The following is a 52,325-nucleotide window of genomic DNA, read 5'->3' as shown; positions in this document are numbered from 1 at the left end:
CGCCGCCGCGCCGCCCCCCGTCATACCCCGCCGCGATTCCCGCGCGCCGTCCGCGCCCGCCTCCCCCCTGCCCGTCCCTTCAGTCTGGATCGTCGCGAGCGGCGCCGAGGCGACAGACGCCAGGGCGATGGGCGTCGTCTCCAGCGCAGGGAACGGGGTCGGCGTCACCCGCGCCTCCGGTGGAGTCGGCGCGGTCTTGAGCGTCGGCTTCCGCGCTGTTTCGGCGGCGTCTTCAGCCTTGGCCGCCGTCGAATCCGTCGATCCGTTGACGCTGTCAAAGGCCGCACGCGGCGTCAGCGTCAGCTCGATCACCGGCGCCCCGCCCTGGTCCGGCGCAGGCGCGCGTGCGGCGTCTACGGTCAGTAGGGCCAATAGGCCCATCTGGACAACGGCGACGACCGCTCCGGTCCCCGCCTTGGCGAGTGGGGAAATAAACTCGAACGGCATGCGCGACCGAATAGAACCGGATTGTTGATAACGCAACTGAGAATCAGTTGCATATAACTAATGTTCAGCTTAATCCGCCCACCCTTCATTCAGGGTTTGGGGTCACCACCATGCGTATCGCACTCGTCTCTTCCGCCAGCGCGGCGGCGCTTCTGTTGGCCGGCGCCGCTCAAGCCCAAACCACGCCCCAAACCGACGAAGCCATTCCCACCGTGGTTGTCACTGACGAGTCCACGGCCTCCACCGCCTACAGTTTCGGCTCCGCCGTCGATTCCGGCACGACGATCTTCAGCGGCGAATCGGTCCAGGACCGCGCCCCCGGCTCGGGCGACGCCAACCAACTTCTGAAGCTGGCCCCAACCGTCCAGTTCAGCGCCGACGAAGGCATGGCTGACGACGAGAGCCTTCAGGACCTGCGGCCCTCGCGCATCTCGATCTCCGGGTCCAGCTATCTGGACAATCTCTTCGTCCTGGACGGCGTCGGCGTGAACTCGCGCCTCGACAGCTTCAACACCAACGCCCAGCACTATGACGAAGTCGCCGGCGCGGCTTCGGCCCAGTCCATCTGGGTCGATTCCAGCTTGGTCGGCGAGATCAAGCTGATCGATTCGAACGTTTCGGCGGAGTACGGCGGCTTCCTGGGCGGGGTGGTCGATATCAAGACCCGCGCCCCGGCCCATACCTATGGCGCGACGGCCTATTACGGCTTCACCCAGACGGACATGGCCAGCTACCGGATGACCGACGCCGTGCGCGCCGAGCTGAAAGGCGTCTATCCCGACAAGCCCGACTACGACAAGTCGCGCTACGGCTTCACCGTCGATCTGCCGGTGAATGATCGCCTGCGTCTGATCGGCGGCTACAACTACTCAGAGGCCACGGTCACCTACTATCGCGGCGACACCTACGGCGGCGGACCGTTCGGCCAAACCAGCAAGAGCGAGAACTTCCTGCTGAAGGGAGAGTACGACCTGGCGGCGGACCTGACGCTGGACGGCCAGATCACCTGGAGCCCCTACGAGAGCATGAACGCTTCGGGCAACGGGATAGACAACCAAATGTACCAGCACGGCGGCGGCCTGGCCTCCAACCTGCGCCTACGTGGCAAGCATGGGATCGCCGACTGGAGCGTCCAACTGACCTACGCCGACTCCGACAACGACCGCGACGCCCCCGCCATAAATCTCAGCCTTCCCTCGTCCGTCGCCAGCGTCGATTGGTGCACCAGCACCAACTGCACCATGGGCAGTTTCGGCGATCTGGAACAGTCGCAGCAGGACTACGGCCTTAAGACCACCTGGTCGCAGCCCCTGGCCGGCGGCAAGCTGACAGCAGGCTTCGACTTCACCCATACGACAGCGGAAAAGAACCGGCCTCAGGACAACTACGCCTATTCGCGCAGCACGGTCAGTTCGGCGATCAGATGCCTTTACCCGGAAGAAGCGGCGGCCCTCACCTGCGTACCCGGCTCCTACGTCCTGACGCAGTACTCGATCTACAAGGCCTACCAGACCGAGGCGGATCTGCAGACCTACAGCCTCTGGGGCAATTACGACTTCGACTGGCGCGGCTTCGATGTCCGGGCCGGTCTCCGCTACGATCACGAGACCTTCCTGGGCAACCACGACTTCTCGCCGCGCCTGTCCGTCGCCCACGACCTGCCCTGGTTCGGCATGACCGCGACGGTCGGTCTGAACCGCTACTACAGCCGCGGCTTCCTGGGTTACGCCCTTCGTGAGAACGCCCCGGACAACTACACCTATCGCCGCACCGCTTCAGGCGGCATTTACGGCGACTGGACCTTGTATTCCCACACGTCGTCGGCTCGATATTCGGACTCCGATCTGAAGACGCCCTACTCCGACGAGCTGACGGCGGCAGTGAGCGGGGCCCTGCTGGGCGGCGAATACCGGATCAAGGGCATACTGCGCGAAGGCAAGGATCAGTTCTCCCTGACCGAGACGACCGAGACCTATGTCAGCGAAACTTCGGGAACGCGCAGCCGCACCGTCTCGACGGTGGATAACGACGGCTCGTCCAGCTACCGCGGCCTATCAGTCGAATGGCTGCGCAATTTCGGCCGCCACACGATCTCGTTGAACAGCAACTTCTCCCACACCGAGACATCGGCGATGGAGTACTATGACGAGCTTGAGGATACGGCTGCCGAGCTGGTCTATTACAAGGGCGAAGTCGTCTCGATGTGGAAGGCGCTGGCCGACAACCAGCGCCCGGATTACGCATCCCCCGTCGTCATCAACGCCGACTGGGGATCGACCTGGCTGAACGGCCGGATCCGCACCAACGTCAACGCCCGCTTCAAGGACGAATTCAAGCAGGTCGAGGATACAGGTGAAAACATCACCGTCGATGGGTCGGCCTACGACGTCTACGGCGAGGTCCAGTACGACGCCTCCATCGACGCCAATCTGTCGCTTCAGGCCGAGATCGCCCGCAGCCAATTCGGCACGGCGACGCTGGACCTGCGGGTCAACAACCTGTTCGACACGATCCGGAACAACAACGCGACCGCGACGACCCAGCCCTATCAGCTGGGCCGGAACATCTGGGTCACGCTGAAGTACAAGTACTGAAGACGTTGAAACCGACCCGCGACATCGCCGCCATCGTCGTCGCCGTCCTAGCGCTCCATCTGGGCGTGGGGGCGGCGGTGTCGCGCGTCCAGACGCCGGCCAGCGACGCCGAGCTTCGCCTCGCTTACGCCGGCGGCCCGGACACATGGCCGCGACCGCTCCTGCAGGAGGGCGCGACCTTTGCGGAGTTCGCCCCCCTGCCACCCGCGCCCGAACCGGCCGACAATCCGACCACGCCGGAAAAGACCGCCCTGGGCCAGCGCCTGTTCGACGATCCGAAACTGTCCGCCTCGGGCCAGATCGCCTGCGCCTCCTGCCATGTACGGGAACTGGGTTTCGCTGACGGCCTCCGCACCTCCTTCGGTCATGACCGTCAGAGGGGCCGGCGCAACGCCCCTTCGGTCGTCACCGCCGCCTGGGCGACCAGCCTGTTCTGGGACGGCCGGGTCAGGACGCTGGAGGAACAGAGCCTGCACCCCATCGTCGACGCCAAGGAGATGGCCGCCGACCTGCCTGTGGTCACAGCCCGCATCGCGGCCGACCCATCCTACGCCGCCCCCTTCGCCCAGGCCTTCGGTTCGCCCGAGGTCACCACCGACCGGATCGCCAAGGCCCTGGCCACCTTCCAGCGCACTCTCGAGCCCCGCTCCAGCCCCTACGCCCGCTTGCTCGCCGGTCGCGCCGACGCCCTGAACGATCAACAGCGGCGCGGCCTGCACCTGTTCCGCACCAAGGCCGGCTGCGCCAACTGCCACTCCGGCCCTCTTCTCAGCGACCAGAAATTCCACAATCTGGGCCTCAGCTTCTATGGCCGCGCGCGCCAGGATCTGGGCCGTTACGACGTCACCCGCGACCCCGCCGACGTCGGTGCCTTCCGCACGCCGTCCCTGCTGAACATCAGCCGCACCGGCCCCTGGATGCACAACGGCCTGTTGCCGACGCTGGAGGGCGTGGTCGCCTTCTATGACGCCGGCGGCGCCCGCCCGCGCCCCGACCCAGATCAGAAGGACGACCCCCTCTTCCCTACGACCGATCCCCTGCTGCTCAAACGCGAACTGACGGCCCAGGAACGCGCCGACCTCGTCGCCTTCCTGGAAGCGCTTTAGGGCCGCCGGATTAAATCGGAGACAGGCTGCATCCGCCGTGATCTTCTGGCGCCTCTTACGGTCATCATCCCTGACGAGAGGTTCCGATGCGCACCGCCGCCTGCCTGGTTTCCGTACTGGCCCTCATGGCCGCCCTTCCCGCCTCGGCGCTCGCCGCCGAAGCTGCGGCCCAGCCCGCCGCCGTTCAGCCGGCCACGCCCACCTATACGGCGGCGCAATTCTTCGACACCACCAGCTATGGCCTGGCCTACAGTGGGGCCAAGGCATTTTCGCCCGACGGCCAATCGGTGCTGATCCGGTCGGACAAGACCGGGGTGTTCAACGCCTATGCCCTGCCGGTTGCGGGGGGCGATCCCGTCGCCCTGACGACCTCGACCACCAGCGCGGCCAATCCCGTCAGCTATTTCCCGAGCGACGCGCGCATCCTGTTCAGCCAGGACGGCGGCGGCGACGAGCTCAGCCATCTGTTCGTCCGCGCCGTCGATGGAACCGTCACCGACCTGACGCCGGGCGACAAGGTCAAGGCCGATTTCCTAGGCTGGAGCCGCGACGGCAAGACCTTCTATGTCATGTCCAACGGTCGCGACGCCGCCGCCTTCGACGTCATCGCCTATGACGCCGCCACCTATGAGCATCGGATGGTGTTCGAGAACACCGGCGGTTTCTCGCCCGCCGCCCTGTCGCCGGATGGCCGCTGGCTGGTGCTGGACAAGGCCCTGACCAGCGCGAACAACGACCTCTATCTGGCGGACCTGACCAAACCGGGCGAGCCGAAGCTGCTGACGCCGCATGAAGGCAATGTCGCCTACGCCGCCTATGATTTCACGCCGGATTCCAAGGCCGTCCTGATCGGCACGGATCAGAACGGCGAGTTCCAGCAGGCCTTCCGCCACGATCTGGCGACCGGCGCCGTGACGCCACTGATCCAGGCCGATTGGGACGTCAGCTTCGTCTTCTATTCGCCCAGCGGCCGCTATCGGGTCTCGGGCCTGAACGCCGACGCCAAGACCGAACTGACCCTGCTGGACACGACCGCGAGCCGGCCCGTCGCCCTGACCGGCCTGCCCGACGGCGACATCGGCAATGTGCGCTTCAGCGAAGACGAAAAGACGATCGCCTTCACCGTCTCGTCCGACACCTCGCCGGCTGACATCTTCGTCGCCGACCTGACGACCGGTCAGGCGCGCCGCCTGACCCACGCCCTGAACCCCGCCATCGACGAGGCCGTCCTGGTCGAGGCGACCATCGTCCGCTACCCCGGCGAAGGCGGTGTGATGATCCCGGCGGTCCTCTACAAGCCCCGGGGCGCCTCGGCCGCCCATCCGGCTCCGGCCATCGTCCTGGTCCACGGGGGCCCCGGCGGCCAGACCCGGCGCGGCTATTCGGCCATGGTCCAGCATCTGGTGAACCACGGCTATGCGGTCCTGGGCGCCAACAACCGGGGCAGCTCCGGCTATGGCAAGACCTTCTTCCACATGGACGACAAGAAACATGGCGAGGCCGATCTGCGCGACATCGTCGCCGGCGGCGAATGGCTGCGTCAGCAGGACTGGGTCGCCGACGACCAGGTGGCGGTGATGGGCGGCTCCTACGGCGGCTACATGACCGCCGCCGCCCTTGCCTTCCATCCGGACGCCTTCGCCGCCGGGGTCAACATCTTCGGCGTGACCAACTGGGTGCGCACCCTGGAGTCCATCCCCGCCTGGTGGGGCGCCAACCGCATCGCGCTGTATGACGAGATGGGCGACCCCGCGACCGACGCCGAGCGCCACCGCCGCATCTCGCCCCTGTTCCATACCGAGGGGATCACCAAGCCCCTGCTGGTCGTCCAGGGCGCCAACGACCCGCGCGTGCTTCAGGTCGAGAGCGACGAACTGGTCGCCGCCGTCCGCGCCAACGGCGTGCCGGTGGACTACGTCCTCTTCCCCAATGAGGGCCACGGCTTCACCCGCCGCGACAATCGCATCACCGCCCAGGACGCCTATCTGGTCTTCCTGGACAAGTACGTGCGCAAATGATCGCTGGGCGGCGCGTGTTCGACACGCGCCGCCTCACGCCGCTGCGAACACCCTCAACCGGTTGCCGTCCGGGTCGCGCGCCACGAAGCCGCGCCCGGCCTCCATCTCCGTCGGGGGTATCAGAATGCGCGCGCCCCGGTCCCAGCAGTCGATATGGGCCTGTTCGACGGCGGCAGGGTCGTCGAGCGGAAACTCCAGCTCGCGCCCCTCGCCCGCCTCAGCGCCGGCCCGCCGCATCAGGCCCAGCGCCCGGCCCGAGCTCAACATGAACAGGGCGCGGTCCGGCCCGGCCATCAAGGGACGGCGCCCCAGAAGGCCGGAATAGAAGCGGACGCTGGCCTCGGGATCGGCCACCGCCAGAAGAATGTCGTCGATGTCAGTCATGTTCGCCCTCCGCCTTCTACGAGAACAAACCTAGACCGGACTACTGCCAGTTCCTGTCAGCATGATCCCGCCTCACCCCGTTTTTCCTGCGCCTCGCGCCAGGTCTTCAGCAGGGCCTGACGGCGGGCGGGATAACGCGCCTCCGTCACCTCGGCCTCGACGATCCGGTCGGTGCGGAAACTGCGAAAATCCTGCCGCAGCTCGCACCAGGCCAGCAGCAGCCGCACCCGGTCGAAGAAGACCAGGGCGAAGGGCCAGACCACCCGTTCCGACGCCGCCCCCGCCTCGTCGCGATAACCCAGCCTTAACCGCCGCTCGGTGCGGATCGCCTTCCTCAGCAGGGCGGGATCGACCAGATCGGTCGGAAACGGGGCGCCGGGTACGACCAGCAGGGCCGAGGTCTCCATCTCGTCGCGCAGGTCCGGCGGCACCACCGCCGCGATCCGCGCCAGCGCGCCCAGAGCCGCCTCGCGCATCCGCGCGTCGGCCCGGTCGGCCACCCAGCGCGATCCCAGCACCAGGGCCTCCACCTCCTCCGGCGTGAACATCAGCGGCGGCAGCAGGAAGCCCGGCTTCAGCACATAGCCGACCCCCGGCTCCCCCTCGATCGTCGCCCCCTGGGCCTGCAGGCTGGCGATGTCGCGATACAGGGTTCGTAGACTGACCCCCGTCTCCTCGGCCAGCGCACGACCGCTGACCGGCCGGCGACGCCGCCGCAGGGCGTTCAGAAGATCGAGCAGGCGTTCGGACCGGGACACGCCGCGATCCTAGCAGACCTGCTGCCAGAAAGCGGCAGCATCCATCCCCCTCAACTATGTCCGGGGCGCCATCTGTCGCACCGGCTTTTCGTCAGTCTGTCATATGGAGCCGCTAGGCGGGGTCGAACCCTGCCGGAAACCGCCGCATGACCCTTCGCCCTCACGCCGCGATCCTGATCGCCCTGACCGTCGTCGCCGCGCCGGCCTTTGCGCATGAAGGGCACGATCACCACCATCCGGCCCGCCTCCAGCCGGTCGCGCCCGCCGCAGCCGGAGCCACGGACGAAGCGCGGACCTGGCTGGCCGGCGACCACCACGTCCACAGCCGCTACAGCGTCGGCTATACGCCAGACCCAACGGATCCCACGGCCCCGCCCACGGCCGTCATCGCCGGCGACGCCGTCTATCCGATCCCCCAGAACGCCCGCATGGCCCATCGTTTCGGCCTGTCCTGGATGGTCTCCACCGACCACGGCGGCCCGAACCATTCCAAGCTGAACGCCGAACAGGCCTATCCCGAACTGCTGATGGCCCGGCGCGAAATTCCGGACCTGCTGCTCTTCTACGGCATGGAGTTCGACACCCCCGGCGGCGACCATTCCAGCCTGATCCTGCCGCGCACCGAGGCCGAGCGCGACACCCTGCGTGACCTCGAAAGCCGCTTCGCCAAGCGCGAGGCCTGGCCGACCGACCCCGCCCGCGATCAGGAGCCGCGCATGGTCGAGGCCCTGCGGGTCATGGACGGGCTGAACGACCGGCCCGTGGTGATCGCCAACCACCCGTCGCGCTCGGCGACGGGCCTGGGCGAATACGGCCAGTACGACCCGGCCGAGCTGCGCGACTGGAACGACACCGCCCCGCGCGTGGCGGTCGGCATGGAGGGCGCGCCGGGCCACCAGGCCGCAACCCTGAACCCCGACGGCTCGATCAAGCCCGACGGCGTGCGCGGCATCTATGGCCGCGCCCCCACCATGGGCGGGTTCGACCAGATGACGGCGCGGTTGGGCGGATTCTGGGACTCCATGCTGGGCGAGGGCCGTCGCTGGTGGATCACCTCGACCTCGGACTCGCACCGCCACTATAGCGAAGGCGGCGCCGACTTCTGGCCCGGCGAATATTCCAAGACCTATGTCCTGGCGCGCCGCGACCACGCCGATGTGCTGGACGGCCTGCGCGAGGGCCGCATCTTCGTCGCCACCGGCGACCTGATCTCCCAACTGGACGTGACGGCGCAATCCGGCGGCCGTTCGGCGGACATCGGCGGCGAACTGAAGGCCCCGGCGAACCAGCCCGTCGTGGTCACCATCCGCCTGCGCGACCCCGCCGGCCCCAACGCCTCGGGCAAGGACAGCGCCGTCACCCGCTTGGACCTGATCGTCGGCGACGTCACCGGCCCCCGCCCCGACCGCGACGCCGACCACAACCCCTCCACTCGGGTCGAGCGCCGCTTCACCGCCGCCGACTGGACCCGCGACGGCGATATCATCACCGTCCGCCACACCCTCCCCGCCTCGACCACGCCCCGCTATATCCGCGTCCGCGGAACCAACGGCGCCGAACTGGAGCCCACGCCCGACCCCGCCGGCGAAGACCCCTGGAGCGACCTGTGGTTCTACGCCAACCCGGTGTTCATCACGCCGCAGGGGTGAGAGAGAACAGGCCTCTTGTGACCACTCCTCGCGCCCGGCGGGTTGTGCAGACGAACTTCGGAGTGTAAACGCGCCCTCCGAAGACGAGAGACCCATGTTCACCCACTACGTCACCATGAATGCGCCCAAGGGCTTGGACCGACTGCCGGTCCAGGGCGAATGCGCATGCGTGAGGGGTAGGTAGGGAACGACCGGTCATCGACTTCGGTTTTCCAGCAACCCCTCCCGCCACCGGCCGGAGGGGTTTCTTGTATCCGCAAGCGACGTCTCTCCGTCCGGTCCGGGAGGATCACAGACAGAGAAGGAGACGTCGGCCATGTCAGGCTATGACGTGATCGAAGGCTCGGGCGCGCCGATCAAGGCGTGGACCCGGGGGGTGCCCATCGAGGATGCGGCGCTGAAACAGCTGAAGAACGTTGCCTCGCTGCCGTTCATCCACAAACACGTCGCGGTCATGCCCGACGTGCACTGGGGCATGGGCGCGACGGTCGGGTCGGTTATCCCGACCGTGGGGGCCATCATCCCGGCTGCCGTGGGTGTGGACATCGGCTGCGGCATGATGGCGGTGCGGACCTCGATCCGCGCCGAACACCTGCCCGACGACCTGTCGGCGATCCGCTCCGCCATCGAGGCGGCCGTTCCGCACGGCCGCACAGACAATGGCGGGCGCAACGACAAGGGCGCCTGGGCAGCCGAACCGCCGGCTTCGGCCGTCACCCGCTGGGCCGATTTAAAGGCGGGCTATGACGCGGTGGTCGAGAAACACCCCAAGGCGGCGCACCCGCGTGGCTTCGGCCATCTGGGCACCCTGGGCACGGGCAACCACTTCATCGAGCTGTGCCTCGACGAGGCGGGCGACGTGTGGGTGATGCTGCACTCCGGCTCGCGCGGCGTGGGCAACCGGTTCGGGACCTATTTCATCGAACGGGCCAAGCACGAGATGCGCCGCTGGCACATCAACCTGCCCGACCAGGACCTGGCCTATTTCCCGGAAGGGACGGACGGCTTCGTCGATTATGTGCGGGCGGTGTCATGGGCGCAGAAGTACGCGCGCGCCAACCGCGAGGTGATGATGGACAGCGTGCTCGGGGTGCTGAAGGCCTTCTGGCCGGATCTGGAGACGACGCAGGAGGCGGTGAACTGCCACCACAACTACGTCTCGAAGGAGAAGCATTTCGGCAAGGACGTCTTCCTGACCCGCAAGGGGGCTGTGTCGGCCAAGGACGGCGAACTGGGCATCATCCCCGGCTCGATGGGGGCGAAGTCCTTCATCGTGCGCGGCAAGGGCAATGCGGACTCGTTCTGCACCTGCTCGCACGGCGCAGGTCGGGCCATGAGCCGGACCGAAGCCAAGCGCCGCTTCACGATCGAGGATCACGTCCGCGCCACCGAGGGCGTGGAATGCCGCAAGGACGCCGAGGTGATCGACGAAACCCCGATGGCCTATAAGGACATCGACGCGGTCATCGCGGCCCAGACCGACCTGATCGAGGTCGTGCACACCCTGCGTCAGGTGGTGTGCGTCAAGGGATGACGGGAGCCGGTTCCGCCGCAGGGTGGGGCCGGCTTTCGTCGTTCTGAGCCTAGCGAGGCCAGCGACGCAAAGGCTCGCCCTTACTCAAGGCCACACTCTCCGCATCGCCCCTTTGAGCGTCGATCACATGCTCTGGCCCGAAGGGCAGTTCCACCCCGCGCCACAGCCGGTCGTTCTCGGCGATGCTCTCAGGTTCGTTGTCGAGAAGACCGAGGTATCGCCCTTCCACTCTCTCTGAAACGACGACCCACATCCGCTCCACGGTCTCTTGATCGCCCTCTTCGCCAGTTGTCCCAATGCTGAACAACAGCTTGGCGAAGTCACCGACAACCAAGGCGGTCCGTATCCGCTCATCCGGAATTTCAAAGCTGCCCGGAAACTCCAGATGACGTTCTTGAGCATCCAACAGCTGCCACCCGTCATCTTCGATTGTCGGCGCTCGCATTTCGTCCCCCTGCCTCAATCCCTAAGCCGCCTCGTCCTTCGGCATCACGTCCCCCACCGTCGGCCGGTTCTCCGCACGAGTCAGCAGGATGTCCCTCGGCTTGACGATTTCGTTGCAGCAGCCGCAGGCGATGCGCGGCGTCAGGGTCTGGCCGCAGGTCGAGTGAACCATTTCGATGCCGCAGTCAGTCTCGCCATAGACGTGTTTGACGCCCCAGCCGTGCAGGGTCACCAGCACCCCGTACAGATCCGTGCCCTTGGCGGTCAGCACATATTCATTGCGCGGCGGACGTTCGGAATAGGGGCGCGGCTCCAGCACCCCGTGCTGAACCAGGCTTTTCAGCCGTGCGGCTAGGACGTTGCGCGCCACGCCCAGATTGTCCTGCCACTGTTCGAATCGGCGCACCCCGTTGAAGGCGTCGCGGATGACCAGCAGGGTCCACGGATCGCCGATCACCTCCAGCGTGGCGGCGATGGAGCAGCTTTGGCGGCTGTAGTCTGCGGTGCGTCCCATGCGACAAAAGTGACCTCGCGTCAGCCGCTTGGCAAGAGGGTTGCCAAACCGAACCCGCTAAGTCAGTCTTGTTTGGCAACGGACTGACGAACCTCCCGGTTCGCCGACCTTGTTCCCGACTGGCGGAAGGCTGTCTTTTAGCCTTCCGCCTCTTCTTCGCCTGACGCAGGATCGCGCCCATGGCCCATATGACGACTCCGATCTCCCTCGACGCCGCCCTGGCCTTCGACACCCTGGCCGACGGCGGCCTGTCAGCGCCCGTTCCCGGTCATTTCTCCAACGGCCCCTCGGGCCTGGCGCCGGAGAAAGGCTTCCCCTTCGGCGGCCTGCTGGCGGCCCTGTGCGCCCAGTCGATGCGTCAGGGCCTGTCCCTGACCGCGCCGCTGCGCACCCTGTCGGTCCAGTATCTGTCGGCGGCCAAGTTCGGTGATCAGGTCGCCTTTCGTCCGCGCCTGCTGCGCGGCGGCCGCAATGTGATCTATGCGGCGGTCGAGGCCGAGCAGGACGGCCGCATGACCCACCACGCCACCGGCACCTATGGCCTGGACGGCGACACGCCTTCCCTGACCCCGCTTCATCTGCCGCCGCCCCCGCTGGACAGCCTGAACCCCGCCGCCACCATCCAGGGGCCGATGTCGCCCCACTTCGCCCAGCACGTCGAATACCGTTTCGACGGCGGCCCCAACATCCTGGGCGGCAATACGGACAAGCCGGTGATCGAACGCACCTGGATGCGGATGGCCGACCGTCGGCCGCTGGACGAGGTCGGGCTCTGCTATCTGCTGGACGCCCTCTACCCCCCGGCCTGGACGGCTTCGTCCACCCCGGCGCCCATGACCACCGTCGATCTGCGTATCGACATCCTGATCGACCCGACGCCGCAGACCGCCCCCGACGGCTGGGCCTTTTTCGAGTTCAGGATGCTGGACCTCGGCCTGGGCTGGACGGTGGACGAGGCGATCGCCTGGGGCGCCGACGGAACCCCGCTGGCCCTGTCACGCCAGCGCCGCAAACTGCTGCCCCAGCGCCCAGGCTGAACCGTCAGCCTCCATTCACCATTAAGGGCCTAGTCTGGCGCTCCTAAGGGGAGAATCCGAATGATCGACCGTCGCATCCTGCGCGCCACCGGCCTGGCCATGGCTCTGGGCTCAGCCCTCATGCTCCAGGGCTGCGTCGTCGGCGCCGTCGTCGGCGGAACCGCCGCCGTGGTGGGCGGCACGGCCAAGGCTACCGGCGCGGTCGTCGGCGCCGGCTTTGACGCCGTCACCACCTCCGACGAGGAAACCCGCGCCCGCCGCGAACGCGAACAGCGCGACTATGAGCGCGAACAACGCCGCTGCGAACAGCGCCAGCGTCAGGGCAAGACCTGCTGATCGACTGATCCCACAGTCTCTCGTCTTCCGGCCCGGAAGCGGTTTCGTGCTACGGTCCTCAAATGACCCCGACCGTCCTGATCCCCGGCCTCGCCTGCACGGCCGAAATGTTCGCTTCCCAGACCGTCGCCCTGTGGCCTCAAGGGCCGGTCACCGTCGCCTCGACCCTGGAGGGCGAAACCATCGCCGCCATGGCCGCCGCCATCCTGCGTGACGCCCCGCCGCGCTTCGCGCTCGGCGGCATTTCCATGGGGGGCTATATCGCCATGGAAATTCTCCGCCAGGCGCCGGAACGGGTCATCAAACTGGCCCTGCTTAACACCTCGGCCCGCGCCGACACGCCCGAGCAGATCGAGGCGCGACGCCTGCTTATGGAACGGGTCCGGAACGGCGAACTGGAAGCGGTCCTGGCCCAGGTCACGCCCAACCTGCTTCATCCCAACCATCGCGACCGTCAGGACCTGATCGACATCCAGATCCGCATGGGCCGCGATGTCGGATCCGACGGTTTCATTCGCCAGGAAGCGGCGATTACGAAGCGGATCGACTCGCGGCCGCACCTGGCGGACATCAAGATTCCAACTCTCGTCCTGGTCGGGGACCGCGATCCGCTGACCCCGCCGGATCGCGCCCAAGAAATCTCCGACGCCATCCCGGGCGCCAGCCTCGCCATCATCCCCGACTGCGGCCACGCCTCGACGCTGGAACAGCCCGAAGCGGTCAGCGCGGCGCTAGTGGAGTGGCTGACCGCCTAGAGGCTCAGCACGCACCGCTCGTTGATCGTCGGCCGCGCCACCTGCACCCGGCACAGCCCCGGCCAGTCGGGCTTCAGGGTCTTCACGAACCACAGGCACAGGTTCTCCAGGCTGGGCAGTTCCAGCCCCTCGTGCTCGTTGAGCATGCCGTGATCCAGCTGTTCCGCCGCCGCCTTCAGCGCCCGGTCCAGCGCGCCCAGATCAGCGACCCAGTTGTGCTCGGCGTCCAGGACCTCGGACTGGATCGTCGCCTCGACCGTGAAGGAATGGCCGTGAACGCGGCGATAGATGCTGCCCTCGGGTTCGTTGGGGAAGTGGTGGGCGGCGTCGAAGGTCGCCTGTTTGGTGATTTCGAAAACGGGCATTAGCGGACGCCGATATACTTGTGGGTCTGGACGCTCAGGCGCCACTGGGGATGGGTCAGGCAGTATTCGATGGCGGCGGCGGTGTTCTCCGCCTGGTCGGGGCCGTCCATGGGCTGAAGCCAGAACCGTTCGAAATCCAGGTCTTCGAACCGCTCCGGCAGGGCCTTGGCCTGCGGATAGACCAGCTTCAGCTCCTGCCCCTTGACCTGGATCAGATCGGCGTCGGCCTTGGGACTGACGCAGATCCAGTCGATCCCGTCCGGCGCCGCCAGGGTGCCGTTGCTCTCGATGGCGATCTCGAAGTCCCGCGCCCGCAGGGCCGCGATCAGCGGCGGGTCCAACTGCAACAGGGGCTCGCCGCCGGTGCAGACCACCAGTTTCGGATCCCCCGCCCGCCCCCGCCACATCGCCGCGACATGATGGGCCAACAGGTCGGCGCTCGCGAACTTGCCCCCGCCGTCCCCGTCCACGCCGACGAAGTCCGTGTCGCAGAAGCTGCAGACGGCGCTCGCCCGATCCTGCTCGCGCCCGCTCCAAAGATTGCAGCCGGCGAAGCGCAGAAAGACCGCCGGCCGTCCCGCCTGTCCGCCCTCGCCCTGGACGGTCAGAAACACTTCCTTGGCCGAATAGGTCACGTCTTGGCGCCCTGGGATGCGCCCCAGTCTTCATACCCCGCCGCGCGCAGTTCGCACGCCGGGCATTCGCCGCAGCCATAGCCCCAGGCGTGCCGATGCGTCCGGTCGCCCTGATAGCAGGTGTGGCTGTCCTCGATGATCAGTTCGACCAGAGCCTCGCCGCCGATCCGCTCGGCCAGCGCCCAGGTCTGCCCCTTGGTCAGCCACATCAACGGGGTGTCGATCACCACCGGCTTGTCCAGCCCCAGCGACAGGGCGCGCGCCATGGCCTCCATGGTCTCGTGGCGACAGTCGGGATAGCCGGAATAGTCCGTCTCGCACATGCCGCCGACCAGCACCTCCAGCCCGCGCCGATCCGCCAGGGCCGCCGCGGCCACCAGGAAGATCAGGTTGCGCCCCGGCACAAAGGTGGTCGGCAGGCCGCGCGCATCCATCTCGATCTTGCGATCGGCGGTCAGGGCGCTCTCGGCGATCCGGCCATAGCCGGTCAGGTCCACCACATGGTCGTCGCCCAGACGGTCGGCCCATTGCGGCAGGGCCGTCTTGATCCCCGCACGCACAGCCTGGCGCGCCTCCATCTCGACCAGATGGCGCTGGCCGTAGTCGAAGCCGACCGTCTCCACCCGGTCGAACCGCTCCAGCGCCCAGGCCAGACAGGTCGCGCTGTCCTGCCCGCCGGAGAACAGGACCAGGGCCGATGTGGGGGTCTTTTCCAGGATGACGCTCATGACGAATCTGCGGTCGGCCGGTCGGCCGCGCGCATGCACAAAGGGATGGGGACCCATATGGGTCGGGCCGGCCTTCTACACCAGAGCGGACAGCGGCGCAAAATCCGGTTCGCCGGTCCGAAGATGACACCGCATGTCATCCGCGAAACTTTTTGATCCAGCTTAACTAATCCGCAAGCGCTACCGGTCCAGAGTATCACCGAGTAAGGAGTTCCAGGCAGTATGCCGACCATTGAGACCCTTTCAGAACGGCCCGAGCCCATCGCCCCGTCGACGCTCGGCTGCGAGGTGCTTGCGCGTTTCGAGCGCGAGCCTGACACTCTGGTCATCCCGGTTGTCGAAAATGACCGTCCCGTGGGTCTGGTCGAACGCACCGCCTTCCTTCAGAAAATCGCCGGCCGCTTCGGCCACGCCCTTTACGACACCCGCCCCATCAGTTTCGCCATGGACGCCGAACCTGCGGTCGTCGAAGGCGACACCCGGATCGACGCCTTCTCCGACATCATGTCGCGGGGCGGTCCCGCCGCCCTGCTGCGCGGCTTCATCGTCACCAAGAACGGCCGCTATCACGGGGTGGGCACAGCGGCGACCCTGCTCAAGGCGGCCACCGACCGCCAGCGCGAATACGACGCCAAGATGGCCGATCAGGCCGCCATCCTCAACGACACCCGCGCCCAGGCCATCGCCTCCGCCCGCGCCAAGAGCCAGTTCCTGGCCATCATGAGCCATGAGCTGCGCACCCCGATGAACGGCGTGCTGGCCGTGGCCGAACTGCTGCGCCGCCAACCCCTGAACGAAGCGGCCCAGGCCCACGTCCAGACCATCGTCGATTCCTCCGAAAGCCTGCTGCGAATCCTTCAGGACGCGGTCGATCTGTCCAAGGCCGAGGCGGGCGAGCTTGAGCTGAACCCCGTCCCCACCCCCCTTCGCGCCGTGATGGACGACGTCCAGTCCCTGTGGGAGCCGCGCGCGTCCCAGGACGGCGTGACCCTGATGGTCGGCTATGAAGGCGACACCGAACTGGCGGCCGTCATCGACGGCGTGCGGTTGAAACAGGTGTTCAACAACCTGATCGGCAACGCCCTGAAATTCGCGCGCAACGGCATGGTCGAGGCCAGGCTCAAGGCCTGGGTCGACGGCGATCAGATCCGCATGCAGGCTCGCGTCCGCGACGACGGCCCCGGCGTGGACGCAGACCGCGTCGATTCCATCTTCGAGCCCTTCGTTCACGGCTCGGGTCCTGACGGCGCCGGTCTGGGCCTGTCGATCTGCCGTCAGGTGGTCGACCGCATGGGCGGCCGCATCTGGGCCGAAAACAACCAGGGGCGCGGCGCCACCTTCGCCTTTGACATGACCGCGCGCCGGGCCGTGGTCGAGGTCGAGGCCGCCTCGAACGTGTCGGACCTTTCGGAGCTGAACCTCCAGTCCGCCCCGCACATCCTTATCGTCGACGACAACGCCACCAACCGGGTCGTGGCCCAGGCCCTGTGCGAGATGTTCGGCTGCAGCTCCGAACTGGCCGAGGATGGGCTTGAGGCGGTTCAGGCCGTGCAGGAGAACCGCTACGACCTGATCCTGATGGACATCAAGATGCCGCGCATGGACGGCGTCCAGGCCACCCAGGCCATTCGCGCCCTGAACGGCCCCGTCAGCCGCATTCCCATCGTCGCCCTGACCGCCAACGCCGATCCGGAAGACGCCAAACACTATCTGTCCATCGGCATGGCCGCCGTGGTCGAGAAGCCGATCAAGCCCGAACGCTTGCGCATGGCCATGAACGCCGCCCTGTCGACGGTGCAGGCCGCCGCCGCCGCCGATGATGATGGCGACGGCGCCGACACCCGCGCTCCGAAGCGCCGCGCCGCCCGTCGCGCCTGACGGGTTTCAGGCCCGGTTTCAGTCGGGCCGGACCTCCAGCGCCTCTTCATCCTCCTCGTCGTAACCGACGAGGCGCAGCGCCCGCGCCTTCTGGCCGTTCAGCTCGGCCCATCGCAGCAGACCCTCCTCGCGGCCGTGGGTGATCCAGACCTCTTCGGGCTTCAGTTCTTCGAAGGTGGCGACCAGTTCGCCCCAGTCGGCGTGGTCCGACACCACAAGCGGCAGCTCCACGCCGCGTTGGCGCGCCCGCGCCCGCACCCCCATCCAGCCCGAGGCGAAGGCCGTCACCGGATCGGCGAAACTGCGGGCCCAGCGATCCTGAATCGCCGACGGCGGGGCGATCACCACCTCGCCGCCCAGCGCCCCCTTGGGCAGGCCCCGCGCCGGCAGGATCGGCCCCAGTTCGACCCCCTCGCGTTCGTACAGGGCGTTCAGCCGCTCCATCGCCCCGTGCACATAGATCGGCCTCTCCCACCCCGCTTCGCGCAGGCTCATGATGATCCGCTGCGCCTTGCCCAGAGCATAGGCCCCGACCAGATGGGCCCGTTCCGGAAACTGACCCAGCGATCGGACCAGCCGCCCGATCTCCTCCTCGGCCGGCGGATGGCGAAACACCGGCAGGCCGAAGGTCGCCTCCGAGATGAAGACGTGACAGGGCAAAGGCTCGAAGGCCGGGCAGGTCGGATCGCGCCGGCGCTTGTAGTCGCCCGACACCACCATGGTCAGGCCCTTCCACTTCGCCTCGACCTGGGCCGAGCCCAGCACATGACCGGCGGGGACCAGCCGCAGGTCCACGCCGTTGATCGCGGCGGCCTCGCCGTATTCGACCGCCTGTTCGCGCCTCGCGAAATCGGCGCCGTAGCGTTCGGCCATGATGGCCAGGGTCTGGCGCGTGGCCAGGACGACCCCATGCCCGGCCCGCGCGTGGTCGGAATGGCCGTGGGTGATCACCGCCCGATCCACCGGCCGCACCGGATCGACATAGAAGTCGCCGGGCGGGCAATACAAGCCGGCGGGCGTGGGGTGCAGCAGGTCTTCGGGGCGGATCATGGCCATCGTAACGCTCTCGACGCCGTCGGGGCTCCGCTCCATACAGGAGAGGATCATCGGCTTCACGGGCGTCCGTTCGCATGCACGACAGTTTCGTCGACACCATCCTGCCCCAGCTGGCGGCCGGGTCCGCCCACACCGGGGCGCTGGGCTTCGTCTTCGACGGCCTGCATGACGGCGATCCGCGCATCCGCGTGCCCTGGCGGTCTGATCTGGTCGGAGATCCCGACACGGGCGTCCTGGCCGGCGGCCTCGTCACCACCCTGCTGGACCATATCGGCGGCCTGGCGGTCTGGACGGCCATGGCCGAGTTTCAGCCCATCGCCACCCTGGACCTGCGGGTGGATTATATGCGCGCCGCCCACCCCCGTGTGGACCTGCTGGCCCAGGCGAAATGCTTCCGGCTGACGCCGACCATCGCCTTCGTCCGGGCCTGGGCCTTTGAGGAAGACCCGTCCGACCCGGTCGCCGCCGCCCAGTCCGCCTATGTGCTGAACCGCGCCCATCCCAGCCGGGAGGTCAACGCATGAGCGACCTTCTCGAACGCATCCCCTACGCCCGCTTCCTGAACCTTCAGACCCTGGTCAGCGGCGACGAGATCACTGTCATCCTGCCCTTCGCCGACCGGTTGATCGGCAACCCGATGCTGCCGGCCCTCCACGGCGGTTCGACGGCGGCCCTGCTGGAAATGACGGCCATGGCCCAGGTGGCGCTGGCCTTCCCCAGCCCGCGCCTGCCGCGTCCGATCAATGTCACGGTCGCCTATCTGCGCACCGGCCGTCCCGTCGATGTCTTCGCCCGCGCCAGCATCAGCCGCGCCGGCCGCCGCGTCGCCCACGTCCAGGCCGAAGCCTGGCAGGAGGCGCGCAACCAGCCGATCGCCTCCCTGACCGCCCATTTCCTGCTGGACAATCCCTAGGCCTTTCAGCGGCTTCTAGCAGGCAAAAACAGAAACGACATCCCGTTCGTCGAACAATCGGCGCTGAAGACGCGCACGACCATCACGGTTAACAAGACTCTACCAAGCAAGGTTAATCCATGTTAAGCTTACATCTCTTGTAAACCTTGTTTTAGGGGCTTTCTATGGAACGGACCGAAGTCATCGCCAGCGTCGCCGGCGATCTCCACGCGACCGAACACGCGATTGACGCCGCCATCACCCAGGCGACGACGCTGGTTCAATCCTTCATCGGCGCCCGCGCCGCCCTGTCCCTTTCGCCCGTCGCCGCCACGGCGTCGCAAGCCAAGGCCATGGAAACCATCGCCGCCCTCGCCGCCGCTCGCGAGTCCATCGTCGCCTGCCACGCGGAGCTCCAGAAAGATCACCGTCGCCTGGGTTATGGCGCCTACGCCATCGGTCCGGTCGGCAAGCCCGACGACTGGCTTGATCCCAAGCCAGTCAAGCAGACCGGCCACCTGCGCTCGGTTGGGTGAATTCTTGGTAAGCTTAGCCGACTGACATTATCGTTTAACCAGCAATGGTTCATTATCGCCCCCGTGCACTCAGTGCGGGGGCGATTTGCATGGTGAACATGGGTTATGCGGTCGTCGGCGCGATCTTCATGGTCGGCATGGTTCTTTTCGCCTTCATCAAAGGCGGACCACGAGAACGAGTCGGCGCCGGCTATCTTCTTGCCGCTTGGTTCGCATCATTGCTCGTTCAGGAAAACAACGGCTTTCGCGGATTGCCGATCGGGATGTTTCTCATTGATGCGATGTCCCTCGTGGTCTTCGCCGCTTTAGCCTGGCGGGCGCCTCAATCCTGGCCCGTATGGGTGGCCGGCCTACAGCTTATTACCGTGATGGCTCACATCATGATCCTGACGACGAAGACGATCCCCATAGCGTCGCTCTACACAGTGATGAACTTGATCGGCTATCTCATCATCATCTGCATCGGCGTCGGCACCTTCTGGGCCTGGCAGGAGCGCAAGGCTGCAGCCGAGTATGCGCCTAGGTAGAAATTCCTAACCTCATCCCCTAAACTTCCCCGACTCAGTCGCGGGAAGCCCATGCCCCTGTCACACGCAAAGCTTTGGAAGGCCGTGGACGCCCTGGCGCGGCGCGAGGGGTTGTCGCCGTCGGGACTGGCGCGGCGGGCCGGGCTGGATGCGACCAGCTTCAATCCGTCCAAACGGTTCGGCGCCGGCGATCCGCCGCGTCCGCGTTGGCCCTCGACCGAGAGCATGACCCTGATCCTTCAGGCGACCGGGGTCTCCCTGGCCGAGTTCGCCGCCCTGGCCGAGGACGCGCCGTCAACGCCCACGACGGTGCCGATTCTGGGCCTGGCCCGCGCCGGCCTGGACGGTTTCTTCGACGATGCAGGCCTGCCGGTCGGCGACGGCTGGGACCAGACTGAACTGCCCCAGGTCAACGCCACCACCTTCAGCCTGCGGATCAGCGGTGATTCCATGTCGCCCCTGTACCGCGAGGGCGACCGGGTGATCGTGGATCGCGGCGACCCCGCCGTGCGGCGCGGCGACCGGATCGTGGCCCGCCTGACCTCGGGCGAGGTGGTGGCCAAGGAGTTGACCGGGCTGAACGCCCGCACGGCCACCCTGTCCTCGATCAATCCGGACTATCCGCCCCGCGTGGTGGCGCGGCGCGATATCGAATGGATGGCTCGCATCCTGTGGGTCAGCCAATAGAAAGCCCCGCCCGGCGAACCGGACGGGGCTCGGCTCAAACGGCGAACCGTGAGCCTTCGACTGTCCCGGCGGCGGAACCGGACGGGGCGTGAACAGCCCGCCGCCCAAGACAGTCTTTCCGAAAGCGACCCTTAGCGGGTCACATAGTTGGCGTTGACCCAACCGCCGCCGGCGATCTGGATCCAGTCGCCTTGCGAGGCGACGGCTGTGAACTGTTGGCCGGCCGACAGACTGCCCGCCTGGCGATAGCCGGTGCCGGGGCCGCTGCGGATGCGCAGGTTCGAACCGGCGCGATAGGTGTTGGCGTTGGCCTGGGCCGCCGCGCGGGTGCGTTGCTGGTTGCAGCCGATATAGGAACCGGCCGCCGCGCCGGCGCCGGCGCCGACAACGGTCCCGGCCGTGCGCTCGTTGCGCGCCAGGTTGGACCCGACCACGCCGCCGACCACCGCGCCGATCAGGGCGCCTGCGGTCTGGCGACCGCCGGGGGCGTCGCAGTTGGTCACGCCATTGGCCTGGGCCTGGGCGGCCATCGGGGCGGCGGTCACCAGGGCGGCCAGCGCCGCAGCCGTGGCCAGACCGGTCTTCAGAAACTTGCTCATAACTCTATCTCCTGTCATCGGGCTCGCCGATGACAGGAAGAATGCCTGAGCCAACCTGAAGGCTCCCAGAGCTTCACCGTTATTTTCGGTTCATCTTCACGCCCGCCCTTCAGACGTAAAAGAGGCCGCGTCCGGTGTCGGTCGCGGCCTCTCTTCAGCTAGGCTTTATCCAGCGATCAGGCGCGGCGAGCGAACGAGGCGCTGATCCAGCCCTGGCCCTGCACGTGCAGCCAACCGTTGCGAACCTGATCGACGCTGACGACCTGGCCGGCCCGCAGTTGACCGACACGACGGGTATTGGTTCCGGCGCCGCTGCGGACGTTCACGGTCGAGGTGATCCGATAGCGGCCGGACTGCGATTGACCGCTGTTCTGATTTTGGCTGCGTTGCGACTGGGATTGGCCGCCGTTGTGACTCTGCGACTGAGACTGGCCGCGCGATTGTTGCTGCGACTCCGACTGGCCGCGCTGCGGCTGGTTGTTCTGCTGCTGGGCGGCCGCCGCGAGCGGGGCGGCCAGAACCAGGGTGAACGCGGCGGCTGCGGTCAGCCCGTTACGAAAAATCTTGTTGGACATGGTGTCGTTCCTTCTTGCCGATCGGCATAAAGTCAAAGGCCAGTCCGTCGCCCCGTCGATAGGGGCGCCGGACTGGAATAACCTCTGGTCGCCCGCCGACAAGGCGTCAGCATGGCCACAAACAACGCTAATCTTTCAGTTTTGATAGATACATCAATGGTCAAGCTTAGCGGACCAGGTCCCCGTTCGCGCCAGCCTCGATCAGTTTGATCGTCTGCGGCAGGCCATAGATGGCCGCGAACGAGCCGAAGCGCGGCCCCTGAGACGCGCCCAGCAGCACCTCATACAGCGCCCCGAACCAGGCCCGCAGCGGCTCGAACTCGTGCGCCTTGCCCACCGCATAGACCTCGTTCTGAATCAGTTCGCCGTCCGTGGTGTCCGCCGGCAAGGCCTTCAGCCGTTCCGCCAAATCCAGCAGCGCCGCCTTCTCCTTATCGTCCGGCAGGCGATACGCCTTCGAGGGCTTCACGAAGTCCTCGTAATAGTTCAGCGCCCGGTCCATCAGCTGGTCCAGCAGCGGCTCGTTCTGCGGCGTCGCCTCGGGCAGATATTTGGCGAAATAGGCCCACAGCTGGTCCTTGGTCGAGGCGTTGGCCACCCCCACCAGGTTCAGCAGCAGGGCGAACGACACCGGCGAGGTATGGGTCGGCGGGTTCCCCGCATGGATCGACCAGACCGCATTATCGATCCGCTTGGCCGGCTCCTGGGTCTTGTAGCTTTCGATGAAGGCCAGATAGTCGTCGATGGCGCGCGGAATGACGTTGAAGTGCAGGCTCTTGGCCGACTTCGGCGACTGGAACATGTACCAGCTCAGGCTCTCCGGCGTGCCGTAGCGCAGCCATTCGTCCATCGTCAGGCCGTTGCCCTTGGACTTGGAGATCTTCTTGCCTTCGATATCCAGGAACAGTTCATAGTTGAACCCTTCCGGCGGCGTGCCGCCCAGGGCGCGACAGATCTTGCCGCTCTCGCGCACGCTCTCGATCAGGTCCTTGCCCGACATCTCGTAATCGACGTCCAGCGCGACCCAGCGCATGGCCCAGTCCGGCTTCCATTGCAGCTTCACATGACCGCCCGTGACCGGCAGCTCGGTGCGTCCGCCGGCCGGGTCGTCGAAGGTAATCGTCCCCTTCTCGACGTTCCGCTCCAGAGTCGGCACCTGCAGCACATGGCCCGTGATCGGGCTGACCGGCAGGAAGGGCGAATAGGTCGCCCGCCGCTCTTCGCCCAGGGTCGGCAGCATGATGGCCATGACCGCGTCGAACCGCTCAAGCAGCGTCAGAAGCGTCGCGTCGAATGCGCCGGACTTGTAGGTCTGGGTCGAGCTCATGAACTCATAGTCAAAGCCGAACCCGTCCAGAAACGCCCGCAACCGCGCATTATTGTGCGCCCCGAAACTGTCGTGCGTCCCGAACGGATCCCGCACCCGGGTCAGCGACAGGTGCAGATCCTCGCGCAGCATCTCCGGGTTCGGCACGCCTTCCGGCACCTTCCTCAGCCCGTCCATGTCGTCGCTGAAGGCGATCAGTCGCGTGCGCCAGTGGTCGCCCGTCAGCGCCCGGAAGGCGTTCCTCACCATGGTGGTCCGCGCCACCTCGCCGAAGGTGCCCATGTGCGGCAGGCCCGACGGCCCGTATCCGGTCTCCAGCACCACCGGTCGGCGCAGAGCCTCGAACTTGGCCAGGGCCTCGTCGGTCTTGCCCGCATCGATCAGCGCCCGCGCCTCGGCCCGCTCGCTCTCGCCCAGCCGCTTTTTCAGAACATGGGCCAGCAGATTGCGGGCTTGTTCGAACGGCCAGGACTTGGCCTCACGGGCGAGGATTTCGAGGTTCTGAAGCATGGCGGCGGTTTGCAGTCTGCAAACCGCCCGGTCAACCGCCTTATCCCCCGTCAGCCCCTGGCGGCGATGACGATCACCTCGACCTTATAGTCCGGCGAGGCCAGCCGGCTCTCCCCCGTGGCGCGGGCCGGCGGATTGGCCGTATCGACCCAGGCGTCCCAGACGCTGTTCATCGCGTCGAAATCGGCGATGTCGGCCAGCCAGATCTGGGCCATCAGAATCTTCGACTTGTCGCTGCCCGCCTGGGCCAGCAGGGCGTCGACCTCGGCCAGCGCCGTCTTCGTCTGGGCGATCACATCGTCGCCGGGCTCTCCGACCTGACCGGCCAGATAGACGGTGTCGCCGTGAACCACGGCTTCGCTCATACGGGCGCCGGGCTGGATGCGGGTGATCATGGGGAGGGCTCCTGATTATTTCGTCCCCCTATCATACCCCGTTAGCGCGGTCGGTCGAACGCTCCGACCGCCCAACTCACCACCGCCGCCCCGGCCGCCACGATGATCGCATCCTCGATCAGGCCGCTCTTCGTCTGCCCGATCCGCTTCATCGCGGTCTTGCGTCCCGCCAGCCCCAGATAGGCCAGGGGCACGGCCGTCCCGATCGCCAGGGCCGCGCCCAGATTCTCACGCCCGCGCGGCGCCAGGGCCGAGCCCGCGATCCCCGCGCTCATCACCCGCGCCAGCAGGCCCAGGAAGACCGTCCTGTCCGGCGCCGACTTCATCTTGTCGCCGAACAGTTCGCCGACCCCCATGGCCAGGCCGCCGAACTTGAACAGCGGATGATCCAGCAGCACCAGCCGCCCCGGCGTGTCCCGGTGCGCCAGCCGGGCCCCGGCTATGGCGGCCATGGGCGTCATGGAGCGGGCGCTGGCGACGGCGCCGATGAGGACGGACGGGAGGAGTGCGAGGGTTTTCATCCGCCTTCAACACCCAGCCTCCGCCGAAGTTCAGCAAAACGGCTAACGGACGATCCGCGACGCCGGCAGCCGCGCCAATTGGTTGACGAACACCTCCAGATTCTGGGTGTTCGCCGAGACCGCATCCCTGACTTCGGGACGATTGAGATGGCGCGTATCGACCATGACGCCGCCGTCCTCCGTCCGACTGGCCAAGCCGAGCGCGCATAATTTGCTGACATGGCGACGCGTGGTCTCGACCGACATGTTCAATGACCGCGCCAGCGCCGAGAGGCTTACGGGACGTCGAAGATCGTCGGGCAGAAACTCTGATCCTATCAGAGCCGTGTGGCGATGCATGTTTCGCACATGCTGGGCGCAAGCCTGGGCCGCCGAAACAAAGACCAGAGCCGTTACCGGGTCGCCGCCCGCGACATCCGCGTATAGACGCATGAATCTGAGGACATAGTCCACACCGGCCGCCAGTTGCAGCCTTTCCCATGCACCCTTCGACAACATGCGGACATGGTGCTTCACGGACGATGTTTAGTCATCTCATTTTGAGAAACAGCCTTCTGGCCTTCGAAGAAAAAACCGCGTCATTCCAAATCCGCTTGTTTCGGAGGAAAACGTGGCGGAGTTGGTCAATTTCAAGGCACAACGTTTCAGCGCTGGCCTCAAGCGCCTCCGTGCGACAGACCCTGTGTTGATAGAGATCGTGCTGGCGCTTTGGGAGTTGGGCGGAGAGGCGCATCGCCAGATCGTCGTCGACCATTTGCTGCGTGGTCGCGGAGAAGCAGGCGTGATCCGCCACGACCACCGTGCGCCGATCTACGAGGCGATGGCGAGCATCTTCGCCCGCGCGCCCCATAGTTCAACCTGGGTCGCACCTGTGTTTAATCCCACGAGCTATCGATGGATGCTGACAGAGTCCGGACGAAGGCTGTTCCAGATCGACAAGACGGGCAAAACCGAAACGGACATGCGCCTGAACCCGACCAATCGGGCTTGACCGACTTCCAGGCGCGTGGCCTTTGCCCCGCCTGATGAAGACCGCCGATTTCGACTTCGACCTGCCCGAGGACCGCATCGCCCTGCGTCCCGCCGATCCGCGCGATTCCGCCCGGCTGCTGGTGGTGAAGGACGGCGCGCTGGACGACCGCGTCATCCGCGACCTGCCCGAATTCCTGCACCCCGGCGACGCCCTGGTCTTCAACGACACCCGCGTCATCCCCGCCCGCCTGTCGGGCGTCCGCACCCGCCCCAACCCCGATACAGGGCTCGAAGGAGAGCCCCTGACGGTCGCGGTCGAGGCCACCCTGCACCACCGCGACGCCCCCGACGTCTGGTCCGCCTTCATGAAGCCCGGCAAACGCATCAAGCCGGGCGATAGAATCCGCTTCGGACAGGAAGCCGACGCCGCCTGCGATCTGGGCCGTCTCGACGCCACCGTCACAGCGAAGGGCGACGACGGCCTGATCACCCTGAAGTTCGACCTGTCCGGCCCGGCCCTGGACGACGCCATCCGCGCCGTCGGGGTCATGCCCCTGCCCCCCTATATCGCCGCCAAACGGCCCGAGGACGACCGCGACCGCTCGGACTATCAGACCGTCTTCGCCGAACACGACGGCTCGGTCGCCGCCCCCACGGCGGGCCTGCACTTCACCCCCGCCCTGCTGGACGCCATCCGGGCCAGGGGCGTCTCGACCCACGCCGTCACCCTGCACGTCGGCGCCGGCACCTTCCTGCCGATCAAGGCCGACGACCTGGCGGACCACAAGATGCACAGCGAATGGGGCGAGGTCTCGCCGGACACCGCCGCCGCCCTGAACGCCGTCCACGCCGCCGGCGGCCGCATCGTCTGCGTCGGCACCACCTCGCTGCGCCTGCTGGAGTCCGCCACGACCGAGGCCGGCGAGATCCGCCCCTTCCACGGCGACACCGCCATCTTCATCACCCCCGGCTACCGCTTCCGCGCCGTCGACGTGCTGATGACCAATTTCCACCTGCCCAAATCCACTCTCTTCATGCTGGTCAGCGCCTTCGCCGGCCGCGATGCGATGAAGACCGCCTACGCCCACGCCATCGCCGACGGCTACCGCTTCTACTCCTACGGCGACGGGTCGTTGCTGTTCCGGGGCTAACCCCAGACCCTCTCCCGCTTGCGGCAGAGGTGGGCCGGCATCCGCGCAGCGGACCAGCCTCGGAGAGGGAAGTGTCACCCCGCCCAGCCCTCCGCTTCCAAAGGGGCTTCAAAACTTAGCAGCGAAAGCGCGAGGATGACGCCGCATGTCTGTAGCCTTCCGCCGCCCAACCCCTTAAATGCCGCCTGCTGACGAAAACGAGCCTATTTTGTCCTTCGACGATTTCGAACTCGACCTCCCGCAGGATCTCCAGGACGGCCTGATCGCCGTCGGCGAGGCCGCGCGCGACCTGGATCAGCCCTGGTGGATCTTCGGCGGGGCGGCCATGGCCCTGTACGGTCTGACCGACCTGCATGTGCCCGACATCGACGTCCTGTGCGCCCCGCGCGACGCCCGCGCCCTGCTGGCGGCCCTGGACGGCCAGGTCGTGGCCGATCCGGGCGAGGGCCTGTTCCGCTCCGCCGTCTTCGGTCGCGCGCCGGACCAGCCGATCCTTGTCGAGGTCATGGCCGATCTGGAGACCCGCGACGGCGCCGAATGGCGGCCGGTCGCCTTTACGTCGCGCCGTCCGGTCTTCATCGACGACGTGCCGCTGTTCGTGCCCGACATCCGGGACCATATCGCCCTTTACCGCCTGTTCGGCCGCCCCAAGGATCTGGCGCGGATCGAACGGCTTGAACGACTGATCGCCTGATGCCCTTCCCCTTCGAGATTTCCGCCAAAGAAGGCCGCGCCCGCACCGGCGTGCTGAAGACCGCGCGCGGCGACATCCGCACCCCCGCCTTCATGCCCGTGGGCACGGCGGCCACGGTCAAGGCGATGACGGTGGATCAGGTCAAGGCGACCGGCGCCGACATCATCCTGGGCAACACCTATCACCTGATGCTGCGCCCCGGCCCCGAGCGGATGGAGCGTCTGGGCGGGCTGCACAAATTCATGGGCTGGGACAAGCCGATCCTGACCGACAGCGGCGGTTTCCAGGTCATGTCCCTGGCCGGGATTTCGAAGGTGAAGGAAGAGGCAGTGACCTTCTCCTCCCACATCGACGGCTCCAAACACGTCCTGACGCCCGAACGCTCGATCGAGATCCAGGCTGACCGGATCGGCGCCGACATCTCGATGCAACTGGACCAATGCGTCTCCTGGCCGGCCGAGCGGGACGCGGCCCAGAAGGCCATGGAACTGTCGATCCGCTGGGGCGCCCGCTCCAAGGCCCGCTTCGGCGAGCGCGAAAACCAGGCCCTGTTCGGCATCCAGCAGGGCTCGACCTACGAAGACCTCCGCCGCCAGTCGTCGGATCAGCTTCAGGAGATCGGCTTCGACGGCTACGCCATCGGCGGCCTCGCCGTGGGCGAAGGCCACCAGGCCATGTGCGCGGTGCTGGACTATGCGCCCGAAATGCTGCCCGCCGACCGGCCGCGCTATCTGATGGGGGTGGGCAAGCCGATCGACCTGGTCGAGGCCGTCTATCGCGGCGTCGACATGTTCGACTGCGTCCTGCCCACCCGCGCGGGCCGCCACGGCCAGGCCTGGACCTGGGACGGCCCTCTGAACCTGAAAAACGCCCGCTTCGCCGAGGACCAGGATCCGCTTGATCCCGCCATCGACGGGCCGTCGTCGCAGTATTCGAAGGCCTATCTGCACCACCTGATCCGCGCCGACGAAATCCTCGGCAAGGTCCTGCTCAGCTGGCACAATATCGCCTTCTACCAGGCCCTGACCGCCACCATGCGCGCCGCGATCTCAGAAGGCCGGTTCGAACAGTTCCGCCGCGACTTCCACGCGCGGCATGTGTCGAACTGACCATCTCAAAGACCGATCAATCAGGAGCGCTCTCCATGAGAATCGAGAAATCAGGGTTCCACGCCTACAATACCTATTTGGCAGAGCCTTCACGGCCGCCCAGCAGAGGCGGAAATACGAAAGCGCTTCATCGTCACGTCATCATCATCGGTGGCGACAAGTATTCCTTCTTCGCACCTTGGGCAGGCAAGTTTGCTTACAAAGGCGAGTTGATATCCTTTGACTGGGACTGGGACAAAACTGGCGAGTTTAGAAATATCGTTAAGCCGTCTTTCGAAGCCTTCGCCAAAGACGGCACCGTCCAGATTAGAGGCGATCGCGGCGATAAAGTCCGCCGCACTGCCGAAACGAGACCGCCTGGGCGCAAGAGTGAATGGAAGGATTAGCGCAGCATCGACGCTGGCTAACGCTGCAACCGTCCCGTCGGCCGGAACCAACTCGGCGCCGCCGGCGGGGCGCAGTTCCGCTGCATGCCGATCCCCTTCAGGAAGGCGCGACGCATCCGCCCCGACTGGATGGCCGACTGGACATGGCGGCTGTGCTGATCGGCGCCGCTGAGCCGACGGATCCAGCTTCGTCCGGGGATGAAATCGGTCGTCGTCCCGCGAATGGCGTCCAGGGCCGCCCTGGCCGCCGCATCGGCCGCCTGTTCGCTGCGATACGAGCCGTCCTGGCGCCGCGGCTCGTCCGTATCCGGCCCCAGGGCCTCGTCCAGCCGCGCCACCTCGGCGCCGATGGTGGTGCACTGGTTCAGATTGCGCAGGTCATAGGGATTGGCCTCGGCCTGCAGCAGAACCGTCGGAATCAGCTGACGCCGCAGGTTGAAATCGTCCAGCGGGGCGGTGACGGCGTCGCCCAGCCCCTCCCCGACCTGTTCAGCGCCACTCATGGCCGAACGGCCGGCGTTGCAGCCGGCGAGCAGGACGGCCGCGAGAACGAGAGGGAGGATCGGCTTCATTCGGCCCTTAGACCATGCACAGCCGTCGCGATCAAAACCCCCTCGCCCTTCGGCGGCGTTTATCCGCGATCAGGCGGCCAGATCCCGCGCCATCAGCATCGCCCCATCCAGCCCGGCGTGCTCACGCTCGGCCGCCACCAGATAGTCGCCCTCGCCCATCACCACCGCCGATCCATAGCCGTTGACCCGGCGTCGCGCCGCCGCCTCGACCTCGGCGATCAGGCCCCGCGTGGACATGACGCCGCCGCCGAACACGATCCGATCCGGCGACCAGGCGAACACCAGGCCGGCGACCAACTGCCCCAGATAGTCGGCGACCACCGCCCGCACCGCATCCGCGTCTTCCAGGCGTCGCCCCGCCAGCCGCGCCTGCACCGCCGGCCCGGCCGTCAGCCCCTCGACGCAATCGGCATGGAAGGGGCAGGCGCTGGCCTGGGCGTCGCCCTCGGCCCGGCGCACGAACAGATGACCGATCTCCGGATGCAGCGCCCCCTTCAGCGTCTGGCCGTCCACACACAGGCCACCGCCGATTCCGGTCCCCACAGTGACATAGGCCACGGCTCGCGCCCCCCGGCCCGCGCCCAGTCGGGCCTCGGCAACAGCGGCGGCGTTGACGTCGGTATCCACAGCGAAAGGGGCGCCCAGACGGTCGGCCAGGGTCCTGGACAGATTGAACCCGGTCCAACCCGGCTTGGGCGTGGCCAGCATCAGCCCGCGCTGGGGCGAGGCCGGATCGACCACCAGAGGCCCGAAACTGGCGACGCCCAGACCGGCGACCGGCCTTTCGGCCGCCGCAGCGACCAGGGCCTCGACCGCCGCCTCAGGCCGCCCCGTGGCGAACCGGCCTTCGTCCAGCACGACGCCCGCCGCGTCGGCGATGCGCCACACGATCTTGGTCCCGCCCGTCTCGACCGCGAAGAAGAGAGGCTGGGGCATGGGGGCTCCGGATCAGGAGAAAATGGTACGTCCTCTCGGGCTCGAACCGAGGACCCTCTGATTAAAAGTCAGATGCTCTAACCAACTGAGCTAAGGACGCACCGCGCGACGTCCGGGGCGAGCCCGAACCGTCGAAGGGCGCCTTCTGTTGCAATCCGCCCTTCCGGTCAAGACCGGGTCTGCTACTCAATGCGAATGAAACCGCTCAACGGACTGCGCATCCTCGAATTCGACGGCCTGGGGCCGGTGACGTTCGCCGGCCTGATGCTGGCCGACATGGGGGCCGAGGTCCTGCGTCTGACCCGCGCGGCCTCGGCGGGCGCTCCCGTTTTCGCCGAGGTCGGCGGGACCTTGCTGCATCGGGGACGGACCGCCGTGCCGGTGGATCTGAAGTCCGAGAACGACCGCAACCGAATTCTGCGCCTGGTCGACGGCGCGGACGCGGTGATCGAGGGATTTCGGCCCGGCGTCATGGAACGGCTGGGCTATGGCCCCGCGGTTCTGCACGCCCGCAACCCGGCCCTGGTCTTCGGTCGGGTGACGGGCTGGGGCCAGACCGGTCCGCTGGCCGACGCCGTGGGGCACGACCTGAACTATATCGGCCTGTCGGGGGTGCTGCACGCCATGGGCGAGGCGGATCGGCCGCCGCCCCCGCCGCTGAACCTGGTCGGCGACTATGGCGGCGGGGCGATGATGCTGACGACCGGGGTGCTGGCGGCCCTGCTGGAGGCCAGGACCACCGGGCGGGGCCGGATCGTGGACGCCGCCATGACCGACGGGACGGCCCTGCTGGGCGGCCTGTTCCAGGCCCTGCGCGGCCAGGGTCTCTGGAGCGAGCGGCGCGGGGCCAATCTGCTGGACGGGGGCGCACCCTTCTATCGCTGCTACGCCTGTCGGGACGGCGGCTTCGTCGCGGTGGCGGCGCTGGAGCCGCGCTTCTACGCCGCCCTGCTGGCGGGTCTGCAGATCGATCCGTCCGAAGCGCCTCAGCATGACAGGGCCGGCTGGCCCGCCTTGCACGACCGGTTCGCCGCCCTGTTCGCGGCGCGGGACCGGGACGACTGGATGGCGCATTTCGCTGGAACCGAGGCCTGCGTCACCCCGGTCCTGAGCCTGGCGGAGGCGCCGGATCACCCGCACAATCGCGACCGAGGCAGCTTCCAGAACGGCCTGCCCGCCCCCGCGCCCCGCTTCGACGGCGCCGAACTCCCATCGCCGACCGTGAGGCCTCTGCTGGCTCTGAACGAAGCGGTCTGGAGCAAGAGGCGGGATGACCCCTGAAGTTTTCGGCGCTATGGAACGAGGCGGCGCCGAGGGCGTTGCAACGGACGATATCCGGGGAACTATTTCTGATGAGACGCTCGATCTTCGTTCTGACCGCGACGGCGCTGGGCGCGCTGGTGCTTGCGGGCTGCGATGACTACCAGTCGAGGTCGCAAGATGATTATGCCGATGCCCCGCCGGTCGAGGAACAGGCTGTCGCCGCCGAGGATTCGGCCGAGCCGGTGGTCGCGCCTGAAGTGACCGATCCGGCCCCGACCCCGGCGCCCACCCCCCTTCCGCCGGAAGAGCGGACGTCCGAACAGTCGGTTCAGCCCGAAAGCGAAACCCTGTTCTACTGAGGCGCGCCGCTTCGCCGCCACATCAGGATGCAAGGGCGTACCGAGACGCCGACTTGGAGTCCGCGCCCTTGACGAAAGCTAGAGTTTGACGTTCCGGCCCACCCTGTTTCTTGCCGCCATGGCGACCTGCAGCCTTGTCGCCCAGGCCGCCGCAGCCGATCCTCGCGCCCAGATCCGGGGCGACATGGACGCCGAACTGCGCCGTATGCTGGAACGGGCGGTCGGCGAGGTGGACGGCGCCCCGGAAAGCCGTTTCGAAGCCCGCCGCCGCGCCCAGGGCGCTTTGTCGGCGGCCGAGGCCCTGCTGCGTTCGGAAGCCTATTACCAGCCCGTCCTGGAAGACGTGGTCGAGGGCGAGGATAGGCCGTCCGCCATCGTGGACGTCCAGCCTGGCCGCCGGTTCCTGCTGACCCAACCCACGATCACCTGGACGGATCCGGCGCCCGACGCCGAGAGCGCCGCCGAGTCGCTGAAGGCCATTGGTCTGAAGGCGGGAGATCCCGGTCGGGCGGTGGATGTCATCTCCGGCGAAGGCCGGGCCGTCGCCACCCTGGTCCGGGACGGCTACGCCGACGCCAAGGCCGATCCGCGCCGCGTCGTGGTCGATCACGCCGCCTTCACGGTCGCGCCCGAATACCGCATCAACTCCGGCCGACTGGTTCTGCTGGACGGCGTCATCATACCCCGGGCCGGTCGCACCAACCCGGCCTGGGTCACCGGCCTGGCCCCCTGGACCGAGGGCGATCGCTACGATCCCGACCAGGTGGCCGAACTGGAGCGCCGGCTGCTCGACACCGGGGTCTATGACGGGGTCGGCGTGGCCCTGGCGCCGATCGACCAGACCACGGCCGAGGGCCATCGCCCCATCATCGTCAATCTGCAGGACCGGCCGCGCCGCGTGCTGGAGGCCGGCGCCACCTGGTCAACGGCCGAGGGGGCCGGCGTCGATCTGATCTGGACCCGCTACAACCGTTTCGGACGCGCCGACACCCTGAGGCTGGAAACGCGGCTGGCCGATATCGACAGCCGGATCGGCGCCGACCTGTCCCTGCCCCACTGGCGCAAGCCGGGTCGGACGCTGAAGCTGAGCGCCGGCGTGGTCAAGGAAGACACCGACGCCTACGACCGTACCGCCCTGGTGCTGGCCGCCGAACTGCAGCAGCGGATCGGCAAGACCTCCTACTTCAACTACGGCGTCGGGCTGGACGCCGGCCGGTATAACGAGAACCGGTACGACTTCACCTCCGTCCCGCCCCGCGCCGTCAGCTTCGACCGCGATCTGGCCATCGTGACCGGACGAACCAGCGCCTATATCGACAACTCCAACGACCCGCTGAATCCGACTCAGGGCTGGCGCGTGACCGCCTCGGTCCAGCCGACCGCCGTGACCGGCGAGGACACGATCCTGTTCCTGCGCAGCGAAACCCAGGCCACCGCCTATCTGCCGCTTCAGGACGGGGCGCGCACGGTTCTGGCCGGCCGCATCCGCATCGGCTCGATCATCGGCGGCGACGAGCTGAGCGTGCCGTCGGACCGTCTGTTCTATTCGGGCGGCGGCGGATCGGTGCGCGGCTATTCCTATCAGGGCGTCAATCCCGAACTGCCGGATCAGACCCCGCGCGGCGGCCTGTCGCTGTTCGAGACCTCGCTGGAGGTACGCCGTGACATCGGCCAGAGCTTCCAGGCCGTGGCCTTCGTCGATGCGGGCGCCGTCGGCTTCCAGGAGACGCCCAACCTGACCAATATGCGTTACGGCGCCGGCCTGGGCGTCCGCTACAAGCTGCCGTTCGGCCCGATCCGCGCCGACATCGCCGTGCCGCTGGACAAGCGCGAGGGCGATTCCGCCTTCCAGATCTACATCAGCATAGGTCAGGCGTTTTGACCGAAGCCCCGCCCGAAAACACGCCAGACGCCCCGCCGGAAGAAACCGCCGCCGAGGTCCGCAAAAAGCGCAGCCTGCTGCAGCTGCTGGCCCTGATCGTCGGCGGCGTGGTCGGCGGCCTTCTGGTGCTGCTGGTCATCGCCCTGATCGGCGGGCGGATGTACATCGTCTCGGACGGCGGGCGCGACCTGGTCACCGGCTTCGTCCAGGGCCAGAAGATCAGCCGGTATGGCCGGATCAACGTCTATGGCCTGAAGGGCGACCTGTTCGACGACTTCACCCTGGACCGGGTTACGGTGACGGACCGCGACGGCGTCTGGCTGGACGCCCGCAACGTCAGGGTCGACTGGTCCTACTGGCCGCTGATCACCCGCCGGTTCCACGCCACCGACATCAGCGCCGAGGTGATCCAGCTGATCCGCCGGCCGGTGCTGGACGCCCCCAGCGGCGAACCCGGCGGGCCTCAGCCCATCGACGTCGATATCGACCGCTTCTCCGCCAGGGTCGAACTGTTGGAAGGCTTCTCCAAGGAATATGGCCGCTGGAACCTGGCGGGCGACATCGCCCTGCCGCGCCGGGGCGCCAAGAGCGCGACCGTCAACGCAGACAGCCTGAACCGGCCCGGCGACTATCTGCGGCTGGCGGCGACCTTCGGCGGCAAGCTGGAGGACACCCGCGTCAATCTGCGCGCCAACGAGGCCCAAGGCGGGCCGTTGGCCGGATCCCTGGGCTATTCGCCCGACCTGCCCTTCTCGGCCGTGGCCGTGGTGAACGCCGACATGGTCCACGCCAAGGTCCAGACCGGCCAGTTCACGCCCCTGACCGTCGACGGCCGGTTCGGTGAAAACGGCTCGCGCGTCTCGGGCTTCTTCGACTTCAGCGGATCGGACCTGTTCGAACCCTTTGTTCAGCGGGTGGGCCGCACCGCCCGGTTCGGCTTCGCCATGGTGCCGGCCAAGGACAAGGCGTTCCAGGGCGTGGGCTGGAAGCTGATGTCGGACAATGTCTCGTCCGAGGCGAAGGGCCTGATCCGCATGTCGGACCGCAGTTCGCCCGACGGAATCCAGCTGGACCTCCAGACCGTGTCGCTGAGCCGTCTGGTCGGGTCCGACGTGGCCGGGCCGGCCGCCTATTCGGGTCTGTTCAAGGGCGACGCCGAAACCTGGACCCTGGAGGGCCAAGCCAGTCTGCTGAACGCCAATCTGGCCAGCTATCGCGCCACCCGCATCGCCGGGCCGCTGAACGTTCAGGTCAAGGACGGCCGGATCGATCTGGACGGCGACATCCGCGCCGTGGGCGGCTCGAGCGAGGGGCTGATCGGCGGCCTGCTGGGCGCGACGCCGCGCGTGCAGATGCAGGCCGCGCGGATGAAGGACGGCGCCCTGTTGCTGGAAAAACTGGATCTTCAGGGCCAGGGACTGACGCTGACAGGCTCGGGCTCGCGCAATCTACTGGGCGGCATGGGCTTCCGCGGCGACGCGCAACTGACCGACGCCTCGCGCGTCCTGGCCGACGCCAAGGGCGCCTTCGGCGGTCCGGTCCGCGCCTCGTCGGCCAAGACCGGCGCGCCCTGGGTGCTGAACTTCGACGGCCGGGGCCGTAATCTGACGGTCGGGATGGACGAGCTGAACCGGCTGCTGGGCCGCACGCCGCGGCTGCAACTGACCGGCAAGCTGAACGGCGACCGGATCGAGGTGGATCGCGGCGAACTGACCGGGGCGGCCGGTCGCGCGGGGGCCAAGGGTCTGATCGAGACTGACGGCCGGTTGCGGCTGGCGCTGGACTGGAACGCGCGCGGCCCGTTCGCCGTCGGACCGGTCGAGATCGGCGGCGACATGAACGGGCGCGGCGCCCTGACCGGCACCTTGTCCCAACCGCGCGTCGACCTGACGGCCGGATTTGACTCGGTCACGGCCGGCGCCCTGACCCTGACCCAGGCCGACCTGATCCTGAGCTTCCGCAAGGGCGCGGATGCGTCGGACGGCCGGATCACCGTGACCAGCGGCTCAAACTACGGCCCGGCCCGCGCGTCGGGGAACTTCTTCCTGGGCGGACAGCAGATCCGATTGACCGATCTCGACGTCAACGCCGGCGGCGTCACGGCCCAGGGCGCGGTCGCCCTGTCGGACAACATCCCCTCCAGCGCCGACCTGACCTTTACAGCGCGCACCGGAGCCTTCCTGGCCTCCGGCGAAGCCAACGGTCGCATCCGCCTGACCGAGGGCGGCGGATCGGAAAGCGCCATCCTGGACGTCAGCGGACGCAACGTCCGCCTGGCCGGCCAGAGTTGGGTGATCCGCACCGTCGACCTGGACGGACGCGGCACCTTGGACAACCTGCCTTTCACTCTGGCTCTGGATGTCGGGGGTGGAACCCCGGCCCAGTTCAACGGCACGGGCGTCTATTCAAGGCGCGGGGCTGCCCACAACCTCGCCCTGCGTGGCGGCGGCCGAGTGCGCGAGGTGGCCTTCACCACCCGCAGCGCGGCCACGATCACCCTGGACGGCGAGAACCGGTCGGCCCACCTGGACCTGGGCGTCGGCAGCGGCGTGCTGCTTGCGGATCTGCGCCAAGATGCGCGCACGGCCGTTATCCAGGCCGATCTGACCAGCGTGGACCTGCAGACCCTTTCCCCGAACCTGCGCGGCCGCGCCACCGGTCGGGTCGCCCTGCGCGGGGCAGGCGACGACCTGTCCGGGTCCGCCAATGTCACCCTGGCGGATGTCCGCAGCATCGACGCCCCAAGCGGACTTTCGGTCGACGGCCGCCTGGACGCGACCCTGGTCAACAACAGCCTGACGATCAAGGCGACAGCGTCCGACGAGGGCGCGGTTCAGGCCTCGGCCGATGTCGTCCTGCCGGTCGAGGCCTCAGCCGCGCCTCTGCGTCTGGCCATCGCCCGCCAACGGCCGATGTCGGGCAATGTGTCGATCAACGGCCAGATCCAGCCGATCTGGGACCTGTTCCTGGGCGGCGACCGCAGCCTGGCGGGCCAGGTGGCGGGTCAAGCGACCTTGGGCGGCACGCTCGCTGCGCCGCGCCTGAACGGCCGGTTCGACCTGACCCAGGGCTCCTATCGCGAGAATTCGATAGGCTTGGTCCTGGGCGGCCTGACCCTGAGGACGAGCTTCGACGACACCACCGCCCTGATCGAGACCTTTACGGCTAATGACAACGCCGGCGGAACAGTGGCCGGCCAGGGCCGGATTGGGCTGCGCGAGGGTTCGGGATCGACGGCGCGTCTGGACCTCACGCGGTTCCGGGTCATCGACAATGACATCGGCGAGGCCCGCGCCTCAGGCCCGATCACCATTGTTCGCGGCCAGGACGGCAACGTCCAGCTGTCGGGCCAGATGACCATTGACGAGGCCCGGATCGAGCCGGAAGTGCCCGGCGCCACCGGCATCGTCTCGATGGACGTGGTCGAGATCAATCGTCCCGGCGGCGATCCGGTCGAGACCGAGGCCCGTCAGCGCGGCCCGCAGATCGGTATGGACATCGCCCTGCGCTCGACCGGCGGCAAGGTGCGGGTCAGCGGCCGGGGCCTGAACGTCGTGCTGGACGTCAACGCCCGGGTGCGCGGCACCATCGCCCAGCCGCAACTGACCGGCACGGCCAATGTGGTGCGCGGCGATTATGAGTTCGCGGGCAAGCGGTTCATCTTCGACGACACCGGCCGCGTGACCCTGTCGACCGATCCAAAACAGATCCGCCTGAATCTGTCGGCGACGCGCGAGGATACGGCCCTGACCGCCTCCATCGACGTGACCGGCACGGCCGACCAGCCGAAGATCGCCCTGACGTCCACCCCTGCCCTGCCCCAGGACGAGATCCTGTCGCAGGTGCTGTTCGGCCGTTCAGCCTCGCAGCTGTCGCCGTTCGAGGCGGCGCAACTGGCGGCCGGGGTCGCGGCCCTGGCCGGCGGCGGCGGCTTCGACGTGATCGGCAATCTGCGCGAGCTGGCGGGTCTGGACCGGCTGTCCTTCGGCGGCGAGGCCTCGGCCGTGACGGTCGCCGGCGGCCGTTACATCACCGACGACGTCTATCTGGAGGTCATCGGCGGGGGCGAAGGCGGGGCGGCGGTCAAGGTCGAGTGGCAGCCGCGCCGCAACCTGGCCATCAGCTCGCAGTTCGGCGGCCAGGGCGACACCAGCCTGTCGATCCGCTGGCGCCGCGAAAGCCGCGAACCCGGCCAACGCACCGACCGCCGCCCGAACCGGAATTAGAAGGACAGCGACATCAGGGCTCGCGTCGGAGACGGTGCAACAGCATCGCCCCCTGAAGCGACGCGACATAGATGACGGCCGAGACGAGAGACGCCGGCCAGACCACAAGCAGGATCCACAGCGGCAGTTCAGGCCCGCGGAAGCTTTCCAGCAGACGCATCCCGATATTGGCGACCAGACTGTAGGCGATCATGGCCAGCATGATCAGGGGGATGACCCGCGTCATCATCCGCCACTGCACGGCGGCCAGCACCCCGTACAGGACGACGGAAAAGATCGCGCCGAAGCCGATCATATAGGGCCACATGGCCTCCATCACCGCGCGCTGGGTGGCGAGCTGAGCCGCCGTCAGGTTCATGCGGCTGTATTCTTCGTTCATCGCGGTGGCGAACCAGCCCGAGTTGAGCATCCACCAAGTCGGGACCAGACCCACGACCAGGGCGATGGCCAGGCCGACGACCATGACCCGCGCGGACCGCTGGGCCTCGGCCATGCCGCGCGGCAGGACGAACGGGTTCATCGCCCGCAGCCAGAGATCGATCGTCGAACGCGTCATGAAACCATCCCTTGTTACGCGGCGCACCAAGAGCCTGATCGTTGCGGCCGATCAAGGCCCAGAGCGACTTTAGCTCCCGACCTTCACCTTTGCCGTCGTGGCGGCTAGGGTCCGGCCGATGCGGATTCTGACCACCGACCAGGCCGTCCTCGACCACGTCGCCGCGCGACGCGAGGCCATCATCGGCCGCACCATCGACTGGGCGAACATCAACTCCGGCAGCCGCAACGCCGCCGGTTTGAACGCCGTGCTGGACGCGCTGGAGGCGGCAGCAAAGGGCCTGACCGGCGCCCTCGTCGAACGGATCGCCACCCAGGGCTCGACCAGCGTCGCCGACGACGGCTCGGTGCGGACCGAGGCCCATGCCGACGCCCTGAAGATCACGGCCCGGCCTTCGGCGCCGATCCAGGTCGTGCTGACCGGCCATTACGACACCGTCTTCGGCGCCGACAGCCGGTTCCAGACCGTGACGACCCGCGCGGACGGCGCCCTGAACGGCCCCGGCGTCGCCGACATGAAGGGCGGGATCAGCGTGCTCCTGGCGGCGCTCGAAGCCTTCGAGACCTACCCCGACCGACACGGCGTCGGCTGGACCGTGCTGCTGAGCCCGGACGAGGAGATCGGCTCGCCCGCCTCGGCTCCGCTGCTGGCCGAACTGGGCGCCCGGGGGCATGTGGGCCTGACCTATGAGCCGGCCCTGGCGGACGGCACCCTGGCCGGGGCGCGCAAGGGCAGCGGCAACTATCATCTGATCGTGACGGGCAAGGCCGCCCACGCCGGCCGCGCCTTCGACGAAGGCCGCAACGCCATAGCCGGGGCCGCCATCATCGCAGCCGCCCTGCACGGGCTGAACGGCCAGAGGGACGGGGTCACCGTCAATGTCGCCAAGATTTCCGGCGGCGGCGCCCTGAACGTCGTGGCCGACAACGCCGTGGTGCGGTTCAATGTGCGCGTCCCGGACAAGGCCGCCGCCGACTGGATCGACGCCTCGGTCCGCGCCATCGCCGCCGCGCCGCCGTTCGAGGGGCTGAGCCTAGATCTGCACGGCGGCTTCACCCGCGCGCCCAAACCGATGGACGCCGCCCAGACCGCCCTGTTCGAGGCGGTGAAGGAAGCGGGCGCCCTACTGGGCCAGCCCATCGCCTGGAAGCCTTCGGGCGGGGTGTGCGAGGGCAACAACCTGCACGCCGCCGGCCTGCCCAATATCGACACCCTGGGCGTCCGGGGCGGCGACATCCATTCGGATCAGGAGTTCGCCTGGCCCGACAGCTTCGTCGAACGCGCCCAGCTCAGCGCCCTGATCCTGTGCAAGATCGCCTCCGGCGAGATCGACGCGGCCAAACTGAAAGCTCTGCGGATGGAAACCCTCTGAATGCTCGTCGTCCGTCCCGCCGGCCCCGCCGACCTCGATTATCTGCTGGAGCTGGCCATCCTGTCCGGCCCCGGCTTCACCAGCCTGCCGGAAGATCCCGACGCCCTGGCCGAACGGCTGGAGCTGAGCCAGGCCAGTTTCCGGGGCGAGGCCACGCCGCAGGAGGCCTGGTACACCCTGATGCTGGAAGACGGCGACACCGGCGACATCGACGGGGTCGGATCGGTCAAGGCGACGGTGGGGCTGAAACGGCCCTTCTTCTCGTTCCGCATCGTCAACAATACGGCCTCGTCCCCCTCCCTGGGGGTCAAGCTGGATCACCAGACCCTGGTGCTGGTCAATGAATGCACCGGCTGGACCGAGGTCGGCTCGCTGTTCCTGAAGGCCGACCGGCGCAAGGGCGGCGCGGGCCGTCTGCTGAGCCAGTCGCGCTATATGCTGATCGGCGCCCAGCCTGAACTGTTCGCCGAGAATGTGCTGGCCGAATTGCGCGGCGTCTTCACCCCTGACGGCGCCTGCCCCTTCTGGGATCATGTGGCGCACAAGTTCTTTCCGATGGAGTTCGATCACGCCGACCGGATGAGCGGATCGACCGACAAACAGTTCATCCTGGACCTGGCCCCGCGCCACCCGATCTATACCGAGCTTCTGCCCGAACCGGCGCGCGCCGTGATCGGCAAGGTCCATCCCCAGGGCGTGCCGGCCATGGCGCTGCTGGAGAGCGAAGGGTTTCGGCCCAATGGCCTGGTGGACATCTTCGACGCCGGTCCGACCGTGTCGTGCGGGCGCGACAACATCCGCACCGTGCGCGATGCGCGCCGGCTGACGGTCGAGATCACCGACCGGGTCGAGGCCGAACTGCCGGCCCTGATCTCGACCGACAGCATCGCCGCCTTCCGCGCCGTGCGGGCCAAGGCGGACATCCACGGCGACACGGTTCGCATCGGCGCCGAGACTGCTGCGGCCTTGAAGGTGGTCGCCGGCGCCGGCGTGCGGGTGAAATCGTGATGAGCGGACTGGAATAGAGCCATGACCATTTTCAACTCCACCGACCCCGCCACCGAAGCCGTGAACTGGGAAGGCGAAGCCGCCAGCCCCGTTCAGGTCCAGGCCGCCGTGGACGCCGCCCGCGCCGCCTTCCCCGATTGGGCAGACCGTCCGCGTCAGGACCGGATCGACGCCGTCAAACGCTATCAGACCGTGCTGAAGGACCGCGCGCCCCAAATCGCCGAGGCCATCGCCCGCGAAACCGGCAAACCCCTGTGGGAGACCAAGACCGAGGCGGCCGCCATGATCGGCAAGGTCGATATCTCCATCCGCGCCTATGACGAACGCACCGGCGAACGCACCAGCGACACCGCCTTCGGCCGCGCGACCCTGCGTCACCGGCCGCACGGCGTGGCGGCGGTGCTTGGCCCGTTCAACTTCCCCGGCCACCTGCCCAACGGCCATATCGTCCCGGCCCTGCTGGCGGGCGACACCGTCGTCTTCAAACCGTCGGAAGAGACGCCCCTGGTCGGCCAGGTCATGGCCGAGGCCTTCGCCGCCGCCCTGCCGACCGGCGTGGTCAATGTCGTCCAGGGCGGGCGCGAGACCGGGGCGGCCCTGCTGGACGCCGGGATCGACGCCCTGATGTTCACCGGCTCGGGCGCGGCCGGCGCCCATTTCCGCCGCAAGTTCGCCGACGATCCGCACGTCATCCTGGCGCTGGAGTTGGGCGGCAATAATCCGCTGGTCGTCTGGGACGCCGCCGACGCTCAGGCCGTGGCGGGCGTCGCGGTGCAGTCCGCCTTCATCACCACCGGCCAGCGCTGTTCGTGCGCCCGGCGCCTGATCGTGCCGGAGGGAGCGCAGGGCGACGCCATCATTGAAGCCGTCGCCGCCCTGTCCGACCGTCTGGTGTTCGGCCCGTGGGACAGCGACCCCGAACCCTATGCCGGACCGCTGATCTCGGCGCGCGCGGCCGAGGCTGCGCTGAAGGCCTTGCAGGACCGGATCGACGCCGGCGCCAAGGTCATCCGCGCCTCGGGGCCCGTCGCCAACCTGCCCGGCGCCTTCGTCAAACCGGCCATCATCGACGTGACCGGGATCGACGTCCCCGACGAGGAGATGTTCGCCCCCTTCCTGTCGGTGATCCGCGTGCCGACCTTCGACGCCGCGATCCAGGCCGCCAACGCCACCCGCTACGGCCTGTCCGCCGGTCTAGTCAGCGACGATCCAGCCAACTGGGACCACTTCATCCGCCGCATCCGTGCGGGCGTGGTCAACTTCAACCGCCCCACCACCGGCGCCGCCGGCGACATGCCGTTCGGCGGCCTGGGCGCCAGCGGCAACCACCGGCCCAGCGCCTACTACGCTGCGGATTACTGCGCCTATCCGGTCGCCAGTTTCGAGGCCGACGCGGTCGCGAACATCGAGGGCGAGATCAAGGGATTACGGTCGTGATTCCTTCTCCCCTTGCGGGAGAAGGTGGCCCGCGCAGCGGGTCGGATGAGGGGTTTCTCCCTGCCGGCCGCCTGCGTGACCCCTCACCCGCTCGCGCCAGGACGACGGCTTGCGCCGTCGTGCGCGATCTCCCTCTCCCGCAAGGGGAGAGGGCCGAATGACCTACGCCGTCGAAGCCAACGCCGACGGCCTGATCGGGCCGACCCACTCCTACGCCGGTCTGTCGCCGGGCAATCTGGCCTCCAGCCTGAACAAGGGCGAGGCGTCGAACCCGCGCGCGGCGGTGCTGCAGGGACTCGACAAGATGAAGACCCTGGCGGACCTGGGCCTGCCCCAGTTCGTCCTGCCCCCGCACGAGCGGCCGAACATCCCCTTCCTGCGGACCCTGGGCTTCACAGGTTCGGACGCCCAGGTGCTGGAACAGGCCTGGAAAGACGCGCCCTCCTTCGCCGCCGCCGCCTGTTCCGCCTCGCCCATGTGGGCCGCCAACGCCGCGACCGTAACTCCCAGCGCCGACGCCGCTGACGGCCGGGTGCATTTCACCCCCGCCAATCTGATCACCAATCTGCACCGGTCGCTGGAACACCAGCAGACGAAGCGGGCGCTGGACGCCCTGTTCCCGGATCCTGAGCGGTTCGCGGTGCATGACGCCCTGCCCTCGGTCGCGCACCTGGCCGACGAGGGCGCCGCCAACCATGTGCGCCTGTGCGCCGATCATGGCGAGCAAGGCGTCAATCTGCTGGTCTGGGGGCGCGAGGCTTTTGAACCCTGGGACGGTCCCTACCCAGCGCGTCAGACGCGCGAAGCTTCTCAGGCCGTCGCCCGCCGGCATGCCGCCTCGGGAGCCGTCCTGGCCCAGCAGTCGAAGGCCGCCATCGCCGGCGGCACCTTCCACAACGACGTGGTCTGCGTCGGGGCGCGCGAGACCCTGTTCTTCCACGATCTGGCGTTCGAGGACACGGCGGGGACTCAAGACGCCATCCGCCGCGCAGCCGAAAGCCTGTTCGACCCGATCTTCGTCGAGGTCTCCTCCGCCGACCTGCCGCTGGCCGACGCCATCAGCTCCTATCTGTTCAACTCCATGCTGATCCAGATTCCGGGCGAGGATCGCCTGACCCTGATCTGTCCGACCGAGACCCGCGACAACCCGCGCAGTCATGCGGTGGCGCAATCCCTGGCCGCCTCCAACGGTCCAATCGGCCGGGTCCAATATGTCGATGTGCGCCAGTCGATGCGCAACGGCGGCGGGCCGGCCTGCCTGCGGCTGCGGGTCGTCCTGAACGAGGCGGAGCTGGCGGCGACCAACCCGGCCATGCGCCTGACGGACGCCCTGTACGCCCGGCTCAAGACCTGGGGCGAGCGCTGGTACCGCGACGAACTGCGGCCCGCCGACCTGGCGGATCCTGACCTGCTGGACGAGAGCCGGGGGGCGTTGGATGAACTGACAAATATTCTGAAGCTTGGGGGGAGCTTCTATCCGTTTCAGGGTGTTAAACGCGTCAAATGACCACACCCTCCTCCCCCATGACCTCCGCCCGCCGTCTTCGAAACATCGTCGGCGGGTCCGCCGGAAATCTCGTGGAATGGTTCGACTGGTACGCCTATGCGGCCTTCACCCTGTATTTTGCGCCGGTCTTCTTCCCCAGCGAAGACCCGACCGCCCAGCTGCTGAGCGCCGCCGCTGTCTTCGCCGTCGGCTTCCTGATGCGGCCGATCGGCGCCTGGATCATGGGCGTCTATGCCGACCGCAAGGGACGCAAGGCCGGTCTGACCCTGTCGGTCACCCTGATGTGCACCGGCTCGCTGATCATCGGGGTGACGCCGGGATACGCCAGCATCGGTCTGGCCGCGCCCGCGCTGCTGCTGTTCGCCCGCCTGTTGCAGGGTCTCAGCGTCGGCGGCGAATACGGGTCCAGCGCCACCTATCTGTCGGAAATGGCCGAGCCGAACCGTCGGGGTTTCTGGTCCAGCTTCCAGTATGTCACCCTGATCTCGGGACAGCTGATCGCCCTGCTGCTGCTGATCGTGTTGCAGAACACCCTGAGCGAGACGGCGCTGGCGTCTTGGGGCTGGCGGATCCCGTTCTTCGTCGGCGCCGGCCTGGCCGTCATCGTCTTCTGGCTGCGTCGCCGTCTGGATGAGACCCACAAGGAATCGGACGTCAAGGACGCGCCGAAATCCAGCGCCACCCAGCTGATCCTGAAACACCCGAAAGAAGCCCTGATGGTGCTGGGCCTGACGGCCGGCGGCACCCTGGCCTTCTATACCTACACGACCTACCTGCAGAAATTCCTGGTCAACACCACGGGCTTCCCCAAGAACACGGCCACCGAGATCAGCGCCGCCGCCCTGTTCATCTTCATGCTGTTGCAGCCCGCCGTCGGCGCCCTGTCTGACCGGATCGGACGTCGCCCGGTGATGATTGCGTTCGGCGTGATGGGCATGTTGTGCACCGTGCCGATCATGACGACCCTATCGACGGTCGAGAGCCCGTTCGTCGCCTTCCTGCTGGCGCTCGCCGGTCTGGTGATCGTCTCGGGCTATACGGCGATCAACGCCGTGGTGAAGGCCGAACTGTTCCCGGCCCACATCCGCGCCCTGGGCGTCGCCCTGCCCTACGCCATCGCCAATGCGGTGTTCGGCGGCACGGCTGAGTATGTGGCCCTGTGGCTGAAGGATGCGGGCGTGGAGAGCGTCTTCTTCTGGTATGTGACCGGGATGATCGGCGTCTCGCTGTTCACCTTCATCCGCATGCGTGACACGCGCCACAACAGCCTGATCACGCATACATAGTTCTCTTTTTTCGTCATCCCAGGGCTTGTCCCTGGGATCCAGACTCCCGGGTTCGACGCCAACCTAGGCCGCGAACCGCCCGCCGCGTTCGGCGTAGGCCTGGGTGCCGCGGGTGAAGACCTGATCGGTCGGCAGGACGGTTTCTATGGGAAGGTCATCCTGGCCCTTCAGGGCGGCGTACACCGGACCGAAGTCCTTCAGGGTTTCGTCCTTCAGGGCTTCCAGGCTGTCGATGAGGAAATATACCTGCTGGAAGTCGTCGATCCGGTAGAGGGTCCGCATCACCCCTTCCACATCAAAGCCCAGCCGGTTCGGCGACGGGTCCTCCAAGGCGAAGACGCTCTCGGTCGCCGACGAGACAATCCCGGCGCCATAGATGCGTAAGGCGCCGGCCTCCTGCATCAGACCGAACTCCACCGTGTACCAGTACAGCCGCGCCAGGTTCGGCAGCATGCCCAAACCGGCCGCGCGCTGACCGCCCTTGCCATAGGCCTCCATATAGGCGGCGAAATCGGGGTCGGTCAGCATCGGCACATGGCCGAAGACGTCGTGGAAGATGTCGGGTTCCTGGAGATAATCCAGTTGGTCCGGCTTGCGGATGAACTGGCCCGAGACGAAACGGCGGTTGGCCAGATGGTCGAAGAAGACCTCGTCCGGCACCAGGCCCGGCACGCAGACCACGGTCCAGCCGGTCAGGGCCTGGAGCTTGGGATTGATGACGTCGAAGTCGGGAATGCCGCCGGCGTTCAGGTCCAGCGCATCCAGTCCGCGCAGGAAGGCGTCACAGGCCCGGCCCGGCAGGATCTTCATCTGGCGGGCGTAGAGCGTGTCCCAGGTCTGGTGTTCGACCTCGGTGTAGCCGGCCCAGTTCTGGGGAATGGTCCAGTCGGCGGCCGCGCCCTCGGGCGGTTGTTCGAAGACGTGTTCGAAGTCGGACATGGGACGCTCCTCTTTTGCCGGCATCCTAGCGCCCCCGGCTCCGCCGATCCAAGGCTTCGTCAGTGGATGCCTTCGTCCAAGGGGGCATGGTGGCCGTCAGCGTCGGTGGTGAACCAACGCCGGGCGTCGTCGGGCAGCAGGACCGACTGACCGTCTTCCAGCACCCCCTCGGCCGCATAGGCGACGAAGCCGCCGTCCTCGCCCAGGGCGAAGACACGATAGAAGGGCTGGTCCGCCGCCACCGCGCCGGTTTCGACGGCGGGGCCGGCGTAGCCGTGATCGACGTCCATAACCACGCCGCGAAAGGCGTTGTCACGGTGACGAACGATCTGGCCGATGGCGAAACGGGCGGTGTGAACCTGGGTCATGAGGTCTTGTTACGCTTGTACGGATGACCGGGACGCCCACAGGTCCGTTCATCTTCCTGACAGAATGGCTTGGCGCGGACGATCTTCGCGGGCTAGGTTGATGGGGACGGGCGCCGCTTTGGACCGCCCACATCGGAATGACGGCCCATGCCGGAGACCCACGGCGCGCCCCGACGGCGCGACGAGCGGTCCCAGCCTTCCCGCGAGCGGGATGCGTCGGGTCGGGATGCGCCCCTGTATGGCGCGCTCGATCTGGGGACCAATAATTGCCGGCTGCTGATCGCGCGGCCGTCTCGCGACGGCTTTCGGGTGGTCGACAGTTTCAGCCGGATCGTGCGGCTGGGCGAAGGCCTGTCCCGAACGGGCCGGCTGGACCCGCGGGCGATGGACCGGGCCTATGACGCCCTGGCCCTGTGCGCCGACCGGATCGTCAGGAAGGGCGTGGAGTCGGTTCGGCTGAGCGCGGTCGCCACCCAGGCCTGCCGCGCCGCCGAGAACGGCGCCGAGTTCATTGATCGCGTGCGCAAGGGCACCGGCTTGCGGCTGCGGATCATCGATCCGGCCGAAGAGGCGCGGTTGGCGGTCGAGGGCTGCCTGAACCTGATCGATCCCAAGGCCGAGGCCGTGCTGATCATCGATGTCGGCGGCGGCTCGACCGAACTGTCCTGGTTGAAACGGGAAGACGCCGACTGGAAGACCACCGCCTGGATGTCCGCCCCCCTGGGCGTCGTCACCCTGGCCGAGCGGCACCCCGAGCCAGAGGGCGCGGGCGAAGACTGGTACGAGGCCATGGTCGGCGACATGGGCGCGGCCATCGCGGCGGGCGGGATCGAGGATGCAGCCATGATGGAGCTGTTCCTGGCGGACCGCGCCCATCTGGTCGGCACCTCGGGCGCCATCACCAGCCTGGCAGGCATTCACCTGAACCTGCCGCGCTACAATCGCGACCGGGTCGATGGGCTGTGGATGACACGCGGCGATTGCGAGGCGGCTGCGGAACGGCTGAAGGCCCTGGGACCGGACGGCCGGGCGAAGGAGGCCTGTATCGGGCCGGACCGCGCGGATCTGGTGCTGGCCGGCGCGGCTATATTGGAGGCCATCCAGCGGGCCTGGCCATCGGAACGGGTGCGGGTCGCCGACCGGGGCCTGCGTGAAGGCCTGTTGCTGCAGCAGATGCGCGAGGACAAGAAACCGCCCAAACGGCGCAGGCGTCGGCGAGGACGCGGCCGGGGACCTGCGGCGACCTGAGCGTCAGCCCGCCGTCGCCAGCCGCACCGGGACGTCGATGTCGCAGACCGAGAAGTCCGCCCCCTTCGCCTGACGCGCCTGATCGACCAGGGCGCGGAAGGTCGGCGAAGTGGTGTTCAGCATCTGCACCGCCGGGCGCTCGGCCGACGGCAGGTCGGACGCCAGCCGGACGCGGGTCATCCGGTCGGGATCGATGACGACGCCGTCCGGATTGGGGCTGGCCTTCAGGGCGCGCACGACGTCAAGCCCGACGACCACGCGCCCCCAGACGGTGTAGCGCTTGTCCAGGGCCGGATAGGCCTGGCGCATCAGGAAGAACTGGCTGTTGGCGGTGTCATTGCCCTCGTCGCGCGCCATGCCGGCCACGCCGGGACAATAGAGACCCCAGCCATGAACCTTGCGGTCGGCGGTGCCCGCCATCAGGGCGTCGGGCTGGGTCTGAACCGGGACGGAATGGTAGAAGCCGACCAGGGCTCCGGCCGGCGCAGCCACGGGCGTGAAGGCCATGTCGGGCCCGCGACGGAAGGTGAACTCGCCCTTCAGGTCCGGATACCAGCTCTGGCCGTCGCCGGTGCCCAGGGGATCGCCGGTCTGGGCCATGAACCAGTCGATGACCCGGTGCCAGGCCAGGTTATCGTAGAAGCCGCGCGAGGCCAGAAGCTTGATCCGCTCGACATGGGCGGGGGCGATCTCGGGCGTCAGTTCGACCAAGATCCGGCCCTTGGTCGTGTCGATGACCAGCAGATTGTCGGGAGCCACGGCGCGCCATTCGGTCGGCGCGGGCGGAGGCGGCGGAACGGACGCCTCCTGCGCCAGGGCGGGACCGGTCAGAAGAGCCGCAAGGCCCGCCGCCATCAGCGCGTTTCGAATGATCATGCCCCGGCCCTCCCCCTGTATTCTAACGATCAGCCGCCGACGACCTCGGCCACCGGCTGGACGTCGCAAATGCTGAAGCTGCCGCCGCGCGCGGTGCGGGTGGCGGCGATTCGTTCGGCGAACGCGGGGCTGCGGGCGTCCATCACCCGAACCGTCGGACGTTCGCCCTCCGGCAGGGCTGAGGCCATGCGGACGCGGGTCATGATGTCGGGGTTGGCCACCTTGCCGTCCTCGGCGTCCGAGCCCTTGTTCAGTTTCTTGACCACGTCCAGGCCCGAGACCACGCGGCCGAAGGCGGTATAGGCGCCGTTCAACTGATCCCGCTCGCCCATCATCAGGAAGAACTGGCTGTTGGCCGTATCGGGCGCGCCGGCGCGGGCCATGCCCAGGACGCCGGGACAGAACAGGCCGTGCGCCTCGACCTTGAAGTCGGCGGTGATCATCATCTGGGCGTCGGGCTGGGTCTCGACCGGCAGGACGCCGACCAGGCCGCGCACGCCCTGACCCGCGCTGGGAACCACGGCGAAACCAGCGTCGCGGCCGCGCCGGAAGCTGAACTCGGCCTTCAGGTCGGGCAGTTCGCTGCCGCCCTCGCCCGTGCCCTGCGGGTCGCCGGTCTGGGCCATGAAGTCGGGGATGACGCGGTGGAACTTGAGCCCGTCATAAAAGCCCTGGTTGGCCAGGGTGCGGATGCGTTCGGCATGCGCCGGCGCGGCGACCGCCGTCACCTCGACCAGGATCCGGCCCTTGGGCGTGTCGATGACCAGAAGATTTTCGGGGGCGACGGTTCGCCAGTCGGCGGCGGAAGACGCCGGAGCCGGGACGGCGGCCTGGGCTTGCGCCAGGGCCGGGGTCTGGACCGAAGCCAGAAGCGCGGCGGCGGCCGCCGCGATCACACCAAGACGCATAACCGAACTCATCCTCTGTTCTTGACCTTGTCCCGCACGCGCGCGGCGATGGCGGGGCTGACGAAACTGTCGATCGCGCCGTCCAGACGGGCGATTTCCTTGACCAGCCGCGAGGCGATGGCCTGATGCCGCGGGTCGGCCATCAGGAATACCGTCTCGATGTCCTGATTGAGGCGCTGGTTCATGGCCGTCATCTGGAATTCGTATTCGAAGTCGGCGACCGCGCGCAAACCGCGAATGATGACATTGGCGTTCAGCTCTTCGGCGAAATGCATCAACAGGGTCGAGAAGGGCTGGACCACGATGTCGCCGCCCAGATTGGCCACCTCGGCCTTGAGCATTTCCACCCGCTCGGCCGTGGTGAACAGCGGCCCCTTGTCGTCGTTCTGCGCCACGCCGATGACCACCCGGTCCACCAGCTTCAGCGCCCGCTTGATGATGTCGGTATGACCATTGGTCACCGGATCGAAAGTGCCCGGATAGAGTCCGATGCGCATGGCGTGTCTCCCCAGCCTGTCGCCTGCTGTTCGGCGTGACTTAGCAGGTGCGAAATCAGTGGCCTAGCCGCTTGACGCTATCGTCATCGTGGCGGTTTCAGATCGGTTGCGGCGGCTGGCTGAGCCAGGCGTCACGCAACCTGTCCAACCAGACCGGATCTTCGGAAAAGGCGACGGTGTCGATGGAGTTTATCGGGCAGGCCGGCGTGGCGCTGTTGCACAGGAAGGCGCCGTCGAACGCGGCGATCTGGTCCAGGTGGACAGGACGGCTCTCCACCCCCAGGCCCGTCTGGATCAGGCCACGCTCGATCAGAACCTGGGTCACCCCCGCCAGCATCGGCGCCTGGGGCCAGACGATGCGTTCCCCCTGAATGAAGCCGATATTCCAGGTCACGCCTTCCGAAACATGGCCTTGGTCATCGACGAACAGGGCGTCGTCGAAGCCCGCCGCCCGTGCGGCCCGGCGCACGCGCGTCTGACCGAAGGTGGCGACGTGTTTCAGGTGGGGCGTTTCGCGGACGTGAGTGACCGCCGTCACCCGCATTTGGGTGGCCAGGGGCGGCGGGGGCGGTGAAACGACCGTCATCACCTTGGGCCGCCCGACGAAGGACGGATTGCGATGGCCGATCTCGGGCGAGAACAGGCTGACCCGCAGCCATGCCTTGTCACGTCCTTCAACAGCGAGCGCCAATAGACGCCGGAACTCGGACTCGCCGGGGCTTTCGCCGAACAGTTCGACGGCGGCCTGGTCCAGGCGGGCGAGGTGCAGGTCGAGGCCCCGAACGGCGCCGTGCTCGACGCGGAAGGAGGTGTAGGCGCCGTAGTTGACGAGGGCCTGATGGGCCAGGTCGTCGGGGTTGGCGGGAAGGCCGTCGATCAGGATGTCCACTGCCAGCTCCCGTTCCGTTCTTCCTTCTCCTCTTGCGGGAGAAGGTGGCCCGAAGGGCCGGATGAGGGGGCCGCCGGTGGGCCAATTCGCACCACCGGCCCCCTCACCCTTTCGCGCCAGAACGATCGCTTCGCTCTCGTGCGCTCAAGCCCTCTCCCGGCGGGAGAGGGTCTTGGCTTTAGGCTTCGCCCTCGCCGCCCTCTTCACCCGCGACGTCCGCCTCATCCGAACCGCCGCTATCGGGCAGGCGTTCGACCGAGACGACCTTTTCGTCCTTGCCGGTGCGGAAGATGGTGACGCCCTGGCTGGAGCGGCCGACGATGCGGACCTGGTCGATGCGGGTGCGGATCATCTGACCGCCCGAGGTGACCAGCAGCAGGTCGTCAGTTTCCTCGACCGGGAAGGCCGCCGCCAGGCGCGTGCCCGCGCGACCGCCCAGGCCGTGAGCCGTCAGACCCTGGCCGCCGCGACCGGTGCGGCGATACTCATAGGCCGAGGACCGCTTGCCGAAGCCGGTCTCTGTGACCGTCAGGATGAACTGTTCGGCGGCGCCCAGCTGGGCGATCCGTTCGACGGTCAGGGCGGCGTCCGCGACCTCGTCTTCAGCCTCGGCCGGAGCCGCGACATCCTCTTCCGCGTCCGCGCCGGCCAAGGCCTTGCGCATGGCGTTGGCGTGTTTGACGTAAGCCGAGCGTTCTTCCGGCGTGGCGTCGACGCGGCCCAGGATGGCCATGGAGATGACCTCGTCGCCGTCCTGCAGGCGAACGCCCCGGACGCCGGTCGAGTCCCGGCCCTTGAACACGCGCACATCATCGGCCTTGAAGCGGATGGCGCGGCCCAGGGCCGTGGTCAGCAGGATGTCGTCGTCGGCGGTGCACAGGCCGACGCCGACCATGCGGTCGTCGCCTTCCAGCTTCATGGCGATCTTGCCGGCGCGATTGACCGTGGCGAAGTCTGACAGCTTGTTCCGGCGCACGTCGCCCGCCTGGGTGGCGAACATGATGTCGTAGTCGCCCCAGGTCGTCTCGTCCTCGGGCAGGGGCAGGACGTTCTTGATGCTGTCGCCCGGCTCGATGG

54 protein-coding genes and 1 tRNA gene are annotated in these 52,325 nt (G+C 67.5%); 29 read left to right on the top strand and 26 right to left on the bottom strand.

All coding sequences use genetic code 11. From position 1 onward, the window contains the following. Positions 1–372 (bottom strand): hypothetical protein (locus tag Q7J26_RS08265; RefSeq protein WP_304935986.1); only part of this gene is annotated, 372 nt, incomplete at its 3' end. A gap of 185 nt (positions 373–557) precedes the next feature. On the opposite strand from Q7J26_RS08265, the gene Q7J26_RS08260 reads away from it, so the two are divergent. From Q7J26_RS08260 to Q7J26_RS08250, 3 genes are all read left to right on the top strand, one after another. After that, positions 558–3,041, top strand: a complete 2,484-nt coding sequence (locus tag Q7J26_RS08260) for a TonB-dependent siderophore receptor (RefSeq protein WP_304935985.1) — start codon at positions 558–560, stop codon at positions 3,039–3,041. Between the two features lie 5 nt (positions 3,042–3,046). Then, positions 3,047–4,147: a cytochrome-c peroxidase gene (locus tag Q7J26_RS08255; RefSeq protein ID WP_304935984.1), complete on the top strand. Its 1,101-nt coding sequence runs from the start codon at positions 3,047–3,049 to the stop codon at positions 4,145–4,147. An 86-nt stretch (positions 4,148–4,233) separates the two neighbouring features. Next, entirely contained in the window at positions 4,234–6,165 is a 1,932-nt protein-coding gene (locus Q7J26_RS08250) for a S9 family peptidase (RefSeq protein ID WP_304935983.1), read from the top strand. Between the two features lie 33 nt (positions 6,166–6,198). Here Q7J26_RS08250 and Q7J26_RS08245 read toward each other — a convergent pair whose 3' ends face one another. Then, a complete protein-coding gene (locus tag Q7J26_RS08245; protein WP_304935982.1) occupies positions 6,199–6,549 on the bottom strand; it encodes a VOC family protein in 351 nt (116 codons plus the stop codon). Between the two features lie 56 nt (positions 6,550–6,605). Beyond that, entirely contained in the window at positions 6,606–7,307 is a 702-nt protein-coding gene (locus Q7J26_RS08240; protein ID WP_304935981.1) for a YafY family protein, read from the bottom strand. Between the two features lie 146 nt (positions 7,308–7,453). Here Q7J26_RS08240 and Q7J26_RS08235 point away from each other — a divergent pair, with 146 nt between their 5' ends. Further along, positions 7,454–8,956 (top strand): phosphoesterase, encoded by a 1,503-nt coding sequence (locus Q7J26_RS08235; RefSeq protein ID WP_304935980.1) that lies wholly within the window; start codon positions 7,454–7,456, stop codon positions 8,954–8,956. A 316-nt stretch (positions 8,957–9,272) separates the two neighbouring features. Beyond that, positions 9,273–10,490 (top strand): RtcB family protein, encoded by a 1,218-nt coding sequence (locus tag Q7J26_RS08230; protein ID WP_008262927.1) that lies wholly within the window; start codon positions 9,273–9,275, stop codon positions 10,488–10,490. A 49-nt stretch (positions 10,491–10,539) separates the two neighbouring features. On the opposite strand, the gene Q7J26_RS08225 is transcribed toward Q7J26_RS08230, so the two are convergent. Both Q7J26_RS08225 and Q7J26_RS08220 read right to left on the bottom strand, forming a co-directional pair. Then, positions 10,540–10,935: a hypothetical protein gene (locus tag Q7J26_RS08225; RefSeq protein WP_304935979.1), complete on the bottom strand. Its 396-nt coding sequence runs from the start codon at positions 10,933–10,935 to the stop codon at positions 10,540–10,542. Between the two features lie 21 nt (positions 10,936–10,956). Further along, positions 10,957–11,448, bottom strand: coding sequence for a helix-turn-helix domain-containing protein (locus Q7J26_RS08220; protein WP_304935978.1), 492 nt, complete (start codon positions 11,446–11,448; stop codon positions 10,957–10,959). Positions 11,449–11,627: 179 nt separating this feature from the next. Here Q7J26_RS08220 and Q7J26_RS08215 point away from each other — a divergent pair, with 179 nt between their 5' ends. The 3 genes from Q7J26_RS08215 to Q7J26_RS08205 all read left to right on the top strand — a co-directional run bounded on the left by Q7J26_RS08215 (position 11,628) and on the right by Q7J26_RS08205 (position 13,576). After that, the gene (locus Q7J26_RS08215) at positions 11,628–12,485 is read left to right on the top strand and encodes a thioesterase family protein (protein ID WP_304935977.1); all 858 of its coding nucleotides are present in this window, start codon (positions 11,628–11,630) and stop codon (positions 12,483–12,485) included. Positions 12,486–12,545: 60 nt separating this feature from the next. Then, positions 12,546–12,821 carry a hypothetical protein gene (locus Q7J26_RS08210; protein ID WP_304935976.1) on the top strand — a complete coding sequence of 92 codons (276 nt, stop codon included), beginning with the start codon at positions 12,546–12,548 and terminating at the stop codon, positions 12,819–12,821. A gap of 62 nt (positions 12,822–12,883) precedes the next feature. After that, complete coding sequence (locus Q7J26_RS08205) at positions 12,884–13,576, top strand: alpha/beta fold hydrolase (RefSeq protein WP_304935975.1); 693 nt, start codon at positions 12,884–12,886, stop codon at positions 13,574–13,576. Here the strand turns inward: Q7J26_RS08205 and Q7J26_RS08200 are convergent. The 3 genes from Q7J26_RS08200 to queC are packed head-to-tail and all read right to left on the bottom strand — an operon-like array spanning position 13,573 to position 15,304. Next, positions 13,573–13,941, bottom strand: a complete 369-nt coding sequence (locus Q7J26_RS08200) for a 6-carboxytetrahydropterin synthase (RefSeq protein WP_304935974.1) — start codon at positions 13,939–13,941, stop codon at positions 13,573–13,575. The two genes, Q7J26_RS08205 and Q7J26_RS08200, sit on opposite strands and share 4 nt — an antisense overlap. After that, entirely contained in the window at positions 13,941–14,576 is a 636-nt protein-coding gene (gene queE / locus Q7J26_RS08195) for a 7-carboxy-7-deazaguanine synthase (protein WP_304935973.1), read from the bottom strand. The genes Q7J26_RS08200 and queE overlap by 1 nt, the downstream gene beginning before the upstream one ends. After that, positions 14,573–15,304 carry a 7-cyano-7-deazaguanine synthase QueC gene (gene queC, locus Q7J26_RS08190; protein WP_304935972.1) on the bottom strand — a complete coding sequence of 244 codons (732 nt, stop codon included), beginning with the start codon at positions 15,302–15,304 and terminating at the stop codon, positions 14,573–14,575. Before queC ends, queE begins: the two co-directional genes overlap by 4 nt. A 222-nt stretch (positions 15,305–15,526) precedes the next feature. Between queC and Q7J26_RS08185 the strand changes: the two genes are divergently transcribed. After that, positions 15,527–17,182, top strand: a complete 1,656-nt coding sequence (locus tag Q7J26_RS08185; RefSeq protein ID WP_304935971.1) for a response regulator — start codon at positions 15,527–15,529, stop codon at positions 17,180–17,182. Positions 17,183–17,200: 18 nt separating this feature from the next. Here Q7J26_RS08185 and Q7J26_RS08180 read toward each other — a convergent pair whose 3' ends face one another. Then, positions 17,201–18,232 carry a ligase-associated DNA damage response exonuclease gene (locus Q7J26_RS08180; RefSeq protein WP_304935988.1) on the bottom strand — a complete coding sequence of 344 codons (1,032 nt, stop codon included), beginning with the start codon at positions 18,230–18,232 and terminating at the stop codon, positions 17,201–17,203. An 80-nt stretch (positions 18,233–18,312) separates the two neighbouring features. Between Q7J26_RS08180 and Q7J26_RS08175 the strand changes: the two genes are divergently transcribed. The 5 genes from Q7J26_RS08175 (at position 18,313) to Q7J26_RS08155 (ending at position 20,880) form a co-directional block, all read left to right on the top strand. Then, entirely contained in the window at positions 18,313–18,762 is a 450-nt protein-coding gene (locus Q7J26_RS08175; protein ID WP_304935970.1) for a PaaI family thioesterase, read from the top strand. Continuing rightward, positions 18,759–19,151: a PaaI family thioesterase gene (locus tag Q7J26_RS08170; protein WP_183195870.1), complete on the top strand. Its 393-nt coding sequence runs from the start codon at positions 18,759–18,761 to the stop codon at positions 19,149–19,151. Before Q7J26_RS08175 ends, Q7J26_RS08170 begins: the two co-directional genes overlap by 4 nt. A gap of 164 nt (positions 19,152–19,315) precedes the next feature. After that, positions 19,316–19,666, top strand: a complete 351-nt coding sequence (locus tag Q7J26_RS08165; protein WP_304935969.1) for a hypothetical protein — start codon at positions 19,316–19,318, stop codon at positions 19,664–19,666. An 89-nt stretch (positions 19,667–19,755) separates the two neighbouring features. Beyond that, positions 19,756–20,193 (top strand): hypothetical protein, encoded by a 438-nt coding sequence (locus Q7J26_RS08160; RefSeq protein WP_304935968.1) that lies wholly within the window; start codon positions 19,756–19,758, stop codon positions 20,191–20,193. 51 nt (positions 20,194–20,244) lie between these two features. Continuing rightward, a complete protein-coding gene (locus Q7J26_RS08155; protein ID WP_304935967.1) occupies positions 20,245–20,880 on the top strand; it encodes a helix-turn-helix transcriptional regulator in 636 nt (211 codons plus the stop codon). A gap of 131 nt (positions 20,881–21,011) precedes the next feature. On the opposite strand, the gene Q7J26_RS08150 is transcribed toward Q7J26_RS08155, so the two are convergent. The 6 genes from Q7J26_RS08150 to Q7J26_RS08125 all read right to left on the bottom strand — a co-directional run bounded on the left by Q7J26_RS08150 (position 21,012) and on the right by Q7J26_RS08125 (position 25,323). Then, positions 21,012–21,479 carry an SH3 domain-containing protein gene (locus Q7J26_RS08150; RefSeq protein WP_304935966.1) on the bottom strand — a complete coding sequence of 156 codons (468 nt, stop codon included), beginning with the start codon at positions 21,477–21,479 and terminating at the stop codon, positions 21,012–21,014. Positions 21,480–21,655: 176 nt separating this feature from the next. Further along, positions 21,656–22,054 carry an SH3 domain-containing protein gene (locus Q7J26_RS08145; RefSeq protein ID WP_304935965.1) on the bottom strand — a complete coding sequence of 133 codons (399 nt, stop codon included), beginning with the start codon at positions 22,052–22,054 and terminating at the stop codon, positions 21,656–21,658. A gap of 166 nt (positions 22,055–22,220) precedes the next feature. Continuing rightward, positions 22,221–23,891 (bottom strand): lysine--tRNA ligase, encoded by a 1,671-nt coding sequence (locus Q7J26_RS08140; RefSeq protein WP_304935964.1) that lies wholly within the window; start codon positions 23,889–23,891, stop codon positions 22,221–22,223. A gap of 50 nt (positions 23,892–23,941) precedes the next feature. Next, on the bottom strand, positions 23,942–24,286 hold the full coding sequence (locus Q7J26_RS08135; RefSeq protein WP_267514057.1) for a RidA family protein: 345 nt from the start codon (positions 24,284–24,286) through the stop codon (positions 23,942–23,944). A gap of 41 nt (positions 24,287–24,327) precedes the next feature. Next, the gene (locus Q7J26_RS08130) at positions 24,328–24,807 is read right to left on the bottom strand and encodes a hypothetical protein (RefSeq protein ID WP_304935963.1); all 480 of its coding nucleotides are present in this window, start codon (positions 24,805–24,807) and stop codon (positions 24,328–24,330) included. A gap of 42 nt (positions 24,808–24,849) precedes the next feature. Then, a complete protein-coding gene (locus Q7J26_RS08125) occupies positions 24,850–25,323 on the bottom strand; it encodes a hypothetical protein (protein WP_304935962.1) in 474 nt (157 codons plus the stop codon). Positions 25,324–25,417: 94 nt separating this feature from the next. Between Q7J26_RS08125 and Q7J26_RS08120 the strand changes: the two genes are divergently transcribed. The 5 genes from Q7J26_RS08120 to Q7J26_RS08100 all read left to right on the top strand — a co-directional run bounded on the left by Q7J26_RS08120 (position 25,418) and on the right by Q7J26_RS08100 (position 29,119). Continuing rightward, positions 25,418–25,798 carry a hypothetical protein gene (locus Q7J26_RS08120; protein WP_304935961.1) on the top strand — a complete coding sequence of 127 codons (381 nt, stop codon included), beginning with the start codon at positions 25,418–25,420 and terminating at the stop codon, positions 25,796–25,798. Between the two features lie 34 nt (positions 25,799–25,832). Then, entirely contained in the window at positions 25,833–26,930 is a 1,098-nt protein-coding gene (gene queA / locus Q7J26_RS08115; protein ID WP_304935960.1) for a tRNA preQ1(34) S-adenosylmethionine ribosyltransferase-isomerase QueA, read from the top strand. A 208-nt stretch (positions 26,931–27,138) separates the two neighbouring features. Further along, on the top strand, positions 27,139–27,624 hold the full coding sequence (locus tag Q7J26_RS08110; RefSeq protein ID WP_304935959.1) for a hypothetical protein: 486 nt from the start codon (positions 27,139–27,141) through the stop codon (positions 27,622–27,624). Further along, entirely contained in the window at positions 27,621–28,733 is a 1,113-nt protein-coding gene (tgt, locus tag Q7J26_RS08105) for a tRNA guanosine(34) transglycosylase Tgt (protein WP_304935987.1), read from the top strand. The genes Q7J26_RS08110 and tgt overlap by 4 nt, the downstream gene beginning before the upstream one ends. 35 nt (positions 28,734–28,768) lie before the next feature. After that, complete coding sequence (locus Q7J26_RS08100; RefSeq protein WP_304935958.1) at positions 28,769–29,119, top strand: hypothetical protein; 351 nt, start codon at positions 28,769–28,771, stop codon at positions 29,117–29,119. Positions 29,120–29,136: 17 nt separating this feature from the next. Here Q7J26_RS08100 and Q7J26_RS08095 read toward each other — a convergent pair whose 3' ends face one another. The 3 genes from Q7J26_RS08095 to Q7J26_RS08085 form a co-directional block, all read right to left on the bottom strand. Beyond that, positions 29,137–29,691: a hypothetical protein gene (locus tag Q7J26_RS08095; RefSeq protein ID WP_304935957.1), complete on the bottom strand. Its 555-nt coding sequence runs from the start codon at positions 29,689–29,691 to the stop codon at positions 29,137–29,139. Between the two features lie 69 nt (positions 29,692–29,760). Then, positions 29,761–30,627 (bottom strand): ROK family protein, encoded by an 867-nt coding sequence (locus tag Q7J26_RS08090; protein WP_304935956.1) that lies wholly within the window; start codon positions 30,625–30,627, stop codon positions 29,761–29,763. Positions 30,628–30,650: 23 nt separating this feature from the next. Beyond that, positions 30,651–30,727: transfer RNA gene (locus Q7J26_RS08085), tRNA-Lys, on the bottom strand. A gap of 95 nt (positions 30,728–30,822) precedes the next feature. Between Q7J26_RS08085 and Q7J26_RS08080 the strand changes: the two genes are divergently transcribed. The 4 genes from Q7J26_RS08080 to Q7J26_RS08065 all read left to right on the top strand — a co-directional run bounded on the left by Q7J26_RS08080 (position 30,823) and on the right by Q7J26_RS08065 (position 38,357). Continuing rightward, a complete protein-coding gene (locus tag Q7J26_RS08080; protein WP_304935955.1) occupies positions 30,823–31,908 on the top strand; it encodes a CaiB/BaiF CoA-transferase family protein in 1,086 nt (361 codons plus the stop codon). A 71-nt stretch (positions 31,909–31,979) separates the two neighbouring features. Continuing rightward, positions 31,980–32,249 (top strand): hypothetical protein, encoded by a 270-nt coding sequence (locus Q7J26_RS08075; RefSeq protein ID WP_304935954.1) that lies wholly within the window; start codon positions 31,980–31,982, stop codon positions 32,247–32,249. An 85-nt stretch (positions 32,250–32,334) separates the two neighbouring features. Further along, complete coding sequence (locus Q7J26_RS08070; protein ID WP_304935953.1) at positions 32,335–34,131, top strand: autotransporter assembly complex family protein; 1,797 nt, start codon at positions 32,335–32,337, stop codon at positions 34,129–34,131. Beyond that, positions 34,128–38,357, top strand: a complete 4,230-nt coding sequence (locus Q7J26_RS08065) for a translocation/assembly module TamB domain-containing protein (RefSeq protein WP_304935952.1) — start codon at positions 34,128–34,130, stop codon at positions 38,355–38,357. Before Q7J26_RS08070 ends, Q7J26_RS08065 begins: the two co-directional genes overlap by 4 nt. Before the next feature lie 13 nt (positions 38,358–38,370). Here Q7J26_RS08065 and Q7J26_RS08060 read toward each other — a convergent pair whose 3' ends face one another. Further along, positions 38,371–38,913 carry a hypothetical protein gene (locus Q7J26_RS08060; RefSeq protein WP_304935951.1) on the bottom strand — a complete coding sequence of 181 codons (543 nt, stop codon included), beginning with the start codon at positions 38,911–38,913 and terminating at the stop codon, positions 38,371–38,373. A 118-nt stretch (positions 38,914–39,031) separates the two neighbouring features. Here Q7J26_RS08060 and Q7J26_RS08055 point away from each other — a divergent pair, with 118 nt between their 5' ends. The 5 genes from Q7J26_RS08055 (at position 39,032) to Q7J26_RS08035 (ending at position 45,523) form a co-directional block, all read left to right on the top strand. After that, entirely contained in the window at positions 39,032–40,285 is a 1,254-nt protein-coding gene (locus tag Q7J26_RS08055; RefSeq protein ID WP_304935950.1) for a hydrolase, read from the top strand. Then, positions 40,286–41,293: an arginine N-succinyltransferase gene (locus Q7J26_RS08050; protein WP_304935949.1), complete on the top strand. Its 1,008-nt coding sequence runs from the start codon at positions 40,286–40,288 to the stop codon at positions 41,291–41,293. A gap of 21 nt (positions 41,294–41,314) precedes the next feature. Further along, positions 41,315–42,730, top strand: coding sequence for a succinylglutamate-semialdehyde dehydrogenase (gene astD / locus Q7J26_RS08045; protein WP_304935948.1), 1,416 nt, complete (start codon positions 41,315–41,317; stop codon positions 42,728–42,730). 157 nt (positions 42,731–42,887) lie between these two features. Next, on the top strand, positions 42,888–44,237 hold the full coding sequence (gene astB, locus Q7J26_RS08040; protein ID WP_304935947.1) for an N-succinylarginine dihydrolase: 1,350 nt from the start codon (positions 42,888–42,890) through the stop codon (positions 44,235–44,237). Beyond that, positions 44,234–45,523, top strand: a complete 1,290-nt coding sequence (locus Q7J26_RS08035; RefSeq protein WP_304935946.1) for an MFS transporter — start codon at positions 44,234–44,236, stop codon at positions 45,521–45,523. Before astB ends, Q7J26_RS08035 begins: the two co-directional genes overlap by 4 nt. A gap of 63 nt (positions 45,524–45,586) precedes the next feature. Here the strand turns inward: Q7J26_RS08035 and phhA are convergent, their stop codons facing one another. After that, on the bottom strand, positions 45,587–46,462 hold the full coding sequence (gene phhA, locus Q7J26_RS08030; protein WP_304935945.1) for a phenylalanine 4-monooxygenase: 876 nt from the start codon (positions 46,460–46,462) through the stop codon (positions 45,587–45,589). Between the two features lie 59 nt (positions 46,463–46,521). Next, positions 46,522–46,830: a heat shock protein HspQ gene (gene hspQ / locus Q7J26_RS08025; protein WP_287928567.1), complete on the bottom strand. Its 309-nt coding sequence runs from the start codon at positions 46,828–46,830 to the stop codon at positions 46,522–46,524. Between the two features lie 147 nt (positions 46,831–46,977). Here hspQ and Q7J26_RS08020 point away from each other — a divergent pair, with 147 nt between their 5' ends. After that, a complete protein-coding gene (locus tag Q7J26_RS08020; protein WP_304935944.1) occupies positions 46,978–48,078 on the top strand; it encodes a Ppx/GppA phosphatase family protein in 1,101 nt (366 codons plus the stop codon). 3 nt (positions 48,079–48,081) lie between these two features. Here the strand turns inward: Q7J26_RS08020 and Q7J26_RS08015 are convergent, their stop codons facing one another. From Q7J26_RS08015 to Q7J26_RS07995, 5 genes are all read right to left on the bottom strand, one after another. Continuing rightward, complete coding sequence (locus Q7J26_RS08015; RefSeq protein WP_304935943.1) at positions 48,082–48,954, bottom strand: peptidylprolyl isomerase; 873 nt, start codon at positions 48,952–48,954, stop codon at positions 48,082–48,084. Between the two features lie 29 nt (positions 48,955–48,983). Continuing rightward, on the bottom strand, positions 48,984–49,874 hold the full coding sequence (locus tag Q7J26_RS08010; RefSeq protein WP_304935942.1) for a peptidylprolyl isomerase: 891 nt from the start codon (positions 49,872–49,874) through the stop codon (positions 48,984–48,986). Continuing rightward, positions 49,871–50,359, bottom strand: coding sequence for a pantetheine-phosphate adenylyltransferase (coaD, locus tag Q7J26_RS08005; RefSeq protein WP_304935941.1), 489 nt, complete (start codon positions 50,357–50,359; stop codon positions 49,871–49,873). The genes Q7J26_RS08010 and coaD overlap by 4 nt, the downstream gene beginning before the upstream one ends. 97 nt (positions 50,360–50,456) lie before the next feature. Next, positions 50,457–51,248, bottom strand: a complete 792-nt coding sequence (locus Q7J26_RS08000; RefSeq protein WP_304935940.1) for an aminotransferase class IV — start codon at positions 51,246–51,248, stop codon at positions 50,457–50,459. 178 nt (positions 51,249–51,426) lie between these two features. After that, on the bottom strand, positions 51,427–52,325 hold an 899-nt coding region (locus tag Q7J26_RS07995; protein WP_304935939.1), incomplete at its 5' end, for a DNA gyrase C-terminal beta-propeller domain-containing protein.

Origin of the sequence: Brevundimonas sp. (assembly GCF_030656255.1) — a bacterium.
GTDB lineage: Bacteria > Pseudomonadota > Alphaproteobacteria > Caulobacterales > Caulobacteraceae > Brevundimonas.
This window is presented reverse-complemented; position numbering and strand designations above follow the sequence as displayed.

What these genes read in the sequence shown, in the direction of transcription:
- Q7J26_RS08260 (WP_304935985.1), top strand. Translation starts at nt 558, where the DNA reads ATGCGTATCGCACTCGTCTCTTCCGCCAGCGCGGCGGCGCTTCTGTTG.
- Q7J26_RS08250 (WP_304935983.1), top strand. Translation starts at nt 4,234, where the DNA reads ATGCGCACCGCCGCCTGCCTGGTTTCCGTACTGGCCCTCATGGCCGCC.
- Q7J26_RS08245 (WP_304935982.1), bottom strand. Translation starts at nt 6,549, where the DNA reads ATGACTGACATCGACGACATTCTTCTGGCGGTGGCCGATCCCGAGGCC.
- Q7J26_RS08235 (WP_304935980.1), top strand. Translation starts at nt 7,454, where the DNA reads ATGACCCTTCGCCCTCACGCCGCGATCCTGATCGCCCTGACCGTCGTC.
- Q7J26_RS08230 (WP_008262927.1), top strand. Translation starts at nt 9,273, where the DNA reads ATGTCAGGCTATGACGTGATCGAAGGCTCGGGCGCGCCGATCAAGGCG.
- Q7J26_RS08225 (WP_304935979.1), bottom strand. Translation starts at nt 10,935, where the DNA reads ATGCGAGCGCCGACAATCGAAGATGACGGGTGGCAGCTGTTGGATGCT.
- Q7J26_RS08220 (WP_304935978.1), bottom strand. Translation starts at nt 11,448, where the DNA reads ATGGGACGCACCGCAGACTACAGCCGCCAAAGCTGCTCCATCGCCGCC.
- Q7J26_RS08215 (WP_304935977.1), top strand. Translation starts at nt 11,628, where the DNA reads ATGGCCCATATGACGACTCCGATCTCCCTCGACGCCGCCCTGGCCTTC.
- Q7J26_RS08210 (WP_304935976.1), top strand. Translation starts at nt 12,546, where the DNA reads ATGATCGACCGTCGCATCCTGCGCGCCACCGGCCTGGCCATGGCTCTG.
- Q7J26_RS08205 (WP_304935975.1), top strand. Translation starts at nt 12,884, where the DNA reads ATGACCCCGACCGTCCTGATCCCCGGCCTCGCCTGCACGGCCGAAATG.
- Q7J26_RS08200 (WP_304935974.1), bottom strand. Translation starts at nt 13,941, where the DNA reads ATGCCCGTTTTCGAAATCACCAAACAGGCGACCTTCGACGCCGCCCAC.
- queC (WP_304935972.1), bottom strand. Translation starts at nt 15,304, where the DNA reads ATGAGCGTCATCCTGGAAAAGACCCCCACATCGGCCCTGGTCCTGTTC.
- Q7J26_RS08185 (WP_304935971.1), top strand. Translation starts at nt 15,527, where the DNA reads ATGCCGACCATTGAGACCCTTTCAGAACGGCCCGAGCCCATCGCCCCG.
- Q7J26_RS08180 (WP_304935988.1), bottom strand. Translation starts at nt 18,232, where the DNA reads ATGATCCGCCCCGAAGACCTGCTGCACCCCACGCCCGCCGGCTTGTAT.
- Q7J26_RS08175 (WP_304935970.1), top strand. Translation starts at nt 18,313, where the DNA reads ATGCACGACAGTTTCGTCGACACCATCCTGCCCCAGCTGGCGGCCGGG.
- Q7J26_RS08170 (WP_183195870.1), top strand. Translation starts at nt 18,759, where the DNA reads ATGAGCGACCTTCTCGAACGCATCCCCTACGCCCGCTTCCTGAACCTT.
- Q7J26_RS08165 (WP_304935969.1), top strand. Translation starts at nt 19,316, where the DNA reads ATGGAACGGACCGAAGTCATCGCCAGCGTCGCCGGCGATCTCCACGCG.
- Q7J26_RS08160 (WP_304935968.1), top strand. Translation starts at nt 19,756, where the DNA reads ATGGTGAACATGGGTTATGCGGTCGTCGGCGCGATCTTCATGGTCGGC.
- Q7J26_RS08155 (WP_304935967.1), top strand. Translation starts at nt 20,245, where the DNA reads ATGCCCCTGTCACACGCAAAGCTTTGGAAGGCCGTGGACGCCCTGGCG.
- Q7J26_RS08150 (WP_304935966.1), bottom strand. Translation starts at nt 21,479, where the DNA reads ATGAGCAAGTTTCTGAAGACCGGTCTGGCCACGGCTGCGGCGCTGGCC.
- Q7J26_RS08145 (WP_304935965.1), bottom strand. Translation starts at nt 22,054, where the DNA reads ATGTCCAACAAGATTTTTCGTAACGGGCTGACCGCAGCCGCCGCGTTC.
- Q7J26_RS08140 (WP_304935964.1), bottom strand. Translation starts at nt 23,891, where the DNA reads ATGCTTCAGAACCTCGAAATCCTCGCCCGTGAGGCCAAGTCCTGGCCG.
- Q7J26_RS08135 (WP_267514057.1), bottom strand. Translation starts at nt 24,286, where the DNA reads ATGATCACCCGCATCCAGCCCGGCGCCCGTATGAGCGAAGCCGTGGTT.
- Q7J26_RS08130 (WP_304935963.1), bottom strand. Translation starts at nt 24,807, where the DNA reads ATGAAAACCCTCGCACTCCTCCCGTCCGTCCTCATCGGCGCCGTCGCC.
- queA (WP_304935960.1), top strand. Translation starts at nt 25,833, where the DNA reads ATGAAGACCGCCGATTTCGACTTCGACCTGCCCGAGGACCGCATCGCC.
- Q7J26_RS08100 (WP_304935958.1), top strand. Translation starts at nt 28,769, where the DNA reads ATGAGAATCGAGAAATCAGGGTTCCACGCCTACAATACCTATTTGGCA.
- Q7J26_RS08095 (WP_304935957.1), bottom strand. Translation starts at nt 29,691, where the DNA reads ATGAAGCCGATCCTCCCTCTCGTTCTCGCGGCCGTCCTGCTCGCCGGC.
- Q7J26_RS08090 (WP_304935956.1), bottom strand. Translation starts at nt 30,627, where the DNA reads ATGCCCCAGCCTCTCTTCTTCGCGGTCGAGACGGGCGGGACCAAGATC.
- Q7J26_RS08080 (WP_304935955.1), top strand. Translation starts at nt 30,823, where the DNA reads ATGAAACCGCTCAACGGACTGCGCATCCTCGAATTCGACGGCCTGGGG.
- Q7J26_RS08075 (WP_304935954.1), top strand. Translation starts at nt 31,980, where the DNA reads ATGAGACGCTCGATCTTCGTTCTGACCGCGACGGCGCTGGGCGCGCTG.
- Q7J26_RS08060 (WP_304935951.1), bottom strand. Translation starts at nt 38,913, where the DNA reads ATGACGCGTTCGACGATCGATCTCTGGCTGCGGGCGATGAACCCGTTC.
- Q7J26_RS08055 (WP_304935950.1), top strand. Translation starts at nt 39,032, where the DNA reads ATGCGGATTCTGACCACCGACCAGGCCGTCCTCGACCACGTCGCCGCG.
- Q7J26_RS08050 (WP_304935949.1), top strand. Translation starts at nt 40,286, where the DNA reads ATGCTCGTCGTCCGTCCCGCCGGCCCCGCCGACCTCGATTATCTGCTG.
- astD (WP_304935948.1), top strand. Translation starts at nt 41,315, where the DNA reads ATGACCATTTTCAACTCCACCGACCCCGCCACCGAAGCCGTGAACTGG.
- astB (WP_304935947.1), top strand. Translation starts at nt 42,888, where the DNA reads ATGACCTACGCCGTCGAAGCCAACGCCGACGGCCTGATCGGGCCGACC.
- Q7J26_RS08035 (WP_304935946.1), top strand. Translation starts at nt 44,234, where the DNA reads ATGACCACACCCTCCTCCCCCATGACCTCCGCCCGCCGTCTTCGAAAC.
- phhA (WP_304935945.1), bottom strand. Translation starts at nt 46,462, where the DNA reads ATGTCCGACTTCGAACACGTCTTCGAACAACCGCCCGAGGGCGCGGCC.
- hspQ (WP_287928567.1), bottom strand. Translation starts at nt 46,830, where the DNA reads ATGACCCAGGTTCACACCGCCCGTTTCGCCATCGGCCAGATCGTTCGT.
- Q7J26_RS08020 (WP_304935944.1), top strand. Translation starts at nt 46,978, where the DNA reads ATGCCGGAGACCCACGGCGCGCCCCGACGGCGCGACGAGCGGTCCCAG.
- Q7J26_RS08015 (WP_304935943.1), bottom strand. Translation starts at nt 48,954, where the DNA reads ATGATCATTCGAAACGCGCTGATGGCGGCGGGCCTTGCGGCTCTTCTG.
- Q7J26_RS08010 (WP_304935942.1), bottom strand. Translation starts at nt 49,874, where the DNA reads ATGAGTTCGGTTATGCGTCTTGGTGTGATCGCGGCGGCCGCCGCCGCG.
- coaD (WP_304935941.1), bottom strand. Translation starts at nt 50,359, where the DNA reads ATGCGCATCGGACTCTATCCGGGCACTTTCGATCCGGTGACCAATGGT.